The following is a 57,671-nucleotide window of genomic DNA, read 5'->3' as shown; positions in this document are numbered from 1 at the left end:
GCAGCTTGCGGTGCAGGCTCAGCGCGGTATCGCTCTCATCAATAGCCACACGCTGTTGCGCCACGATATTGCCGGCATCGGCGCGCGTCACCATACGGTGCAAGGTCACGCCGGTTTCGGTTTCGCCGTTGACCAGCGCCCAGTTCAGCGGCGCCCGGCCGCGATAACGCGGCAGCAGCGAACCGTGTAGGTTATACGCGCCGTACGTCGCGCTCTGCAAAATGGCGTCACTCAACAGGTGACGATAGTAGAAAGAGAAAATGACGTCCGGCGACATCGCGGCGATGCGCTCCACCCACAGCGGGTGATTAACGTCTTCCGGCGCAAATACCGGAATGCCCAGCTCCGCGGCGGTACGGGCTACCGATCCAAAAAACTGATTTTCCGCGGGATTATCCGCATGGGTAAACACCGCTTCTACGGTATAGCCCGCTGCGACCAACGCGCGGAGTCCCACGCAGCCGAAATCATGATAGGCAAAAACAACAGCTTTCATTCTTCATTGTCCTGTTCAGAAAATCGTGAATCATTGCCAACAATACGTTGAATAAAATAACGGGGACGCGCACGGACATCGTTGTAGATTCGTCCGATATATTCCCCCAGCAGCCCCATGCCGACGAACTGGGCGCCAATAAAAGAGAACAGTACGGCGAATAGCGTAAACACGCCGTCCGCCGCCCAGGCCGCGCCGAAAAACAGCCGCAGCAGAATCAGCAATAACGCCAGCGAAAAACCGGAAATCGCAATCACGCTGCCGACCAGACTCAGCAAGCGCAGCGGCGTGGTGGTCAGGCAGGTCACCAGGTCGTACATCAGGTTAATCAGCTTCATGAAGCTATATTTGGAATCGCCAAATTCGCGCTCGGAATGACGCACCAGAATCTCGGTGGTGCGGCGGGCAAAGGTGTTGGCGAGAATCGGAATAAAGGTGCTGCGTTCATGGCAGTGCAGCATCGCCTCGATGATATGGCGGCGATAGGCGCGCAACATACAGCCGTAATCGTTCATCGCCTTACCGGTTGTACGCTGAATCAGGTGATTGATCATGCGGGAGGCGGTTTTACGAAACCAACTGTCCTGGCGATTCTCACGGATGGTGCCCACCACGTCATACCCTTGTTCCGCCGTACTCACCAGCCGGGGAATCTCTTCCGGGGGGTTTTGCAGGTCGGCATCCAGCGTGATGACCAGATCGCCCGATACATGGCTGAATCCCGCCATGATCGCCGAATGTTGTCCGTAATTACGATTAAGGATCACCGCCACCACGTGGCTGCCCGGCGCTTGCGCGGCTTCAGTCAGCATTGCGGCCGAATTGTCGCTACTGCCGTCGTCTACCAGCAGAATTTCATAATCCTGACTCAGTTGCTCACAGGCGGTGGTAGTACGACGAATCAGTTCCGGCAGGCTTTCCTGCTCGTTGAAAACCGGAATGACTACCGAGACTTTATTAATTGCTTCCATATCCGACATCAGTGTTTCCCCGCCAGTTCAGTCAATGCATCCACCACCCTGTCCACGTCTTCGTCACGCATATCCGGGAACAACGGCAGAGAGCAGATGCGGGCCGAGTTCCAGTCGGTATTCGGCAGATGCAGGTTGGTGAAACGTTCGCGGTAATATTTTTGGGTATGAGCGGCGCGGAAATGCAGGCCGGTACCGATATTGCGCTCTTTTAACGCCTGCATCAGCCCATCGCGATCGATACCGCAACGCGCCTCATCCACTCGGATGATAAACAGGTGCCAGGCGTGCTGATGCGGCCATGACGGCAGCGACAGCGGCTGAAACGGCAACGAGGCCAGTTTTTGCAGATAACGCTGCGCCAGCGCTTCACGGCGGGCATTGTTGGCGGCCAGCTTGTTCAACTGCACCAGCGCGATGGCCGCACTGATATCCGGCAGGTTGTATTTGAAGCCCGGCGAAACCACTTCCGCCTGCGGAGCGCGCCCTTGAACCATGCGATCGAACGCGTCGACTGCCAGACCGTGGAACTTAAGGCTGCGAATACGGTTAGCCAGTTCGTCGTCGTCCGTTACCACCAAACCGCCTTCAGCACAGGTCATATTTTTGATGGCATGGAAAGAGAAAATCGCCGTACCTTCACCACCGACGTGACGACCACGGTAATAGGTGCCTGCGGCGTGGGCGGCATCCTCAATCACCGGGATACCGTGACGACGCCCGATATCACGAATTGCGTCAATATCGGCAGGCGCACCGGCGTAGTGAACCGGAATGATGGCTTTGGTACGGGGGGTAATGGCCGCTTCGATCGCTTGTGGCGTCACCATCAGGTTGTCGCGATCGACATCCACCATGACCGGCTCAGCGCCCAGCAGCACAATCATATTCAGGGTGGAAACCCAGGTCAGCGACGGGGTGATCACCTCATCACCGGCACCAATCCCCATCGCCATCAGGGTGACGTGCATACCGCCGGTCGCGGAGCTGACCGCAATGGCGTGTTTCGCTCCGGTTAACGCTGCAAACTGTTGTTCCAGTTCCTGATTTTTAGGGCCAGTGGTAATCCATCCGGAACGAAGAACCTGCTCAACTGCGGCAAGTTCTTCCTCACCTAACGCGGGGCGTGAGAAAGGTAGAAAATCAGCCATGTAAAAATTCACTCTCAGGTTAAATCTTAAATCGATGATTGTTGGTGTGACGAGATAATTTTAAACACTCTGGTAACATCGCCATCCTGCCATCAGAATCGGATCTGGGAATAAATACGTCAGGGGAAACCACTCCTTAGGTTCTTGCGAAGCATAAGTAGAAAAGCAATAAGTGACAGAAATATGACTATCAATAATATCGCCCGCCTGACTGTTAGCAGACGAGCATAACGAAGATTTCTTAGTTGAATATTAAGATGCTTCTTTTCAGTCGATGTTCAATCTGTAGAGCGATGCTCAACCCTAAGAACTCAACGCAGGAAAAGGGTATCAAGCGATGTTTAAACCCATCGTCAATAAAAATAGCGTTCAATAGCGACGACACTGATGAAACCGCATATAAGCGCACGAAAAATAATAGTTTTTGTGATAAAAATCACGCAGACATAAAAACAAAACAATAATTACGATCTCTTGCAATATTATTAATATTCACCGAAACAGAAATAAATCTTATTCATATACCCAAAATAATTCGAGTTGCAGGAAGGCGGCAAGAGAGTGAATCCCGATGAGCTTACTCAGGTAAGTGATTCGGGTGAACGAACGCAGCCAACGCACCTGCAACTTGAAGTATGACGGGTATATAATTTATTTATGTTTCGGTGAAATAGCCCGACCGCAGAAATTAACCCAATAGGATAGACAGTCCCGATAGCGGCAACGTGAAGTACGACGGGTATATATCCTTAATTATCATTAACAAAGCATAGTCAGGTTTTCCGATATGGCAATCAAGCAAGGGTAATATCGGATTCATCTGCTCGAAATTCGTCCGTTATATCAAAGAAAAAACCCGCCCATGTTGCCATGGACGGGTTTTGTTACATTATCAATAATGATTATTTAGCATCTTTACCATACATCGGCGAACGAGGCCCGTATAGCAAGGAAGAACCGCCACCCGCCGTCAACAAGCGCGTACTGGTGATACCGGCGATATCATGGCCTTTATCGGTAATAGTATCGGCAATCTGCGCCACCGCAGCCTGAACCAACAAACCAACCACGCCGCCATTAGAATTCGACTGCTGTTCGCTGGTGGAAGCGGTCGCGCTACCTTTCCACAGTTCCTTACCAGTACGCAGATCCACCAAACGTGCACTGGCGGTAACACGGGTTTCACTATTAACAACCCTATACTTTGAACCGTAATCAGTGATATCCAGGTACAGCGCGGCATCCGCCCCGAAAATCTGGTGCAACTTCGCGACGCTGACGGCGTGAATATCCTGAGCCGTCGTCAAGCCGTTCTGTTTGAACGTTTCATCCGTCACGGCGACAGGCAACACATAATATCCAGACTCGGCTAACGGGTAGGTTACCTGGCTAAGAAAACTGGGGCCCGCTTTCACATCCGGAGAGTGGTTCAGCGGTGGTAGCACCAGAATAGTTCTCGGTTTACTTTGCTTGAATGCTGTGTAGTCATAAGGCTGCGGCTTGGCGCACCCCGTAAGAACCAGAACACCCATCAGGCTGATTAATGCTAAAAAACGGTTCATTGATTATTTTCCTTTATTCTTGCTCAACAGAAAGTCCATGAAAGGGGCGGATTCGGGGAATAATGATTTTTCCGTCTCGAATTGCTGACGGGCATCCACACCGCGACCCGTTTTGGCATATAACAGGCCCAGTTGAGCATGTAATCCTGGCGGCACGGGCTTATTCTGTGATTTAGCAACGTCTAATGATTTCTGCAACGATGCGATCTGCTCTTCAGGACTGGTTTTATCCTGCTGATAATATTGATAAATTGTAGTCTGATAATTATCCCAGCTATAGATGGTCTTAGGTGCGGAAGCACATCCTGCCAGTAAAGTCGCCGTCAACAACAGCACAGTCTTTTTATTGAATAACATTATTATTTTCCCGTTCTTTTAATTCGATGGACGCCATGCGCCGCTTTCAATACCTGCAACCAAATTGTTGACCGCTTCACGAATCGCTAAATCCAGCACTTTGCCGTTCAGCGTTGAGTCATAACTAGCCGTACCGCCAAATCCGACGATTTCGCGGTTGGACAGGGCATACTCACCCGCCCCCTGAACGGAATACACCACTTCAGAGGTCTGAACGTTCACGATGTTCAATGTGGTCTTGGCATAAGCAATCTGAGATTTACCTCTTCCCAAAATCCCCCACAGTTGCTGATCGCCCACTTCCTTACGGCCGAATTCCGTAACGTCGCCGGTCACAACGTAATTGGCGCCTTTTAATGTCTGTGTCTGACCTTTAATGCCGGCTTCCGTTTTCAGCTCGTCCATATTGGTACGATCAAGCACGTTAAAACGTCCCGTCTGCTGTAAGTGGCTGACAAGAATGGTTTTAGCCTGATTCCCCAAACGGTCTACACCATCGGAGAAAATGCCATTCATATAGTTGGTACGATTTTCAAATTTCCCAACTGAAATCGGGCTGCGGACGCCCTGATAAGACGTGTTGTAGGAGACGACTTTAGGCGTTTCCACTGTACGTGAGGATTCTGTAGCACATCCGCCCAACAAGGTGGCGGAAATGACCATAGAACAAAAAACAGCCTTTTTATTCATAGACCAATCCCTTATTAATTTATTGTTAATACCGTTTGGCGTGCCTCATGAAGAGACCGATGCCTGATAGCGCCTGCATCCAGCCAACGGCAAAAACCATTATGCTTAACGTAAAGATAAGTAACCATATATTTCACGCAAAAAACTAATTCAGATATCATTTAAAAATATAAATATGTTCATGGGGATATATGTTCATGGGGATATTTCAGGTAATAAACCTTCTGCTATTGATTGCTCTTCGGGCGATATTTTTGTCTTTTTTGATAACTGCATGAAAATTTTTGGTTATTTTTACCCCACTTTATCTGTTCTATATCAAGATTCATGCTGACCCGAGCCGCTAGGATGAACCTCAGTAACTGAGGGGATCGTTATTTTTTCTCCTGACGAGACAGGTACCAGGCCCCTTCCAGAATCACTTTCTTAGTGACCCGCTCAGGCTGGTTTCGTCATCTTTCGTCTGCTTCGGTAGGCAACTCCGGCGCGACGCAGCCTGTAATCACAACAGACATCCCAAATTGACTGAGTAAGCACACACTTACTCAGCTCGATAAGGGCTCGCCTGAAAATGACCAGCGGGTCATACGCACACCCATGCTGTACATGTCGGGAGAGGATATGAATCAGTTTGTTATCGCAAATGCGAAGGATTGTATCGGCTGTAATGCCTGCGAGATTGCCTGTGTGATTTCACATAATCACGGGCGCTATCCGGAAAATAGGGACGATTTTCACCCCCGAATAAGGGTGTTTCACCAGGGAGAACAGCATACGGCGGTAACCTGCCGTCATTGTGAAGACTCTCCCTGTGCGAAAGTGTGCCCCACACAAGCGCTGGTCAGAAAACAAGACGGTATTCAACTGGTCGCCGAAAAGTGCATCGGCTGCAAAACCTGTGTACTGGCCTGTCCGTTTGGCGCCATCACCGTTGAAAACCAGGCCCAGGGCGCCACCGCCCACAAATGCGACCTCTGTATCGGCCGCCCCGATGGGCAGGCTTGTGTAGAGGCCTGCCCAACACAAGCGCTTCAACTTGTAAGTGAGCATTCACTAGAAGAACAGCGGCGAGAAAAACAGCGGCGTATGGCGCAAACCGGCATAATCGGTTTGCCGCGCGCGATTCCCACGTTTGCCGGTACGACATGCCGCCCGCTGGACAAACGGAAAGACTGGCCGCGCCGGGATGCCGTGAAAAAACCGCTGGAAGACCGGGTGACTACGTTTAACGAGATCTATCACGGTTTTAGCGCCGAACACACTCATGATCAGGCCAGCCGTTGCCTGCACTGCGGCCAGCATGCGGTCTGTGAATGGACCTGTCCGTTGCACAACAATATTCCCGCACTGCTGCAACTGGTGCAGGAAGGACGCATCCTCGATGCGGTTGAATTATCGCATCGCACCAGTAGCCTGCCGGAAATCTGCGGTCGGGTCTGCCCGCAAGACCGGTTATGCGAAGGCGCCTGCACGCTGGGTAAAGGTTACGGCGCCGTAACCGTGGGCAACATTGAACGTTATATCACCGATACGGCGATGAGCATGGGCTGGCAGCCGGACCTGAGCCAGGTGAAGCCGACCGGCAAACGGGCGGCCATCATCGGCGCCGGTCCCGCCGGGCTGGCCTGCGCCGATGTACTGGCGCGGCATGGCGTACAGGCGGTGGTCTTTGACCGGCATCCTGAAATCGGCGGATTGCTGACATTCGGCATTCCCGCGTTCAAGCTGGATAAATCCGTCATGATCCGCCGCCGGGAAATATTCAGCGCGATGGGGATCGAGTTTCGCCTGAATACCGAAGTGGGAACCGACATAAGTATGGCGCAGTTGCTGGCGGAGTTCGACACGCTGTTTATTGGCGTCGGTACTTACCGTTCCATGAAAGCCGGACTGGAAAATGAAGACGCGCCCGGCGTATACGACGCGCTGCCGTTCCTGATCGCCAACACCAAACAGGTCATGGAGTTGCCGACACTACCCAATGAACCCTACGTCTCGATGCAAGGTAAGCGAGTGTTGGTGCTGGGCGGCGGCGATACCGCGATGGATTGCCTGCGCACCTCAATTCGGCAGGGCGCGGAATCCGTCACCTGCGCTTATCGCCGTGATGAAGCCAACATGCCGGGCTCGCGTAAGGAAGTCAAAAATTCCCGGGAAGAAGGCGTGGAATTTCTTTTCAATGTTCAGCCACTCAAGATTTGTCTGGATGATAACGGGCAGGTGTGCGGCGTCAGCCTGATTCGCACCGAAATGGGCGAACCGGACGCCAGCGGCCGCCGTCGGCCCAAACCGGTGCCCGGATCTGAATTCGTGCAACCGGCAGACGCGGTGATCACGGCGTTTGGTTTCCTGGCGCACAGTATGCCGTGGTTACAGGACGCCCATATCGCGCTGGATCGCTGGGGCCACATCACGACGGCGTCATTCGGTCATCGCCATCCCTGCCAGACCAGCCACCCTCAGGTGTTCGCCGGCGGCGATGCGGTGCGCGGCGCCGATCTGGTGGTCACCGCCATCGCCGATGGCCGTAAAGCTGCACAAGGTATGCTGCGGGTAATGGGGCTGGAGAGCCAGGACATGTCGCTGCCGGTCAGGGTAGATATTCAACAGGAGAATCGGCCATGAATCAGTTTGTGATTGCAGATGCCGCCAAATGCATTGGCTGCCGCACCTGTGAAATCGCTTGCGCCGTCGCACATGTGGGCGGGAACCAACAAAAATTGCATAAATCGCACTTTTTTCCGCGCCTTAAAGTAATAAAAAATGCTAACGTGAGCATGCCAGTGCTATGCCATCAGTGTGAAAACGCGCCCTGTGCCAGCGTCTGTCCGCACGATGCACTGGTGCGACATCAAGACAGTATTCAGGTGATTCAATCGCGATGCATTGGCTGTAAAAGTTGCGTAATCGCCTGTCCGTTCGGCGCCATCAATGTGGTGACGCATACATTAGACGATGAGACATCTGCCCCATCGCCATCAGGCAGTGAAGTCCATAAATGCGACCTTTGCATCGGCGTTGCCGATAGCCCGTCTTGTGTACGCGTGTGCCCAACAGCGGCGCTGACGCTGGTTACACCGCAGGCGCTGGCCGAGCGGGTTCATGAAAAACAGCAATGCTCCGCATGGAACCATGCGGATATCCGTTTGCGCTGATGCCTTTTGCCCGTGATGCCAAGGATGCCTTCACGGGCACGCCGCACAGACGGCGTCATTGCACCTGGTTGTTATGCATGATGTGATATCAGCCCGATTTTATTTCAAACAAAATAAAATCAGTTTTAATAAAAAGTGCTTTTTGACGTATTCTGCTCAAACAAGGATAATTATCGCCGATTTATCCGCCAGTTTCTCTTTGGTACGGATATTTATCTGACCACTTGCGTCGGAAATAAACTTCACAGAGCAGTTATTCCACTAAAAACTATCAGGTTTTTTTCGTTGGCATCATGGAGTGAATATGACCTGTCATTTCGTCAGGTGGGCAAGCACGGAAGCGTTACCCGATCTGCAACGGTTATCGGATGACCTGATTTCATCCACGCACTGCTTTTCAGTAAAGCGCCGCGAGCGTTATCTGAAAAGCCGGGCGCTGTTGGCAGAAATGATGTTTTATTTCTTCGGTTATCCGGTACTTCCACCATTGATGGTCTCGCCAAACGGCAGACCCTGTTTTGTTGACCCGCATCTTCCCGACTTCAGCCTTGGCTATGCAGGAAATACCATCGCAATCCTGCTTAGCGAAGAGGGCAAAGTGGGGATGGACGTGGAAATTGTCCGCGTCTGGAACCGCGAAACGCCGCCGCATCTGCAAACGCAGACCCACGCGGAAAAAGCCTGGATTGACGCCCAGCTCGACCCGCTGGAAGCCGCCACCCAGTTGTGTACCATCCGCCAGTCGGTACTGAAAATCCCCGGTTTCAATGCCGGTGGTCCGGAATCGTTAAAACTGCACCCGGCGTCAGGCCGATTGCGGTCGCGACATATTCCTGACGTGGAAGTGATAAGCGATATCGATGATTATCTGGCCTGGGCTTGTGCCCATACGCCGCGCCTCGATCGGCTGGTAATGTGGAATTACACCTCGGCCTACGGCATGCGGAAATCCGGTGAAATCATCCAGCAACAACGCCAGTCACGGCGTTATATCAAGCTGAGCAGCCACGCGACGGAAAATGCAGCGCCGCAATATGTGATGTAACAAATGTGATGTAACAAGCGGGAAAACGGCAGAAAAGCGCGAGCCGGGGCACCCCGGCTCGCCAGTGATTAATGGGCGTCGATAAAAATAATTTTCAGCAGGAACAGCACCGCTACGACGATGACGCAAGGGCTGATGTCGCGCCAGCGACCGGTCGCCGCTTTCATCACCGCGTAGGAAATGAAACCCAGCGCAATACCCTCAGTGATTGAGAAAGTGAACGGCATCATCACAGCGGTCACAAACGCCGGCACGGACTCGGTCAGATCATCCCATTTCACGCGCGCCAGGCTGGATGTCATCAACACACCGACGTAAATCAGCGCGCCAGCCGCGGCATAGGCCGGCACCATCCCTGCCAGCGGCGACAGGAACATCACCAGCAGGAACAGAATCCCCACCACCACCGCCGTCAGGCCGGTACGACCACCGATGGACACGCCGGAGGAGCTCTCGATATACGCCGTCACGGACGACGTACCAATGAACGACCCAACCACCGAACTGATGCTATCCACATACAGCGCTTGTTTCATCTGCGGGAATTTACCACGAGCGTCCACCAGGCCGGCTTTGTCGGTCACGCCAATCAGAGTGCCGGAAGAGTCAAACAGGTTCACCAGCATGAAGGAGAAAATCACCCCGGACAGGCCCAAATTCAGCGACCCGGCCAGATCGACCTGCCCTACCACATTACTGACGCTCGGCGGCATGGAAAATACGCCGGTGAATTTTACATCCCCCAGCATCGCGCCCAGCAAGGTGGTAACCGCGATGGAGATCAGCACCGCCGCATGAATATTGCGGGACGCCAGCACCACGATAATGAAAAAGCCCAACGCACCCAGTAGCACGCTATGTGAGGTCAGTTTACCAACCGAGACCAGCGTTTCCGGGTTCGGCACGATAATCCCGGCGTTTTTCAGCCCGATCATCGCGATAAACAGACCGATACCGCTGGCAATACCCAAACGCAAGCTGAGCGGAATATTGGCGATCATCCAGTAGCGAACCTGGAATACCGTCAACAGCAGGAAACCGACCGAACCCCAGAAGATGGCGCCCATCGCCACCTGCCACGACAGGCCCATGGTGCCGACCACCACAAAAGCGAAAAAGGCGTTCAGGCCCATCGCCGGTGCCAGCGCCACCGGCAGGTTGGCCAACAGGCCCATGAAAATACTACCAAAAGCGGCGATCAGACAGGTGGTGACGAACACCGCTTTGGTGTCCATCCCGGCTGCGCCCAGAATCTGCGGGTTGACGAAAACGATATACACCATCGTCAGGAAGGTGGTGAACCCGGCGATAGTCTCGGTACGAGCGGTAGTGCCGTGCTGCTTGAGTTTAAACACACGACCCAGCAGCCCCTGCTCAACAGCGGAACCAGACTGAGATTTATCCATGATAAATGACCCAAAGAGAAGAAAGGAAAGATAATCGCCCGGTATCCTATACCAAAATGCAGAGCAGTTAACGCGCCAACGGGCTTTTTTTTCCCAGCGATAACAATTTTCTATATCTCCCGCCTGTTCGCAGCGGTTTCGTCTCACTTCACGACGGGAAAACGTTTGTCTGATGCAGAGATAACGGCCAGCACACCCCTTATTTCTGCAAACGTCGCATTATCCCGTCAGTCGGGTAAAGTGGGGATTTTCGTCCTCCAATAAGGAACGCTCATGTCCCGAATTGAATGCGTATTTTTCGACTGCGACGGTACGCTGGTCGATAGTGAAGTCATCTGTTGCCAGGCCTATGTCAATATCTTTGTCCCCCACGGCGTCCACTTACCGCTGGATGAAGTGATCAAAACCTTTAAGGGTATGAAGCTCTACGACATTATCGACAGCATCAGTGAGCGTTTCGGCCTGACGGTTTCAGTGGAGGACATGGAGCGTCATTTCCGTCAGGAGGTGGCGCGGCTTTTCGAACTCTCGCTACAACCGATTCCCGGCGTGAAAGAAGTATTGGCGACGTTGCAGGCGCCTGTAGCGGTGGTATCCAACGGCCCGGTCAGCAAAATGCAGCATTCGCTGGGGTTGACCGGCCTGCTGCCGTTCTTTGGCGACCATCTGTACAGCGGCTACGACATCGGCAAATGGAAGCCAGACCCGGCGTTGATTCATCACGCGGCACAGCAGATGGGGGTAGCGGTGGAAAATTGTATTCTGGTGGAAGATTCCGTCTCCGGCACGCAGGCCGGCATTGCCGCCGGCATACCGGTGTTCTATTACTGCGCCGACGAGCATAACGCCCCAATCCATCACCCATTAGTGACAATGTTTCACGACATGGCGCAGTTGCCGGCGCTATGGCAGGCCCGTGGTTGGGCACTGACTACCACCGACTGAGAATTCAGGCGGACTCTCGTAACGGCGACTCCGGCACGCGTACCGCCTGGCGCCGACCGAATAGCCTACGCCGGGTCGGTTGCGGCCCGGTGCGAAAACGCCGGCTGACGCCCTGCGCCAGCAGATCCAGCGACAGGCAAAAGATAAAATAGACCAGCGCGATAAACAAAAACACTTCCGTCGGATAAACCATACTGCGGTTGTTAACCTGGGTCGCCAGAAACGTCAGTTCACCAACACCGACAATGTAAGCCAGCGACGTATCTTTAATCAGGGAGATCCACTGGTTGATGAACGACGGCACCATCATGCGCAACGCTTGCGGCAGAACGATGTACCACAGCGTCTGCCAGCGTCCCAATCCCAGCGACATCCCGGCCTGCCACTGGCCGCGGCCTATCGCCACAATGCCCGCCTTCACGCCGTGCGCCAGATAAGCGGATGCGATCAGCGCCAACGCGCATACCACGGTGGTGATTTCGGGAATATCGACGCCCAAAACCATCGGCAGCAGGAAGTAAGTCCAGAAAATCAGCATGATCACCGGAATCGCCCGAAAAAACCCGAGCACCATCGCCAACAGCCCGCCCGCCCAGCCGCGCAGCATCGCCAGCGCCACGCCCAGCAACGTACCGAGTACCGCCGAAGTCAGCCCGGCCATCAGGCTAAGCACCAGCGTCAGCGCCGCCCCCCCCCAATGGTCCATCCGGAAAGGTGCCCCACATCAGGTAACCCAAATTGTCGCGGATAATAGAAAAGTCCATCTCAGTGCTCCCTGGCCGATTGCCGATGCTGACGCCACTGTCCCCATCCTTCCAGCAGGGCAATCACCGCGATATAAAGCACCGTCGCCACCCCGAACGCCTGAAAGGTACGTAGCGTTTCGGTTTCCACCTGCCGGGAAGCGTAAGACAGCTCCGCCACGCCGATGGCCATCGCCAGCGATGAGTTTTTTATTATGTTCATGTACTGACCCAGCAGCGGCGGCAATGCGATGCGCAGCGCCTGCGGCAACACCACATAACGCATCGACTGCCAGTGAGTCAGCCCCAACGCACAGGCGGCATACTGCTGACCACGCGCCACGCCGGCGATGCCGGCGCGGATCTCTTCTGCGATAAACGCCGCGGAATAGAGCGTCAGGCCAAATAATCCGGCCAGAAACTCAAACGACGGTATGTTCAGCCCAACCAGCGGGATGATATGCGGGCTGTTAAGCCACGGCATTAACCCGGCGGGCAGCAACTGCGCTGCGCCGAAGTACCAGAAGAACAGTTGCACCAGCAGCGGGGTATTACGAAACAAGGAGCAATAGGCGATCACCAGCCAGCGTAGCAATCGGGTACGGCTGTCGCGCCCGGCCGCCAGTATGAGCCCCAATAGCGTTGCCAGCACCACGGTAACGGCGGCAAGGCCCAGCGTGACCAGAAAGCCTTGCCACAGCCATTGCAGATACTGCGGCGCCAGCAGCCAATCGGTCAGCCAATATCGGATAGATTCATCAGTCATCATAAACAAGAAGGCCCCCGGAATCGGTCCGGGGGCAAATCACAACCATCAGGTAAGAGCCTACGGTAACCACTGTCGGATGGAGAATACTGTCGCAGCGCACTCAAGCCTTGGGTTGCTGGTCCAGCGGCGCGATGTTGAAGTCACCACGCGGCTGGGCAGACGGTGTTTGCGGCCCGAACCAACGGTTATAAATCTTCACGGCGTCGCCCTGTTTTTCCAGATTCAGCAGGATCTCGTTCACTTTCTGCGTCAGGCGATCTTCGCCCTTCGGAATACCCATGCCCTGATATTCTTTGGTGATGCTGAACGGAGAAATTTCAAAATCGGCTTTCTGCGCCGCCGGCAAGTTGCCCAGCAACCCGACCAGTTTGGCGTCATCCTGGGTGATGGCCTGCACATTGCCGTTACGCAGCGCCGCAAACGCCAGCGGGGTATCGTCGTAGGAAATCACTTTCGCGGTCGGGTAATGTTCACGCAGGGTAATCTCCTGCACGGTGCCCTTGTCGGCGCCAATGCGCAGGCTTTTGATATCGTCCGGCGTTTTTAGCACACCTTTGCGGGCGATAAATTTCTGGCCGGTAGCGAAGTAAGGCACACTGAAGTTGACCTGTTTGGCGCGCTCGTCGGTAATGGTGAAGTTGGCGGCAATCAGATCGACTTTTTTCGAGGTCAGCAACGGGATACGGTTAGCCGGGTTAGTCGCACGCAATTCGACGTTGACGCCCAGCGCCTTGCCGATAGCTTGCGCCACGTCGACATCGTAGCCCACCAGTTTTTTGCTTTGCGGATCGACATAACCAAACGGCGGATTGCTGTCGAACACCGCTACTTTCACCACACCGGCTTTTTGAATGTCATCCAGCTTGTCGGCCTGTGCATTACCAGCGAGGGAAACCAATCCTGCCAGAAGGGAAAATGCCAAAAGAGATTTTTTCATCTTATTATCCGCCTGTAAGCCGCTGTTCATAAAAAATTTTCATTTCACAAATGAGGATTAACTCAATAAATGCAGGCTAACAGCGGCTCCCACACGTCGGAAATAACATAAAACCCCATAATATAAACTTATGTTATATCCCATCAGTGGCAACAACGGGTGACGCAATGGTGGTGCGGCGTTATAAATGACAACGCCCCGAAAACGGGGCGTTGAGAACATCGTCGGCAAGCTGGTAATAAATAAGCCGGACTTATTCTTTAGGCGTATCTTTCTGCGCCAGCATTTTTTCCAGCGCGTCGCCGCCCAGATGACGGAAATCCTGGCCTTTGACGAAGTAGAAAATGAACTCGCAAATGTTCTGGCAACGGTCGCCAATACGCTCGATGGAACGGGCGCAGAACAACGCGGTCAGCACGCTGGGAATGGTGCGGGAGTCTTCCATCATGTGGGTCATTAACTGACGCACAATGCCTTCGTACTCCTTATCCACCTTCTTGTCTTCCATGTAGATGCGCTTGGCTTCATCCAGATCCATACGGGCGAACGCGTCCAGCACATCATGCAGCATCTGTACGGTGTGGTTGCCCAACGATTCCAGGCTCACCAACAGCGGCTGATGCTGATGGGAGAATTTCTCCAGCGCGGTGCGGCAGATTTTGTCCGCCACATCGCCGATACGCTCCAGCTCGGAAATGGTCTTGATGATCGCCATCACCAGACGCAAGTCACTGGCGGTAGGCTGGCGTTTGGCGATGATGCGCACGCACGCCTCGTCAATACTCACTTCCATCATGTTAACTTTGGCGTCGCCTTCGATCACGCGCTGCGCCAGTTCCGCATCCTGGTTATGCATGGCGGTGATGGCGTCGGTCAGTTGCTGTTCCACCAGCCCGCCCATGGTCAGCACCTGGGTGCGGATGCTTTCCAGCTCGGCATTAAACTGACCGGAAATATGTTTGTTTAGATTGAGATTTTCCATGATACTCCCGTAATCAACCGTAACGACCGGTGATGTAATCTTCGGTCTGTTTCTGCCGTGGCGCGGTAAACAGGGTATCGGTATCGCTGAACTCAATCAGCTCGCCCAGATACATAAACGCCGTATGGTCGGAACAACGTGCCGCCTGTTGCATGTTATGCGTCACGATCACCACGGTATAGTCTTTCTTTAGTTCAGAAATCAGCTCTTCAATGCGGCCGGTGGAAATCGGGTCCAGCGCCGAGCAGGGCTCATCCAGCAGCAGCACATCCGGACGAATGGCGATGCCGCGGGCAATACACAAACGTTGCTGTTGACCGCCGGACAAGCTGTAACCGCTCTGGTGCAACTTATCCTTGGTTTCCTGCCACAGCGCCGCCTTGGTCAGCGCCCACTGAACGCGCTCGTCCATCTCCGCACGCGATAGCTTCTCGAACAGCTTCACCCCAAAGGCGATATTGTCGTAGATCGACATCGGAAACGGCGTCGGCTTCTGGAACACCATGCCGACTTTGGCGCGCAGCAGCGCGATATCCTGGTTATCGGTCAGGATGTTGTTGCCATCCAGCAGGATATCGCCTTCGGCGCGCTGCTCCGGATAGAGCTGATACATTTTATTCAGGGTGCGCAACAAGGTGGATTTGCCACACCCCGACGGCCCGATAAACGCCGTCACCTGATTTTTAGCGATATCCAGCGTGATGTTTTTGAGCGCATGAAATTTTCCGTAATAGAAGTTCAGATTGCGCACCTGGATTTTGCTGGCGGATGTCTCTGTGACCATACTCATCAAGACTTCTCTCTTCTGGCGAACGCCGCCTGCGCGACGCCCGGATATTCATTTAATGTTGCGTTGTTAATCTGTCTTTTTGACAAGCTGTTAATGTGTTTTTTGGGCGAATAGTACGCGCGCCAGGATATTCAGCAGTAGCACGCACAGGGTGATCAGCAATACCCCGGCCCATGCCAGCTCCTGCCACTCCTTGAACGGACTCATGGCGAACTTGAAAATGGTGACCGGCAGGTTGGCGATCGGATGCATCAGATCCGTGCTCCAGAACTGGTTCGACAGCGAGGTAAACAGCAACGGCGCTGTTTCGCCGGCGATACGCGCCACCGCCAGCAACACCCCGGTGATGATGCCGGATATCGATGCCTTCAGGGTAATCGCCGAGATCATCTTCCATTTCGGCGTCCCCAGTGCGTAAGCCGCTTCACGCAGGCTATCCGGCACCAGTTTCAGCATGTTCTCGGTGGTACGAATCACGATGGGCACCTGCAACAACGCCAGCGCAATCACCCCCGCCCAGCCGGAGAAGTGCTCCATTTTGGCCACCACCAGCGTGTAGACGAACAGCCCGACGACAATCGACGGCGCCGACAACAGAATGTCGTTAATAAAACGGATCACTTCGGCAATCAGCGATTTACGGCCGTATTCCGCCAGATAGACGCCGGCCAGAATCCCCAGCGGCGTGCCGAACAGCGTCGCCCACAGAATCAGCAGGCCGCTGCCGACGATAGCATTCGCCAGACCGCCGCCCGCCGTATTGGGCGGCGGCGTCATTTCGGTAAACAGCGACAGCGACATCCCATCGATGCCCTTGGTCACGGTAGACATCAAAATCCACACCAGCCAGAACAGGCCAAATGCCATCGTCAGCATCGACAGAAACAGCGCGATGCGGTTTTTCTGACGGCGCCAGGCTTGCATCTTGCGACGGGTTTCCATCGAGTCAGAACGGTTTTCAATACCAATGCTTGCCATCAGCGCGCTCCTTCGTTTTTCGCCAGACGCATGATCATCAGCTTCGAACAGGCCAGCACGATAAAGGTAATCACAAACAGGATCAGGCCCAGTTCCATCAACGCGGCGGTATGTAGCCCGGTGTCTGCTTCGGCGAATTCGTTGGCCAACGCAGACGTAATACTGTTGCCCGGCATATAGAGCGAGACGCTGTCGAGCTGGTAGGTATTACCGATGATGAACGTCACCGCCATGGTTTCACCCAGCGCGCGGCCGAGCCCCAGCATAACGCCGCCAATCACGCCGTTTTTGGTGAACGGCAGCACGATGTGCCAGATAACTTCCCAGGTGGTGCAGCCGATGCCGTAAGCGGATTCTTTCATCATTACCGGCGTTTGTTCGAACACATCGCGCATCACTGCTGCAATGTAGGGGATTATCATGATAGCCAGAATCACCCCGGCGGCCAGAATGCCGATACCGAACGCCGGCCCGGAAAACAGGGTGCCGACCAGTGGAATGCTGGAAAGCACGTTGCCTACCGGCTGTTGGAAATATTTGGCGAACAGCGGGGCGAACACAAACAACCCCCACATGCCGTAAACGATACTTGGGATCGCGGCCAACAGTTCAATCGCCACCCCGAGCGGACGTTTCAGCCAGCCCGGCGCCAGTTCCGTCAGGAACAACGCGATACCGAAGCTGATGGGAATGGCGATGATCAGTGCGATCAACGAGGTCACGATAGTGCCGTAAATCGGTACCAGCGCGCCGAATTGCCCGGCGGGGGCATCCCACTCTTTGGTCCATAAAAAGGAAAAGCCGAATGTTTTGATGCTTGGCCAGGAGGCAAAAATCAGGGAAACGATAATTCCGCCCAGCAGCAGCAACGTTAACAGGGCCGCCAGCCTGACCAGCGCCCCGAAGAGAATGTCGCCCTGTTTTCCCGGGGGTGTAATAGTTTTTCCCGGAGGTGTAATAGTTGGCTTTTGCTCAGCCATACGTCTCTCTTCTTTCAGTAACTGCGTCTTTCAGATAATGGGGATGAACCCCATGAAGGTCAGAGGCGGATACCCCGTTTCCGGTTTATCCACCCCGCGTGACTCACCTAACTGATGTTGCTAACCGCAATCAATACAGCGCCTTACCACTGCTGTCTTTGATTTGGGTTTTCCATGCCGCACGTACCTGCGCAACCACGTCTTTCGGCAGGGTGGCGTAATCCAGCGCTTTCGCCTGATCGCCGCCTTTGTTGTACGCCCAGTCGAAGAACTTCAGCACTTCCGTACCCTGCTCAGGCTTGCTCTGCTCTTTGTGAATCAGGATGAAGGTCGTAGAGGTGATCGGCCATACATCCGCGCCTTTCTGGTTGGTCAGGTCCTGTGCGAAGGACTTGCTCCAGTCAACGCCTTTGGCTGCGTTGCTGAATGCGCCTTCCGTCGGGCTAACGGCTTTGCCGTCGGCAGAAATCAGTTTGGTGTACACCAGGTTATTCTGCTTGGCATACGCATACTCAACATAGCCGATAGACCCCGGCAGACGCTGAACAAATGCCGCGATACCGTCATTGCCTTTGCCACCCAGACCGGTCGGCCAGTTTACGGTGTTGCCGGCGCCAATCTTCTCTTTCCACTCGCTGTTCACTTTCGCCAGATAGCTGGTGAACACATAAGACGTACCGGAACCGTCGGCACGGCGCACCACGGCGATATCCTGATCCGGCAGTTTCACGCCAGGGTTCAGTTTGGCGATAGCGTCATCGTTCCATTTCTTAATCTTGCCCAGGTAGATGTCACCCAGCGTTTTGCCGTCCAGCGTCAGCTCACCGGCTTTCACGCCCGGCACATTAACCGCCAGCACGATACCGCCGATCACGGTCGGGAACTGGAACAGACCGTCCTGAGCCAGTTTGTCATCCGCCAGCGGTGCGTCAGAAGCACCGAAATCCACGGTTTTGGCGGTGATCTGTTTCACGCCGCCCGATGAACCAATGCCCTGATAGTTAACTTTGTTGCCGGTTTCTTTTTCGTAAGAATCAGCCCACTTTGCATAAACCGGAGCGGGGAACGTCGCACCTGCACCAGTGAGATTTGCCGCGGCAAAAGCAGAAACCGCCGTCAGAGAAAAACTTGCAGCAACGATACTGGCAACAGTGGTACGCATGAGTTTCATAATCCCTCCTGTGGGATCCGTAGACGTGTAAACCCGGAGCTATTGTTTAATCAGAGTGTAGTTTGCTGGTGGAGAAAATAGGTCAATTCAGTGACAGTAAAATGTACTTAATATGACAGTTATGTGACAGGTGAGTCAGGAATGGAGATATCCACCAGGAATAGGCAACCATTGATTTAGTCATCTATGTAATACTTTCAAAGAGATAATTCTATCAGCCTCTGGTTTCGGTAAAATCACTTGTCACAATGCTTATTTAGACCTTGAATAAATCGGTCTAAGGTTACAAGGAGCGAAATACCGTCATGGCAACCGACTTTGAAGACGCCTGTGAACGCCACTGGCAAGATGCAGAAATTCTGTTTACGCAGGAACGCTGGGCCAATGCCGATCATCTTTATGGCTTCTCGGCAGAGAGTGGATTAAAAAAGTTGATGCTGGCGTTTGGTATGCCCTTTGATACCAACAAAGACATGCCCAGTAACACCAACGACAAAAAGCATATTGATACTATTTGGCTACGATACGAAACTTATCGCAGCGGTCGATGTGTTACTGACTATCTCCTACCTTCCGACAATCCGTTCGATGACTGGCGGGCATCACAGCGCTACACCCATCAACAAAATTTCACTCAAATGACAGCGGAAAAACATCGCAACGGAGCCAAGCAGGTTCAAAATATACTCAAGCAAGCTAAAACGGATGGTGCGATATGATCACCTTTGACGAATTGCTACCTAAGATTAAAGATATTCTTAAACCTTACGCTGATCTTATCAGCCATATTCAACCGGTAGTGATCAACCGAGATCTGAATGGCAAAGTCAGGTTAATCGTTTCTGAATCCGTCCATAACAATCCTGAACAACAGGCTGCAGTTAGTGCGATTGCCGAGCAGTTTTCAGCCGAACTGGCACCCCACAGCTTTGCACCAGATGGCACCGTCTTATACGAATCCAATGTCGAGTCGGTTTATCAATGTACCGCCCATTTTGCACTGGCTGATGATATTCCCGGCGTCTATGTGGTTGACCGACTGGCGACAGAAAGCCGTTGGGATATGATCACGCCAGAATCTAACGGTGCCAGTCGCATCGTCTTTTTTTCTATCAAGGGCGGTGTTGGTCGTTCGACCGCGATGGCGGCTTGTGCATGGTCGCTGGCGCAAGCCGGTAAAAAAGTCATGGTTCTTGATCTGGATCTTGAGTCCCCAGGCTTATCTACCGCCTTGCTACCGGAAGACCGTCGCCCGACTTATGGTATTGCCGACTGGCTAGTGGAAGACCTCGTCGAGAATGGCAACAACCTGATTGCCGACATGGTGGCTACCAGCACGCTATCTCATGACGGCGACATTTACGTGATACCCGCGCATGGCAAAAATCCTGGCGAATATATCGCCAAGTTGGGTAGGGCCTGGATGCCCAAAATGGATCGCAACGGCACCCGGGAAAGCTGGTCCCACAGGCTCCACCGCCTGATTGATCAGTTGGAAGAAAGGATTAAGCCTGATGTCATTTTAATTGATTCACGCTCAGGAATTGATGAGGTCGCCTCCAGTTGTGTTACCGATATCGGTGCCAATACAGTGCTATTGTTTACACTGGACGGTGAGCAAACCTGGTCGGGGTATCGGGTGTTATTTGACCACTGGAACCGTTCGGGTAAGGCCGCTGACATTCGTGAACGTTTGCAGCTTATCGGTGCAATGATTCCTGATGACGAACGACGCGAGGGCTATTTTTCCGGCTTGTGTGAGAACGCCTATGAATTGTTTTCCTCAACACTTTATGACGAAGTACCACCGGGTGAAACAGTAGAAAATCTTTTCAGCTTTGAGATGAATGACGAATCGGCACCTCACTATCCATGGGCGATTCGCTGGAATAGAGGATTCTCCGCACTAACATCGCTACATTCCAGATTTGCGCAAAACACGATAGACTCCGCCGAAGTAAAATCAATTTTCGGCACGTTAATTGAAGGTATATACCCAAAATAATTCGAGTTGCAGGAAGACGGCAACCGAGTGAATCCCCAAGAACTTACTCAAGTAAGTGACTGGGGTGAGCGAGTGCAGCCAACGCACCTGCAACTTGAAGTATGACGGGTATACAGAGTCTAACCAGCTATCCCGGAGAGCATGATGAGTAGCGCAGCAGATATCCGTCGAGCCATTTATGAAACCTTACCTGCGGATACCTCATACAGCGGGTCTGCGCCGCCATTAAAACATCTCTATATTCCGCCCGCACATTTGAAAGCGCTAAGACCGGAAAGTTTACTGGTTGTGGGCACACGAGGAGTAGGGAAGTCCGTCTGGACGGCGGCACTTGGTGATCCTGCATTGCGTAAAGTGTTAGGTTCATCCATTCCGCAACTAGATAGCACTGATATTCATATCGGTTTTTCAGAACGTCCCAATAATAACGATTATCCAGACCCAGATACTTTTTCTCACTTGGTGAAGAGCTTTGATGCCTACGATATCTGGCGCACAATTGTCGTATCCGGTATCGACAAACTGGCACAACAGTCACTGTTAGCTCAACAGGCAACGTGGTCAGATAAAATATTCTGGGTACAGCAAAATCCAGAAAATATTGCAACAGCCATGTCTCAGGCCAACCAATCGTTTGAAGGGGGCGGTCGCTATGCTTTGATTTTATTTGACGCGCTAGACAGACTCAGTACCAATTGGTCAATCATGGATAATATTGTGCGTGGTCTGTTACGGGTTGTTTTGTGGTTAAAACCATATAGCCGTCTCACCGCTAAAGTCTTCTTACGCGAAGACCAACTGGAAAGAACCGTTACCGACTTTCCTGATGCTTCCAAGTTACTTGCCACCAAAGCAGAACTGTCCTGGGCCAGACATGACTTGCATGGCCTGCTATGGCAGTATCTGATTAATGGTGAAACATCACAGGGTGACGTACTGCGCAAGTGTTATACCCAAACCCTGAATAAACCGCCCGAGCATTCCGATTCCCGTTTTGTACCGCATGATGACGTAAAGCGTGAAACATCATCACAAAGAGAATTGTTTGAAACACTGGCCGGGCCGTGGATGGGTAAGGACCGCCGTCGTGGTGTTCCTTATGTCTGGGCTGTTAGCCATCTGGCCGATGGGAAAGGTCGAACCTCCCCCCGCTCGTTTTTAGCGGCAATACGACAGGCTGCCGAAGATTCGATGGATCGCTACCCCGACTATACCTACTCGTTGCACTATGAAAGTATTAAACGAGGCGTTCAAAAAGCATCCGAGATCAGAGTCAGTGAACTGACAGAAGATTATCCGTGGGTAAGCGAGTTCTTAACACCCTTGCATGGGCTTAACGTACCTATCGATTCCAGCGTAATACAACAGCGCTGGGATCACGCATTCCCACAAGGAATGCCAGAAAACCCAAACAAGTTACCCCCTCAACATGCCCAGAAAGGCTGGCCGGGCCTAAAACTGGACTTGTTAAGAATAGGCGTATTTGAAGAGCGTAACAGCGAGCGTATTGATATGCCCGATCTCTATCGGGTTGGCTTTGGTTTAGGCCGAAAAGGTGGCGTTAAACCCCAAAAATCCTGATCTAATAATAAAACACTTATAAAAAACCTCCCTACTCCTTAAAAATGGAGGTTTTTTTTATTTAATTCCTGGAAAAACCATCCAAGTAATAAAAAGCACTAAAAATCCTCTTGTAGTGCAGCAAGCCTGCATACCAGCAACGTAAAGTATGACAGGTATAGCGCAAGCAATAAAAAACCTGTTCTATACTCAAATATGTCGCTGAAAAAACAGCGTTCTCACGTCAGGACCCAACGCCCCTACAGGGTGTTTCCACTTTATTTATAACCGAATCTATAACCGAATTTATAACCGAGCCTAATAGTCGCGTTTTTCTGTTTTGCCACCAGGACATAAAGCACTGATTTTATTTATTTTTACAGGAACAGTGACAATGAAAAAATATAACGCCGACGAGCAGCGCGTCGCAAAGATTAATGAATATCATTTGCTCGACTTATACTTACAGCAATCCTTTCAAAACCAGGTCAGATTATTTGCACGGATACTGAATTTTCCCTCGTCATTTATCTCGATTATCGATCACGACAAGCAATGGCTGATTTTCAGCGAAGGCATCAATATCGAATGCACAGACCGGGAACTGGCGTTTTGCAACACAGTGATTACCACCGCCACCACCCTGTTTATTCCTGACACCCTGACGAATAGCCAGTTTTGCGAACACCCCCTGGTGACCGGCGCCCCGCATATCCGCAGCTACTTTGGCATTCCTCTGGTACTCGACAAGGTCGTGGTCGGCACGCTGGCGGCCATCGATTACCAGCCACGTACACTGGATGAGACGGTACGCGAAACCGCCGCGCTTATCGCCAGCACCACGGAGTCTCTGTTCCGATTGCACAACGACCGGCTGCACCGGGAGCAGGAAATCCGGCTGCTAAACAACTCTTCCGTGGTGCTTATCAACTGGCAGCAAGAAAATATGCTGCAGATTTCCTACATCTCCCCCAACGCGCAACATGTTCTGGGTATTAGCGAAGCAGAGATCAGGCATAGCAGCACGGTGATGGAAAGCTATGTCCACCCGGACGACTACGAAAATCTGTTATTTACGCTGGATAACCACAAAAAAGGCGTGGCGAATCTGGAGTGCGAATATCGCTTTCTGTCGCCCAAAGGAAAAACCCTGTGGATTCGCCAGCTTTCCATCGCCAATTATCATCACAGCGGCAAACTCAGCCACGTACAGGCGCTGCTAATTGATAACTCCCACCAGAAATACCTGCAAAAATTACTGGTGGATACCAATAATCAGATGCGGCTGGTGCTGGAATCCTCCAGCCTTGGCACCTGGGACTGGGATCTGGGGCGACACAACATTCGCGTGAATAAACAGTGGTGCGAAATGATGGGGCTCACGCAGGATCAGTTCGATTCCTCAATGGATCACTGGCAACAGATGATGCACCCGCTGGATCGGGAAAAAATGGTGCTGGCGGCGGAAGCCTGCATCACCGGCCAGGCTACGCTTATCAACGAGCAATACCGGATGCGCCACAATAAAGGCCATTGGGTATGGATTGAAACCTACGGCAAGGTGGTTGAATACAACGAAAAAGGTAAACCCATCCGGGTTGCCGGCACTCACCGCGATATCACGGAAAAGAAGCACAAGGAATTGCAGGAAGAGGCGGATAAACGCCTGCTGGAACTGATTAACCGGGCGCAAAAGATCTTTCTGGAAAAAACGGATATTCAGGAAGCCTGTATGTCCATCTTTAACGACCTGCTTTCCATCTCTGAGTCGGAGTTTGGTTTCATCGGCCAGGTCAGGGAACACGATGGTAAGAAAGTGCTGCATATCGTCGCCATTTCCAATGTCAGTTGGAACGGCGACAGTAAAAACTCTTACGATACCTTCCTGCAAAACAAACTGCAGTTCACCAGCCTGGATAACCTGTTCGGGCATGTGGTAACCACCGGCAAACCGGTGATCACCAATACACCGCGCGCGCACTCTGCCTCGCGCGGCGTGCCGCCGGGTCATCCAGTTCTGCGTCAGTTCATGGGGTTGCCCATCTATTTTCGTAACGAAGTGGTGGGAATGATCGGGTTAGGTAACCGCTTCGACGGTTACAATGAACAGCAATTGCGCTTTCTCAACCCGTTCGTCGACACGCTGGGTTCACTGTTCTACGCGCTGGAAACCCAACGCGCCAGAGAAGAACTGGAAGCCAAACTGCTGGAAATGGCCAATACAGATGTCCTGACCGGTATCCATAACCGGCGCGCCTACATTCTGGAAACGGAAAAATGCTACCGAAATCATGAGAAAAACACCGCGCTGGCGATTATCGATATCGACTTTTTCAAGAAGGTTAATGACCAGTACGGCCATCATGTCGGAGACGTGGCGATTTGCCGTCTGGCGGAGATCATTACCAGCAAATTACGCACCGATGACTTCGTTGCCAGGTTGGGTGGCGAAGAGTTCGGCCTGATTGTGCACAACGCCAATCTCGATAATGTGGACGCCATCATGAACGGTATCCGTACCGAGGTGGAAAATACCCTGTTCACCGTTGATGGCTATTCCTTCCATTTTACCGTCAGTATCGGCGCTACTTTTATCAAACACCGCAATGTTCAGAGTCTAAAGGACAACTTCGAAAGCGACATGAAGCGGGCCGACGACGCGCTGTACGAAGCGAAAAACGCCGGCCGCAATCGGGTGGTGTGGAAATGAAAGGTATTGATTGAGTCGTCGTCCTTTCATTCTAAATACAATGAAAAAAGCCCTGAGACAGAACCCCAAGGCTTTTGATATATGTTTTTTCGGGTCAAGATTAAATAATATCGACCCTTTTACTCCACCGTTACCGACTTCGCCAGGTTACGCGGCTGGTCTACATCGGTGCCTTTGATTAGAGCAACATGGTACGACAACAGTTGCAGCGGCACGGTGTAGAAGATCGGCGCAATCACCTCTTCCACGTGCGGCAACTGGATGATCTTCATCATGTCGCTGTCGGAAGTGAAACCGGCCTGTTCATCGGCAAATACGTAGAGTTCACCACCGCGGGCACGCACTTCTTCAATGTTGGATTTCAGTTTTTCCAGCAGGTCGTTGTTGGGCGCGACCACCACCACCGGCATATCGGCGTCGATCAGCGCCAGCGGCCCGTGTTTCAGTTCACCCGCCGCATAGGCTTCCGCGTGTATATAGGAGATCTCTTTGAGCTTGAGCGCCCCTTCCATTGCTATCGGATACTGGTCGCCACGGCCCAGGAACAACGCATGGTGCTTGTCGGAGAAGCCTTCCGCCAGCGATTCGATCAGTTTGTCTTGCGACAGCATCTGTTCGATACGCGCCGGCAATGCCTGCAAAGCATGTACGATATCGTGCTCGATACGAGCATCCATACCGCGCAGACGACCAATACGCGCCACCAGCATCAGCAATACCGTCAATTGTGTCGTGAATGCCTTGGTGGATGCCACGCCGATTTCGGTACCGGCGCGGGTCATCAGCGCCAGATTCGATTCACGCACCAGCGACGAACCCGCTACGTTACAAATCGCCAGCGACCCCAGATACCCCAGTTCTTTCGACAAACGCAATGCCGCTAGCGTATCGGCGGTTTCACCGGACTGAGACAGGGTAATCATCAGGCTGTTAGCGCGCACCGCCGGTTTGCGGTAACGGAATTCCGAGGCGATTTCCACGTCGCATGGAATCCCCGCCAGCGACTCAAACCAGTAACGCGATACCATGCCGGAGTTATAAGACGTACCGCAGGCGATAATCTGGATATGCTGCACCTGTGCCAGCAATGCATCAGCTTGCGGACCCAGTTCGGACAAGTTGATCTCGCCGTGACTAAAACGCCCTTCCAGGGTGTTTTTAATCGCCATCGGCTGCTCGTAGATCTCTTTTTGCATGTAGTGACGGTACGCGCCTTTATCGCCGGCATCGTACTGTACCTTTGATTCAATTTCTTCGCGCTGAACGTCCTGCCCCTGGCGGTTGACGATGCGCACGGTACGACGCGTGATTTCGGCGATGTCACCTTCTTCCAGGAAGATGAAGCGACGAGTTACCGGCAGCAATGCCAGCTGATCGGAAGCAATAAAGTTTTCACCGACACCACGGCCAATCACCAGCGGGCTACCGGAACGTGCGGCAACCAGTACGCTGGGGTCGCGGCTATCCAGCAGCACCATGCCGTACGCACCACGCAACTGCGGGATAACGCGCTGTACGATATCCAGCAACGAACCGCCGTTCTGCTGCTGTTCCCAATGCACCAGATGCGCCACCACTTCGGTATCGGTTTCGGAAACAAAATGATAGCCACGGGATACCAGTAACTCGCGCAGCGGCTCATGGTTTTCAATGATACCGTTGTGCACCACAATAATGTCGCCAGACACATGCGGGTGAGCATTCTGCTCAGACGGTTCACCGTGGGTCGCCCAACGGGTGTGGGCAATGCCGGTTCCGCCCAACAGCGGATGCTCTTCCGCCGCCTGAGCCAACACCTGCACTTTACCCAGACGGCGCAGGCGGGACACCGTTCCTTCACTATTCACCACCGCCAGACCGGCAGAGTCATAACCACGGTACTCGAGGCGGCGTAGCCCCTCCAGCAGGATCTCAGCAATATCTCGTTGCGCAACAGCGCCTACAATTCCACACATCGGTTGTATTCCTGTAAACGTGACATATTGTGTCACCACGATGTCTTTAGACCTGATTGTTCCGGTTTTTTCCGGGTTCCCCGAGCCTTGTAGAGAATGGGGATTATTATGTTTTGGCCTGTATTCACCATGAGAACACAGGCCGAAACCGTCTTAAATCAAGACGCATTCCCCCTAAGGTTCAGCGGCGTTCCACGCGCTAAAGCTAAACACGCAATAAAGATAAAGTAGAACGCCGCATCCGGGGGATAAAACTATTTTTTCTTCACCGGGCGTTTCCAGCCGGTGATATGGGTTTGTTTTACGCGGCTGATAACCAGTTCGTTTTCACCCACATCACGGGTGACCGTGGTGCCTGCCCCAATGGTGGCGCCGTTGGCCACCTTAACCGGTGCAATCAACTGGCTATCCGAACCGACAAACACATCGTTGCCAATTATCGTCTGGTGTTTATTGGCGCCATCGTAGTTACAGGTAATCACACCTGCGCCGATATTCACATCAGAGCCGATTTCCGTATCACCGAGGTAAGTCAGATGACCGGCTTTCGATCCTTTGCCGAGACGCGCTTTTTTCAATTCAACAAAATTGCCGACATGCGCCTCTTCTTCCAGCACCGCGCCAGGGCGCAGGCGAGCAAACGGGCCAACGGTACAACGCGCTTCCAGTACTGCGTTTTCCACCACGGTGTAGGGGCTAAGCTCGCAATCGTCGCCGATCTCACTGTTTTTGATCACGCAGCCCGCGCCGATTTTCACCCGATTACCCAGCGTCACCCGGCCTTCCAGAATGACGTTGGCATCGATCGTCACATCACGGCCATGCACCAGTTCGCCACGCAGGTCAAAACGCGCCGGGTCCAGCAGCATGACACCCGCCAGCAATAACTGTTCCGCCTGCTCGCGCTGGTAAGTACGCTCCAGCGTCGCCAGTTGCAGACGGTTATTGATGCCTTCCACCTCACTCAGACGCGACGGCTGCACCGCCACCACGCGTTGGCCTTCCTGCGAGGCCATGGCGATGATATCGGTAAGATAATATTCGCCTTGCACATTGTGATTATTGAGCTGGCTTAACCAACGCTTCAAATCGCGACCGCCCGCCACCAGAATGCCGGTGTTGATTTCGGTGATCGCACGCTGCTGTTCGGTGGCGTCTTTATGCTCCACAATCCCCACCACTTCGCCGTTGTCCCGCACAATACGGCCGTAACCGGTAGGGTCAGCCAGATTGACGGTCAGCAGGCCAATCCCGCCTTGCGGTTTGGCTGCCACCAAACGCTGCAACGTTGCAGGGGAAATCAGCGGCACGTCGCCGTACAAAATCAGGATGTCTTCGTTATCGTCAAAACCATCGGCCGCTTGCTGCACCGCATGGCCGGTTCCCAACTGCTCGGCCTGCAATACCCAATTCAACGACGTTTCCGTCAGCGTTTCCCGAATCAGGTTTGCACCGTGTCCGTAAACCAGATGAATACGACGTGCGCCAACCGCCATCGCCGCATCGATCACATGCTGAACTATCGGTTTACCCGCCAGAGGGTGAAGAACTTTGGGAAGATCGGAATACATGCGGGTTCCCTTACCGGCGGCAAGGATAACCACACTCATTGCACTGTTTGACATAGGCATCCTGACTAAAAACTGAATGGTGTCCCACTGAAGATGGACGAACGAAAGTAAACCCGTTATCGCACCGGATTACTACATATTTTTCAGCGAAAAATACGTCTCAGAATCTATTCCTGTCTGAAAAAAGCATTAATCAAAGTCTACCTAACCCGGAAGGATATCGGTGCCAACACCAACACCCGCCGGAGCAAACCAAGGCACCCTATCCGTTCACATCAAGACGGCATAACAAAATGAAACTAATTGTTTCATTAGATGAATTTCACCGCTCAGATTGTGAAGCGAACAAAAGAAACAGTGTTTCATTTTTTGACATAATACGCCGTTCAAAAACAAATAATGATGGGGAAAACATGAAATACGCTGCTTCGGGGCTGCTCTCTGTCGCCCTTAATTCGCTTTTGCTTCTGGGCTCCAACACCGCTTTCGCTACTCAGGATGTGGCGCCAGTCTGGCGTGGCATCGCGTTCGGCCAGTCTACGGATGTGAATTTCGCCACCAACGTATTACCGGAAAAGGTGGGCGTCAACGACGTGACCATCAACGGCAAGAAACTGACGGTCAACGATAAAGCCGATCTGTCCGCACCGATTACCATCGAAAGCCGGGGCGGGAAAATCGCCAACACTCATGACGGATTGACCTTCTTCTACACTCAATTGCCTGCCAATGTAAATTTCACGCTGCAATCTGATGTGACGGTCGAGCAGTTCGGCCCGGAAAGCGATGCCAAACCCAACGCTCAGGAAGGTGCTGGCCTGCTGGTACGCGATATTCTCGGTGTCCCCCGTCAGGAACCGTTGAAAGAAGGATACGAAGAGTTTCCGGCGGCGTCGAATATGGTGATGAACGCCATCATGACGCAGGATAAAAAATCGAAAACCGAAGTGAAAATGCAGCTCATCAGCCGCAATGGCGTGACGCAGCCCTGGGGCAATACCAACGCAGAAATTACCCGCACCAGCTACCAGGAAAAAATTAATCTGGAACAGACGCCAACGTTCCGCCTGAAACTGGAGCGTACCAATGACGGTTTCATCACCGCTTACGCCCCTAAGGGCAGTGACCAATGGGTCAGCAAAACCGTCAAAGGGGCGGATTTAGTGACCCATCAGGACAAGGATCACTACTATGTGGGGTTCTTCGCGTCACGTAATGCGAAAATAACCATCAGTAACGCCAGTCTGACCACCAGCCCGGCGAATACCAAACCTTCCGCGCCGTTCAAAGCAGAAACCACTGCGCCACTGCTGCAAGTCGCATCGTCTTCGCTTTCCACCAGCGACACCTATCCGGTACAGGCGCGAGTGAATTACAACGGCACAGTCGAAGTGTTCCAAAACGGTAAATCGCTGGGTAAACCGCAACGTGTTCGCGCCGGCGATGATTTCTCTCTGACCACCAGGCTGACGCAACAAAAATCAGATTTCAAACTGGTCTATATCCCAAGCGAGGGTGAAGATAAAACGGCAAAAGAAACCTCTTTCAGCGTAGAAAAAATTACGCTGGCCGACGCCAGAAATCTGTATGTCTCCCCGGAAGGCAAAGCGGGTAACGATGGTAGTAAAAATGCACCGCTGGATATTAAAACCGCCATCAATGCGTTGCCGGGTGGCGGCACATTGTGGCTGATGGATGGCGACTACAGCGCCACCGTTATTCCTGTCAGCGCCAGCGGCAACGCCAAAGGCATGAAAACGTTGATGCCTGTCGGCAAAAAAGCGGTATTCCACGGCCTCCAGCTCAACGCCAGCTATTGGAAAGTCAAAGGGATTGAAATCACGGAAAAAAGCTTCCGTATTGAAGGTAGCCACAACCAGATTGAACGCGTCCTGGCGCACCACTGCGACAATACCGGTATTCAGGTGTCGTCCAGCGATAACGTAGGTCGCCCGTTGTGGGCCAGCCATAACCTGATTCTCAATTCAGAATCACACAGCAATCAGGACCCAAGCAAAAAAGATGCCGATGGTTTTGCAGTAAAAATGCGTGTTGGCGAGGGTAACGTCATTCGCGGCGCATTCTCCCATGACAACGTTGACGACGGCTTCGACCTGTTCAACAAAATTGAGGATGGCCCGAATGGGGCTGTGATGATCGAGAATTCCATTTCACTCAACAACACCAGCAACGGCTTTAAACTGGGCGGAGAAGGCCAACCCGTAGCGCATCAGGTGAAAAATAGCATTGCTATCGGTAACCACATGGACGGGTTCAGCGACAACTTCAACCCCGGCGCGCTGCAAGTCTCCAATAACATCGCGCTGGATAACGTTCGCTTCAACTTTATCTTCCGCCCAAGCCCTTACTATGGCTATGAAAAACAAGGGATTTTCAAAAACAACGTTTCACTGCGTACCCAACCCGGCAAGTATGACGATGCCGTGGTAGGCCGGCTGGACGCCAGCAACTACTTCATCAGGAATAATCGAGCGGTCAACAGTCAGGGTAAGGAAATCACGACGGCGAATTACAAATCCGTCGCGGTGCCAGCGGTCTTCAGCCGGGATGAAAAAGGCAGCCTGCAACTGGGTGATTTTCTGCAGAAGAAGTAACCGACATAAAACCCAAAGGCACCGAAACCGGTACCCATCAACACCAGCCTGACGCTCTGTCAGGCATAAAAAAAGCCAGCTTGAATCAGCTGGCTTTTTTACATCTGCATGATGGTTACATCTGCATCTGTTACATCGCTTTTTTGGTCAGCTCGATGACACGCAGTTTAGCGATGGCTTTCGCCAAATCGGCAGAGGCTTGAGCATAATCCACATCACCGTGTGAATTACGAATATGCTCTTCGGCTCTGCGCTTCGCTTCCATCGCACGCGCTTCATCAAGGTCCTGCCCACGAATGGCGGTATCGGACAGCACGGTCACCATGTTCGGTTGTACCTCAAGGATACCGCCGGACAGGTAGATATACTCTTCTTCGCCGTGCTGTTTAACAATGCGCACCATACCAGGCTTAATGGCCGTGAGCAGGGGGGCGTGGCCAGGATAAATTCCCAGTTCGCCGTCGCTACCGGTCACCTGGATTTTCTGCACCAGACCGGAAAACATTGCCTGTTCCGCACTAACGACATCCAGATGGTAAGTCATAGCAGCCATATCACCCTCCTATCAAGGCGTTACAGTTTCTTGGCTTTTTCCACTACTTCATCAATGGAACCAACCATGTAGAACGCCTGTTCCGGTAGGTGGTCGTATTCGCCGTCCATAATGCCTTTGAAGCCACGGATGGTGTCTTTCAACGACACATATTTACCCGGAGAACCGGTAAATACTTCAGCTACGAAGAACGGCTGAGACAGGAAGCGTTGGATCTTACGCGCACGGGATACCACCAGCTTGTCTTCTTCAGACAGCTCGTCCATACCCAGAATCGCGATGATATCCTTCAGTTCCTGATAGCGCTGCAGAATAGACTGCACACCACGCGCGACATCGTAGTGCTCCTGACCCACGATCAGCGGATCCAACTGACGGCTGGTGGAATCCAGCGGGTCTACAGCCGGGTAGATACCCAGAGACGCGATCTGACGGCTCAGTGTTACGGTAGAGTCCAGGTGCGCAAAGGTGGTTGCCGGTGACGGGTCAGTCAAGTCATCCGCTGGCACGTAAACGGCCTGGATAGAAGTGATTGAACCTGTCTTGGTGGAGGTAATACGCTCCTGCAACACACCCATTTCTTCTGCCAGCGTCGGCTGGTAGCCTACTGCGGACGGCATACGACCCAGCAGTGCGGATACTTCAGTCCCCGCCAGGGTGTAACGGTAAATGTTATCCACGAACAGCAGAACGTCACGGCCTTCATCACGGAATTTTTCCGCCATGGTCAGACCGGTCAGCGCCACGCGCAGGCGACTGCCCGGCGGCTCGTTCATCTGGCCATACACCAGTGAAACTTTGTCGATAACGTTGGAGTCGGTCATTTCGTGGTAGAAGTCGTTACCTTCACGGGTACGTTCACCCACGCCCGCAAACACAGAGTAACCGGAATGCTCGATCGCGATGTTACGGATCAGTTCCATCATGTTTACGGTTTTACCTACACCCGCACCACCGAACAGACCGACTTTACCGCCTTTAGCGAACGGACAAATCAGGTCGATAACCTTGATGCCGGTTTCCAGCAGTTCCTGGGAGTTGGACAGTTCTTCATACGTCGGGGCCGCACGGTGAATCGCCCAGCGTTCTTCTTCGCCAATCGGCCCTTTCATGTCGACCGGCTCACCCAGTACGTTCATGATACGCCCCAGCGTCGCTTTACCAACCGGGACTTCGATCGGGTGCGCCAGGCTGGTGACTTTCAAACCACGGCGCAGGCCGTCAGAAGAACCCATTGCAATACAACGAACCAGGCCGCCACCTAACTGCTGCTGCACTTCCAGCACCAATTTCTCAGCCCCGTTCTCTACCTCAAGCGCTTCGTACACATTCGGTACGGCATCCTGAGGGAACTCGACGTCCACCACGGCGCCGATTACCTGGATAATCTTTCCAGTAGCCATCTTGAATCCTCTACGTAATTCGACAATACGTAATTCGTAAAACCTGATTTAAACCGCGGAGGCTCCCGATACGATTTCGGTGAGTTCCTGAGTGATGCTTGCCTGACGAGCCTTGTTGTAAACCAACTGCAGCTCTTTGATCAGGTTGCCGCCGTTATCTGTTGCGGCCTTCATCGCTACCATTCGCGCGGCCTGCTCACTGGCCAGGTTTTCTACGACGCCCTGATAAACCTGAGACTCCACATAGCGGCGCAACAGGGTATCCAGTAGCGGCTTAGGATCGGGTTCATACAGGTAATCCCAGGATTTCTTCGTCAGCCCGCCTTCTTCTGCCGGAGGCAATGGCAGCAGCTGAACAACTTGTGGAACCTGAGACATGGTATTGATGAACTTGTTGCTCACCACGTACAGTTTGTCCAGACGACCTTCGTCGTAGGCCTGCAGCATGACTTTCACCGGCCCGATAAGTTCGGACAGCGAAGGGTTGTCCCCCATGCCGGTAACCTGAGCAACAATGTTTGCGCCTACTGAGCCGAAGAAAGAAACGCCTTTGGAACCAATCATCGCCAGATCAACCTCGGCGCCTTTTTCATTCCAGGCTTTCATATCACCCAGCAGCTTCTTGAACAGGTTAATGTTCAGGCCGCCACACAGGCCACGATCGGTAGACACCACCAGATACCCGACGCGTTTGACTTCACGCTCTTCCAGGTACGGGTGTTTATATTCCAGATTCCCTAACGCAAGGTGACCAATCACTTTGCGTATGGTTTCCGCATAAGGACGGCTGGCCGCCATACGATCCTGCGATTTACGCATTTTGGAAGCGGCGACCATTTCCATCGCTTTGGTGATCTTCTGCGTGTTCTGGACGCTTCCGATCTTACTACGTATCTCTTTTGCGCCGGCCATCTTAGCTTCTCCTCAATGCCTAGCGGCCTGCCGTTAAGGCAGGCCACGGGGCGTTACCAGGACTGGGTTGCCTTAAAGGTATCGAGGATGCCTTTGAATTTACCCTCGATCTCATCGTTATAAGCGCCAGTCTGGTCGATCTGCTGCAGAAGCTCGCCGTGCTCACGGCTGGCGTAAGCCAGCAGTGCGGCTTCAAAACTGCCGACTTTCGCCAGTTCAACGTCTTCCAGATAACCGCGTTCTGCCGCGAACAGCACCAGAGACTGCTGCGCAACGGACATCGGCGCATACTGTTTCTGTTTCAGCAGCTCGGTCACTTTCTGACCGTGGCTCAGTTGTTTACGGGTTGCATCGTCCAGATCAGAGGCAAACTGGGAGAACGCTGCCAGTTCGCGGTACTGTGCCAGTGCGGTACGAATACCACCGGACAGTTTCTTCATGATCTTGGTCTGTGCGGCACCACCCACACGGGATACGGAAATCCCCGGGTTAACCGCCGGACGAATACCGGAGTTGAACAGGTTGGATTCCAGGAAGATCTGACCATCGGTAATCGAGATAACGTTGGTCGGAACGAACGCGGACACGTCGCCGGCCTGCGTTTCGATGATCGGCAGTGCGGTCAAAGAACCGGTTTGTCCTTTCACTTCACCTTTAGTGAAGGCTTCCACGTACTCGGCGTTAACACGCGCAGCACGCTCCAGCAGACGGGAGTGCAGATAGAATACGTCACCCGGATAAGCTTCACGACCAGGCGGACGACGAAGCAACAGGGAAATCTGACGATAAGCGACAGCCTGTTTAGACAGGTCATCGTAAATGATCAGCGCATCTTCACCGCGGTCACGGAAGTATTCGCCCATGGCGCAACCGGCATACGGCGCCAGATATTGCAGCGCAGCAGACTCAGACGCGGTTGCCACCACCACGATGGTATTGGCCAACGCACCGTGCTCTTCCAGTTTACGCACCACGTTAGCAATGGTGGACGCTTTCTGGCCGATAGCGACATAAATACATTTGATACCGGAATCACGCTGGTTGATGATGGCATCAATCGCCAGCGCAGTTTTACCAGTCTGACGGTCGCCGATGATAAGCTCACGCTGACCACGACCGATTGGAATCATGGCGTCCACAGACTTGTAACCGGTCTGAACCGGCTGATCAACGGACTGGCGATCGATAACGCCCGGCGCAATGGTTTCTACGGCAGAGAAACCATCATGTTCCAGCGGACCTTTACCGTCGATCGGCGCACCCAGCGTGTTAACCACGCGGCCCAGCAGGCCACGGCCAACCGGCACTTCCAGAATACGGCCGGTGCATTTGACTTTCATGCCTTCGGCCAGATCCGCGTACGGACCCATTACTACCGCACCAACGGAGTCGCGCTCCAGGTTCAGTGCGATCGCGTAACGGTTGCCCGGCAGGGAGATCATCTCACCCTGCATCACATCGGCCAGACCGTGTACGCGAATGATCCCGTCACTGACGGAAACAATCGTACCTTCGTTATGAGCTTCGCTCACAACGTTGAACTGAGCAATCCGCTGCTTGATCAGTTCACTGATTTCGGTGGAATTCAGTTGCATGCTCCAGTCCCCTTAAGACTGCAAGACGTCTGCCAGACGTTCCAGACGACCGCGAATACTGCCGTCTATCACCATATCGCCCGCGCGAATTACCACGCCGGCCATAACAGACTTATCAATTTTGCAATTCAGCTTCACTTTACGTGACAGACGTTGTTCCATTGCAGCGGTTATCCCTGATAACTGCTGCTCGCTCAACGTGGCGGCGGAAATAACCTCGACATCCACGGTCGATTCCAGCTCCGCACGCAATTGAACAAACTGTTCCAGTACTTCAGGCAGCACCGGCAAACGTCCGTTTTCAGCCATTACCCGGATCAGGTTCTGGCCCGCTTCATCCAGTTGATCACCACATACGGTAATGAACGTTTGCGCCATGGTCTGGGGAGCGATGGCTCCAGCCAGCATGCCGGCAATATGTTCATTGCGCGCAACCTCGGCGGCGAACGCCAGCATTTGCTGCCAGCGATCAAGCGCCTGGTTCTCAACGGCAAAGTCAAAAGCTGCTTTGGCGTAGGGGCGAGCTACCGTGACAAATTCAGACATCAGCCCCTCCCTCCTTACAGTTCAGCGACCAGTTTATCAACGATGTCGCTGTTGGCAGCTTCATCCACGGAACGTTCAATAATTTTCTCGGCACCGGCAATCGCCAGAATGGCAACCTGCTTACGCAACTCTTCACGGGCACGTTTGCGTTCGGCTTCGATTTCAGCCTGCGCCTGCGCCACGATTTTGTTGCGTTCCGCTTCCGCTTCCGCTTTAGCTTCGTCCAGAATCTGAGCACGCTGTTTGTTTGCCTGCTCGATGATCACCTGAGCTTCCGCTTTGGCTTTCTTCAGTTGGTCGGTCGCATTGGCCTGCGCTAAGTTCAGATCTTTTTTGGCACGTTCAGCAGAAGCAAGACCGTCAGCAATTTCTTTCTGACGCTTTTCGATGGCAGCCATAATCGGCGGCCATACATACTTCATGCAGAACCAGACAAACAGGACGAACGCAATGGCCTGGCCGAGGATTGTTGCGTTAAGATTCACAGCACAATGCCTCTTTCATGAGTTAAATGAGTCGATGTCTTTTACCTGGCAAGCTTACGCCTGCTTAGGCCACCGCAAACATCACGTACAGACCCAGACCTACCGCGATCATCGGGATAGCATCCACCAGACCCATAACGATAAAGAACTGTGTACGCAGCAGAGGGATCAGGTCAGGCTGGCGGGCAGCACCTTCCAAGAATTTACCACCCAGAATGCCGATACCGATTGCAGCACCGATTGCCGCCAGGCCCATCATCACAGCGGCAGCCATGTACAGCAGATCCATACTCAGGTTTTCCATGACAGTCTCCAGTTTGTTTCAGTTAAAACGTTGTAGTGTTGTGAAAAATCAATGCTCTTCAGATGCCATCGAAAGATAAACAACTGTCAGAACCATAAAGATAAATGCCTGCAGCGTAATAATCAGAATGTGGAAAATGGCCCAAGGCACATTCAGAATCCACTGTGACCACCACGGCAACAAGCCCGCGATCAGGATGAAAATCAGCTCACCCGCATACATGTTGCCAAACAGTCGCAAACCAAGAGAAACCGGTTTGGACAGCAGGCTAACCCCTTCAAGAATCAGGTTGACGGGAATAAACACAGGGTGATTGAACGGCTGCATGGTCAGTTCTTTCACGAACCCACCCACACCTTTCATCTTGATGCTGTAAAACAGAATCAGGATGAATACGCCCAGCGCCATGGACAACGTCACGTTAACGTCGGCGGAAGGCACTACACGCAGATAAGCATGTGCAGGATCATGACCGAGAGCGCTATAGACATGTGCCCAGATCTGCGGCAACAAATCGATAGGCAACAGGTCCATCAGGTTCATCAGGAAGACCCAGACGAAAACGGTCAACGCCAGTGGTGCGATCAGCTTGCTTTTTCCATGGAACATATCGCGCACGCTGCCATCGATAAATCCCACGACCAGTTCGACTGCCGTTTGCAGCTTACCCGGTACGCCGCTGGTCGCGGTTTTGGCAACCTTGCGGAAGATCGCCAGAAAGAGTACGCCGAGAACCACGGAGAAAAACATCGAGTCGACGTTAATCGACCAGAATCCCGAGCCCACCTGCAAATGGGTCAGGTGGTGACCGATATACTCTTGTGGAGTAGATGCAGACATGATGTCTCTTACCCTTTTGTTGTTAACTACGGTAACGGTTAATTACAGCCGGTGCCACGATCTGCGTGATCAGCACCACTAAGTACGTCAGGCCAAGCGGGAAAAAAGCCGCATGAAACACACCTAACGCCACCACCAACAGCACGATGGTGAAGAGCATTTTCAACGCTTCCCCAACGGCAAACGACCAGGCTACCCGCCCTTCCGGTGGCTTGTCTGACTGATGCCGCACGGCAAACAGTATGAACACCATGTTTGGCAGCCAAGCTGCCAGCCCCCCGGCCAGTGCGGAAGCGCCCGCTTTAACGTTGCCAGCGTAAAACGCCACACTAACAACAAAAATCACCGCCAGCTGCAATAACAGCGATAACCGGGCAATTTTCCCACTGTAAAGGGATACAGACATGACGATTCTCCGTACCTTTTCAGAGGTATGCTGAATGACCGTATAAAACTGCCTTTGCAGTACCGAGTCAAGCAGCGAAAAACGAGCAAATTATACGGGTCATCCATGCGAATTCAATCGATAAGTAGCAAAAAGGTGAACGATTATTTAAATTTATTTCCGAAGCCTTATTTTCACTAACTATCCCCAAACTGCATTTTGGCACCCCTGTGCATCTGACGCCGACAATATGTGATATTTCTCACATAAAATAGAACCAGACCTTTTATAGCTGAATTGATTTTTTTTGTCTTTGGCAAAAAAGCCATATATATTTTTAATTTCAATAATTTAAAAAACGAACACTCACAAAACAGCCCGAATACAGCTTCAAAACCATCTATTGACAAGCAGGATATTTTTTTCCATGTTTTTAACACAAATTCGTCATCAAATCTTTTGCTGAACCATGAAAATATTTTGCTGTCATTGAGCTTTTTCCCCTGGAAATGAAAGGTTATACAGCAGAGTTGTAAAATTAAGGTGAACATAAAGATGACTCTGGTCATTATTTCACTTTGAGCTATCAGTATGAAAAATTTACAACTATTCATGATTTTTTTGATAAATGACAAAATTAGTTGGGCTTTAGCACCACCAGATGTCGTTCCCCTTCCAGTTCAGGGACAGACAGCGGAACGACCTTTTCAACCGACACGCCTTGCGGCAGTACTCCCATTTCGTCATGCGGCACCACGCCTTTGAGGGCATAGAATCGCCCCTGCGGTCGAGATGGTAAGTGATGACACCAGTTCACCATATCCTGCAGCGATGCAAATGCCCGACTGATTACGCCATCGAATGGCGGGTCAGCCGGAAAGTCTTCAACGCGGCTCTGTACAGGCTCAATATTGCCCAGATTCAACTCATGCTGAACCTGACGCAGGAAGCGTACCCGTTTTCCCAGGCTATCCAGCAGGACAAAATGCGCGTCGGGACGAACAATAGCCAACGGTACGCCGGGTAAACCCGGCCCGGTACCCACATCGATGAAACGACTGCCGACCAGGTGCGGCTCAACCACCAGGCTGTCCATGATATGCCGAATCAACATCAGCTCCGGCTCACGTACCGATGTCAGGTTATAGGCTTTGTTCCACTTGTGAAGTAACGCTACATACTGAAGCAACTGGTTTTTTTGCTGATCGGTCAGCGTCATTCCGGCACGCTGCAGCAGGCTGTTAAGTATCTCGAGCACAAATGAATCCTGTTGTCGGTTTAAGGCAACATGGCCGCGAAAGCGGCCATGCATCAACATAAACGAGTGGTGGTGGTTAAGCGCTGCGGCGCAGCATACCTTGTTTTTTCAGCCAGACCAGCAGAATTGAAATGGCCGCCGGCGTGATGCCGGAAATGCGCGATGCCTGACCAATCGAGCTCGGTTTGTGATCGTTGAGTTTGGCGATAACCTCATTCGACAGACCGCTAACCTGACGATAATCCAGATCCGCCGGCAGCAACGTGTTCTCGTTGCGCAGTTGCTTTTCGATCTCATCCTGCTGACGCGCGATGTAGCCTTCGTATTTAACCTGAATCTCTACCTGCTCTGCAGCCTGAACATCAGGCAACGCCGGTGCAAACATTGACAATCCGGTCAGCTGCACATAGTCCATTTCCGGGCGTCTTAGCAAGTCCTCCCCGTTGGCTTCACGCGACAACGGCGATTTCAACAGGCTGTTGATCTGTTCTACGCCTTCAGAGTGTGGATGAACCAGCACATCGCGCAGACGTTGGCGTTCTTTCTCGATATTTTCCAGCTTCTCGTTAAAACGCGCCCAGCGTTCGTCGTCTACCATGCCCAGTTCGCGGCCAATGGCAGTCAAACGCAAGTCGGCATTGTCCTCACGCAGCATCAGCCGGTATTCGGCGCGAGAGGTAAACATACGGTAGGGCTCTTTCGTTCCCAGCGTACAAAGATCATCCACCAGCACGCCGATGTAGGCTTGATCACGGCGTGGCGTCCAGCCTTCCTGATCAAACGCCAGACGAGCGGCATTCAGGCCCGCCAGCATCCCCTGCGCCGCCGCTTCTTCGTAACCGGTCGTGCCGTTGATTTGACCGGCAAAAAACAGATTGTGGATAAACTTACTTTCCAACGTCGGTTTCAGGTCACGCGGGTCAAAATAATCATACTCAATGGCGTAACCGGGGCGAACGATACGCGCATTCTGCATACCGTCCATAGAACGAACGATTTGCCACTGTACATCGAACGGCAGACTGGTTGAGATGCCGTTCGGGTAAATTTCGTTACTGGTCAGCCCTTCCGGCTCCAGGAAAATTTGGTGCGCGTTGCGATCGGCAAATCGCATCACTTTGTCTTCAATGGAAGGGCAGTAGCGCGGGCCGATCCCTTCGATCACGCCGGCATACATTGGACTGCGATCCAGATTGCTACGGATCACATCATGCGTACGTTCATTGGTATGGGTGATGTAGCACGGCATTTGGGTTGGATGTTCGCTGGCTTTCCCCAGGAAGGAAAATACCGGCATGGGATCGTCACCGTGCTGCGGCGTCAATACGCTAAAGTCGATAGTGCGGGCATCGATACGCGGCGGCGTACCGGTTTTCAGACGACCAACACGCAGCGGCAGTTCACGCAAACGATGCGACAACGCGATCGACGGCGGATCGCCTGCTCGTCCGCCGCTGTAATTATCCAGACCGATATGGATCTTGCCGTCCAGGAAAGTACCGACCGTGAGCACCACCGCTTTAGCATGGAATTTCAGCCCCATTTGAGTGACCGCGCCGACGACGCGATCATTTTCGACAATCAGATCTTCTACGGCTTGCTGGAAGAGCGTCAGATTCGGCTGATTCTCCAGTGCCGTACGCACCGCCTGACGGTACAACACTCTGTCGGCCTGAGCACGAGTGGCACGCACCGCCGGGCCTTTACTGGAGTTTAGTATCCTAAACTGAATGCCGCCACGATCGATAGCGCGTGCCATCAACCCGCCCATCGCATCGATCTCTTTTACCAGATGACCTTTCCCAATACCGCCGATCGCCGGGTTACAGGACATTTGTCCCAGCGTATCAATGTTATGCGTCAGCAAAAGGGTTTGACGTCCCATTCGGGCCGAAGCCATGGCGGCTTCTGTACCCGCATGACCGCCACCGATCACGATAACGTCAAAAGGATCCGGATAAAACATGGTGCTACACCTCGCGTGGTTGCGAATGATCGTTACTTGCCCTGGGGTGGGGGATTCTACTTAAGTTTGTACCGTCTACCAAGTGTGTTGGATCGATAGGTAGTTAAAGAAAGATCTTTTTATTTAAAGATCTCTTTATTAGATCTCTTATTAGGATCCCGATGTGCTGTGGATAAGCCGGGATCCAAAAAGAAGATCAATAGGTTATTGTCGATCATTAACTGTGAATGATCGGTGATCCCAGACTGTATTAGCTGGGATCTGAAAGGCTAGTTATGCACAGCTCAAAAAATCACCCGCAGTTGTTATTTGGATAACTACGGGTTTTACCCTGCATTTCAAGCTATTTATCCACAGGATGAGGATAAAAAAATCAGATTACTTGAGTAATTTTATCCATGATCCCAGCCAGACCTCTGCCGGATCTTCCGGAATATCGTGCTGGGTAATGTCGATCTTCAGCAGAGAGCCGATCCGATGCGCCCCCAGATCCTGCAGCAGTTGATCCATTTTAACGATCGCTTCGCAGAAGGTGTCGTACTCACTGCTGCCGATGCCGATGGCGCCATAGCGAACTGCCGATAGATCGGGCCGTTGCGTCTGCAGATCGGCATAAAACGGTTGTAAGTTATCCGGCAGATCGCCTGCGCCATGGGTGGACGTGATCACTAGCCACAGATTTTCAGGTTCAACCTCATTCAGTTCCGGGCCATGCAGCAGCCTGGTAGTGAAATCATCCTGTTGCAGCAATGATTCCAGATGCTCGGCAACGTACTCGGCGCTGCCAAGCGTGCTGCCGCTGATGAGGGTAATGTCTGACATACGCGATCCCGCCTGATTGATGACGGCACATTGTACGCTGTGATCTTGGTGGGATCTACCTGTGGATAATAGGGGGATAGTAAAAAAGCATCAGGGCACGATGGTACGCATAATCGGGTTCTGCAAAGAGATCAGGGTTTCGGTGGACTGAATTTCATCAATTGTCTGAATCTTGTTGATAAGTACATGCTGCAGTGCATCGATAGAACGACACATGACTTTGATGAAAATGCTGTAATGCCCAGTGGTGTAATAAGCTTCCACCACTTCTTCCAGATTATTGAGTTTCTCCAGCGCAGAGGGATAGTCCTTGGCGCTTTTCAGGATGATGCCGATAAAACAACAGACGTCATAGCCCAATTGTTTGGGGTTCACGTCCAGCCGTGTACCCACGATGACGCCGGCCTGCTTCATTTTTTCCACCCGAACGTGGATTGTCCCAGGGCTAACCGTGAACTGTTTGGCCAGTTCGGCGTAGGGCGTGCGGGCGTTATCCATCAGTGCATTGAGGATACCGCGGTCAAGTTCGTCCATCGTGTAAGTGTCTGCTGGCATGGCGCTGTTCCGTGAAGAGCTGTCTGAAGCGTTTTACTGATTATTGCTGAATGAATCAACGGTCAAAACGGCAGGTTATTTCAGGATGCGATATATAATAAGGAAGTTTAGACTTTTTCGGTCTGAAAGCGCCGCAACAGGCGGCTTTTAAGCCCGGTATCGAAGCGCCAGATATGATCGAAAATGCGCAGGATGCCGGGTTTGCCGTGCGCAGACATGGCGACGGCATGGAAACGGTGTTGCAGCCGGTGCTGGCGGCGTTTGACTTCGTTGACCAGCTCGTCCGGCAGACGTTGAGCGATAAAATCTGAAATGATGACGGCATCGGCATCCTGCCAGGCTTGACTGTCCATTTTTTCCAGCAGCGCAGATAAGCAACTGCTGAGATCAGTACCGCCCCGGAAAGTCTGGCTGAGAAAACGAACGGCTTCCTCCAGACCGCCTGGCGATGTCAGGTCGTAACTGACGATACCGGTAGAAAACAACATGATGTAACAGCGGCGGTTGTCCGCCAGGGCTATCCGCATCAGCGCCAGACAGAAAGCTTTGGCGCAACGTTCGTTAAATCCGCCCATTGAACCCGATGTATCTACGCAGACGATAAACGGCCCTCTCGGTTGCTGCTCGCTATGCTGATGGACAACCGGCCGTTCAAGCGTTTTTTCCCGCCAGCTTTCCCCTTGCAGCCGATAAGTCAGTAACCGGTGTTCCGACAAGCGACGATAAAACTCGAACTCCAGCTCACGGATCCCAAGGGTAGACAGCTCGGTGGGCAGTAGCCGGAGGATATCGTCGCTTTGATGGATACCGCTGACTTGCTCCGGTGCAAACGCCGGTTCACGTACCATGATCTGAAAAGTTTCTTTAGGCGCATCATGGCTAAGTACCGACTTCGTTTCTCTGCTGCGACCCAGGCGTTCCGCCAGGCGTTGCAATTCCGGCTGTTGTTGCAAAAAAGCACCGGTTTCCAGTAACGCACGGAATGGTTGTTTCATCCGTTTGCTGGCGCTGAGATCCCACAGTCTGCCGGCAGCGGTATCATTTTCAGCGAGAATGGGTTCAAGCGCGCCGCTTATCGTCAGGCGTTTTTGGATTTCGTCCAGCAATTGGTCCCGTTCCTGCTCCATGATCTGCTGGTGCAGATTCAGGGTTTGCATCGTCAGGCTAAGGTGCCAGCGCTGCATGAATAAGCTGTGCTGGCTGCTGCTGATAGGATGTTCCGACGAATGTGACGCGAAACGGATCAGTTTTTCGGCCTGACTCAGGAAAGGAGAGTCCACATGGTGCAAGGTGGACATAATGTCCGGCAGGCTGGATTGAAAGGTACGATCGCTAAACAGCTGCGTTTGCTGATAACAGACGAACTCTTTTTCCAGCTCTGGAGGTGCCTGGGTGCTGCGCAACCGTTGCCGGAGGTTTTCTTTCCACTGCGGCAAATCACGCATCACGGCACTTTTCAGACGCGGGTACTTGTCGAAGAACATCACCAGTTGAGGTGTTGCCATCAGAGCCACAATCACGTCATCCAGCAGTTCGTTTTCGTCGAGGGATAACAACATCTCCAGGGATTCCAGCGTCAGCATGATCGTGACTCCCGTTGTGACTGCTCAATTTGCTCATCGACCTGCTGCAGGCTTTCTTCAACCCTGGCGAGCCATTCTTTGGGAACAAATAAGCAAGGCTGGTGACGCTCAAACAGTCGACGCTGCTCACGTAACTGAATTTTCAGCGTTTCATATTCTTTAATTATTTCTTCAGGCAGTTCGCTCTTGATGGTGCCAGGCAGAGATAACACCGAGCTTTGCAAGCTGATATCGCGAATGATCACATGCTGGCGCTCATCCACTTCCATATCCAGATGCTGGCTAAAACCGACGCCGTTGAGCTTCCCGCGAATTTCACCGCCTTTCTGTAACCAGTTTTCCAACGCTTCCCGATCGAGGGTCACGTGGGTTACCGTGTAATCATGCAGCAGTAAGGGTTTTTGCAGCATCAGCGTTATTTCGGGCGACGTCAGGCTTTCAGGCAGCGAATGATGCGGCTTTCGGCCGAAAAAGTTAACCTGACGTTCAACCTTAAACGCCTGCTGTTCACTTTGTTGCTGCTGGTATTGCTGACGTTTCACATTCAATTGCTGTAAGCGGAATAACAGTGTTCGCTGTTGATAGGCCTGCTCGCTCATCAATTGTTGCAGTTGCTGCTCCACCAATTCGTGGGTGCTGAGGTCATGCCACAGGCAATCCTTAAGGAGAATAAGATCGACTGGGGTGATCGTTTCTCGTCCGCTAAAGAAGGCGCAGGCTTGCAATAAACGGATGGCTTTCTTCCAGCGCCGATCAGAGACGTATGGTGAGCCATCCTGCGTATCCAGGCGCTGGCGCAACTGATAAATCAGTTCGAAGCAATTTTCCGGCAACGGTATATTCTCAATATGAGATTGCCATTGCTGGTACTCTTCGTCGCTGACGCTCAGTGCCGGGCTGATAAGGTTGTCTTGTTCGGAAGGTGAAGCGGTGAGCATGGCGCGGAAATTGTGTTTATCCTGCACCCGGTCCAGCCAGAGGCGGATCAGCATACGGTCATACAGCGCTTCCAGACTGCTGTCGGCTTCAGGCAGTTCGTTGGAGGCGGTGACCAGCAGCCGCATCGGGATCGGTTCTTCGCTGTTACCGTTGCGAAAACGTCGCTCGTTAATCGCGGTCAGTAGGGTATTGAGGATGGCGGGGCCGGCTTTCCAGATTTCATCCAGAAACACAATTTCAGCTTCCGGCAGATAGCCGGTCGTTAGACGCTGATATCGCCCTTCATCTTTCAGCGCCTGAATGGATAACGGGCCGAAGACTTCTTCCGGCGTTGAAAAACGCGTCATCAGGTATTCAAAGGCGCGCGCGTGCCTGAATGCGTATTTCAGACGGCGGGCAATCAGGCTCTTGGCAATCCCTGGCGGCCCCAGCAGGAAGACGCTCTCGCCGCTGAGCGCCGCCAGCAGGCAAAGTCGGATGGCATGTTGCCGTTCATAAAGACCGTGTTCGAGAGCATGGCTCAGGCGAGAGATACGGTCAGCCAGCGCTGTGGGTTGTATCATAATTGATCCGTCATTGCTGTGAATAGCCGTCGGAAAGAGTCTGTGAAAACGTCAAAAAGATTACGTTTTCTTCATTAGCTATACATTAATTATTGTCACCATTACTGGTGTTAATCAACAAAGCTACCTGTCCTGAGTCAGAACGAAGCTAGTATTAAAAAATGGGCTTTTAACGTGATTTGTGCATACTGTGCGTTTTCGGGCTACTCCAACCAGAATAAGGCCCGATTTGTTAATGAATTGATAACAGAAGACAAGGTTTATGAATTCAGAACATAAACGTTCACTTCCAGCGGTCACGCTGGCTGCCATCGGGGTAGTGTATGGCGATATCGGCACCAGCCCGCTTTATACGCTGAGGGAGTGTCTTTCCGGACAGTTTGGCTTTGGGGTGGAACCTGATTCCGTCTTCGGCTTTCTCTCTCTGATCTTTTGGCTGCTGGTACTCGTCGTCTCTCTTAAGTATCTCAGCTATGTCATGCGCGCCGATAACGCCGGTGAAGGCGGTATTTTAACGCTGATGTCGCTGGCGGGGCGCAATACGTCCGATAAGGTTACCGCGATGGTGGTGATCATGGGGTTGATCGGCGGCAGCTTCTTCTATGGCGAGGTGGTGATCACGCCGGCTATCTCCGTGATGTCGGCGATTGAGGGGCTGGATATCGTCGCCCCGTCGCTGGATACCTACATTGTCCCTATTTCGATCATCGTTCTGACATTGTTGTTTATGATTCAGAAGCACGGTACTGGCAGAGTAGGCAGCCTGTTTGCGCCGATCATGATGCTGTGGTTCTTGTCGCTGGGCGTGCTGGGGGCTCGTAGCATTATTGCCAATCCGGAAGTGTTGCAGGCGCTGAATCCCAAATGGGCGATTAACTTCTTCATTCAGTACAAAGCGGTGTCTTTCTTTGCGCTGGGAGCGGTAGTACTGGCGATCACTGGGGTTGAGGCGCTGTATGCCGACATGGGGCACTTTGGCAAACTGCCGATTCGTATCGCCTGGTTTTCTGCGGTGCTGCCGTCGCTGGTGCTCAACTATTTCGGTCAGGGTGCGCTGCTGCTGAAAAATCCAGAGGCTATCAAAAACCCGTTTTTCCTGTTGGCGCCGGATTGGGCGCTGATTCCGCTGTTGGTGCTGGCTACGCTCGCCACCATCATCGCTTCTCAGGCGGTCATTTCCGGGGTGTTCTCGCTGACCCGTCAGGCGGTGCGTCTGGGGTATCTGCCGCCAATGCGTATCGTGCATACTTCGGATATGGAGTCCGGGCAGATTTACATTCCGGCGATTAACTGGTTGCTGTATGTGGCGGTGGTAATCGTTATTATCAGCTTTGAGCATTCCAGCAATCTGGCTGCCGCTTACGGGATTGCCGTGACCGGTACGATGGTACTGACCAGCATCCTGTCCTGTACGGTGGCGCTGAAAAACTGGCACTGGTATCGCTATCTGGTCTGGTTGCTGTTGGTGGCGCTGTTGGCTATCGATTTGCCGATGTTCCTGGCCAACGTCGTGAAGATTATTTCTGGTGGTTGGTTGCCGCTGGCGCTGGGGATGGTGATGTTCATCATCATGACTACCTGGAAAAGTGAGCGTTTCCGGCTGTTGCGCCGTATCCACGAGCACGGTAATTCGCTGGATGCGATGATCGTTTCGCTGGAGAAGAACCCTCCCGTTCGTGTGACGGGAACGGCTGTTTATCTTTCGCGCGCTACCCACGTCATTCCGTTTGCCTTGTTGCACAATCTTAAGCACAACAAGGTGTTGCATGAGCGCGTCGTGTTGCTGACCATGAGGACCGAAGACGCGCCTTATGTGCATAACGCCCGCCGTGTTTCGGTGGAGCAGCTGTCTCCGACTTTCTGGCGTGTTGTCGCCAGCTATGGCTGGCGCGAAACGCCGAATGTCGAAGAGGTCTTCCATCGTTGCTGGCAGGATGGGCTGACTTGCCAGATGATGGAAACGACGTTCTTCCTGTCGAATGAATCGTTGATGATGGGCGCTCGCCCTTGGTATCTGCGTATTCGCGGTAAACTGTTCATGATGCTGAGCCGCAACGCGCTACGTGCGGCAGACCAGTTCGAAATTCCACCGAACCGGCTGATCGAACTCGGGATTCAGGTCGAAATCTGATCCCTGATAGGGGAACGTTGTCGATGCGGGTGAGCTCCTAAGAGCTCGCCCGTTTTCTTGTCTGCTGACGACAACTTCGCCTCTTGCCGGCATGAGTTTCTGTTTCTCTTCCTTGGTGGAGTCTTATCACCAGCTCAGCGTTGCGATAAATCCGCCTTCCGGGCGGTTGGCAAAACGGGTTTGTATGCCGTGTAAACGGGCAATATTCTTCACAATCGACAGGCCCAGCCCACTGCCGGATTGCTCCTGACCGGGGGGACGAAAAAAACGCTCGCCAAGACGTTTCAGTACCTCGTTATCCACACCGGGCCCATCATCCGCGATATGTAAGGCGGAGTTGGTCAGCGTCAGCGTAATGGTGCCGCCTGAATGACAGTAGCGGATAGCGTTATCCAGCAGATTGCGTACCAGCAACGCCAGGAGTAACGAGTTCCCTTGCGTGATTACGGGAGATGTTGGTGCATCCAGAGCGATTTCCTTCCGACCGGCTTGCGCTGCAGAATAATGCTCGATCACTAATTGCTGCAGCAACGGTTGCCAATGCACCGGTACGGATTCCCCAACGGCCGCGCCGGCGTCCAGACGTGAAAGCGTCAGCAGTTGATCAACCAAACGAGAGGCGCGATCGATGCCGAGCCCCAGATTCGTCAGCGCGTGCTGGCGTACCGCCGCATCGTCCTGCGCCAGTTGTGCGACTTCAGCCTGCACCTTCAGTGCTGCCAGCGGACTGCGTAACTCGTGGGCGGCATCCGAAGTGAAGCGACGTTCGTGTAACAAACTATCCTGATGGCGGATGAACAACTGGTTGAGTGCAGTCACCAGCGGCTGAACTTCCTGCGGTACCCGAGTGATATTGAGTGGTGTCCCGTCATCCGGATTACGTTGATGCAGCCGGGCGGTAATTCGCCTTAGTGGTGCCAGTTCATAACTGAGTAACCAGAACAGCAGCACTAACAGTACGGGAAGCCCAGCCAGCCAGGGAATCAGGTTGGTTTTCACGATATCCAGCGTCATATCCTGACGGTAATCCCACTCCTGCCCTACGACTACCACATAGCGGTGATCTTTGGTGGCCAGCCATACCAGACGCCATGTATCGTCGTCGTCCCGCAAACGGGAATCAGTAAAACCATTCTGCTGATAGTCAAAGATAAAATTTCTGCCGTTCTCGCCATCATTTAAAATCATCTTGCCGTCACGGCTAAAAATAGCGAATGCCAGTGCGTCATCGTCGAATTCACCACGCTGATGGCGTGACAGTTTGGGATACGAGGGTAAAACCGGGGAGTTTTGCTGCCAGTTTTGTGGGTCGATAGCGGCCAGACGACTGGCAAATAGCATTTGTTGGGTATCAAACAACGCATTGATGTTATGGCGGGTTTGTATCCATGACAGTATCGCGGCAATTCCGCCGATGAGCAGCATCAGTAACGTAAAACCCAATAGTAACCGCAACCGCAGGTTAAGCTTCGGCATCAACCGCTCCCAGTGTGTACCCCACGCCATGTACCGTACGAATGAAATGGTTGCCGAGTTTTCGGCGCAGATGATGGATATGCACTTCTACCGCATTGCTCGATACCTCGTCATCCCAACTGTAGAGTTTTTCCTCTAACTGGTTGCGGGTAAGGATGTGGGTAGGGTTCATCAGAAACAGTTCCAGCAATGCCAGTTCGCGTGATTTTAGTGCCAGTGATACGCCGTTGTGGGTGACCTGGCGTGACCCCAGATCCAGTGTGACGGCGCCGTGCCTGAGCACGGGCTGCAATTGACCATAACGTCTGCGGATTAGCGCCTGCAAACGGGCGGCGACCTCCGCCAGCTCGAAAGGTTTGCAAAGGTAATCGTCGGCGCCTTGCTGCAACCCTTGGACGCGTTGTTCAAGGGCATCGCGCGCGGTCACTACAAGTACGGGAACGTCGTACCCGTGTTGGCGCCATTGTCGTAAAATATCCAGCCCGTCGATTTCGGGCAGGCTGAGATCCAGCAACACCGCGTCATAAGGTGCGCTGGTGAGCGCATTCATGCCTTCCCGGCCTTGGGTAAACCAGTCGACGTTAAACCCGAGTTTGATTAGCCCGGCTTTGATACCGTCGCCAATCAGACGGTCATCCTCGATTACCAATATACGCATCGTCCCTCCTGCCTTTTCTGGGTGTTTATACGTTTTTCCGCCATTGATGAACAGGACGACCGCGCCATGGCGCGAGACGGCCCGCAATCCGGAGAAATAACGCCGAAACGCCGCGGGTTTTAAGATCCTGTTAAGAACTTTTTGGTCTAGTAGCTAGCAGTAGCCACATCCGGCTTAATCCATCAGGAGATCATTTCATGAAGAAACGCGTGGTACTGGTTGTTGTTGCGGCATTGTTTTCCGCCTCGTTATCTGCCGCTCAGAATGGGGGATTTCTCGGTCCGAATACCTCGGGTTCGGCCACTCCTCAGAGCGGCGGTTTTTACGGTCCGGACGCTAGCCTGACGACGGTGGCGCAAGCTAAAGAAATGCGCGACGACAGTTGGGTCCGATTGCAGGGCAATATTACCCAGCGGGTGGGTAGCAATGACTATCAGTTTCATGACGCCACCGGCACGCTGGTGGTGGAGATCGATGATAAGCGATGGGAAGGTCAAACGATTACTCCGGAAGACTTGGTGGAACTGAAAGGTGAGCTGGACAAAGAATTTGGTTCGGTTCAACTGGATGTGAAACAGATACGGAAGATTCAGAAATAATCCCATGCTATCGGGCGGGTCTTAACCCGCTTTTTGCGCACTGCCAGGCATTTTTAGTGTTTTTATACCCGTATTACTCCACGTTGCCGGTTATGACTCGGCCCATCTTTGGGACTCGCCCTTTTAGCGCCGCAGCGAACTGCGTTCAACTCTGGCTCCCGGCTGCGTTGTCGCTCATCCGAATCACTGACCTGAGTAAACTCCAGAGGATGAAATGAGAGGCATCCTGTCTCTCACCGAAGGCCAGCCGTTGGCGGGGCAAATTCGTTCCCAACGAATTTGTCACTCGGTCGCCGTGTTACAAGGCTCTTAATGGGCCTTGTCCTGGCGGGCCAACGCGTTGCGTTGTTCAACACGCAATGGGTGTTGTCCTGTAACTCGAGTGATTGAGGGGGATAATCACTTAACATCTTCCTTATTATTACGCCAACGAAACGTTTCGATAACGATCACATTTTCATAAGATAATCGTTGCCTTCTACTGTTCTTTTTCTACACTTACTGCACAAGCGAAACGTTTCGCTCTCAGGGTAAATACAATGAAAAAAGGCGTGTTACTTAATTCCGATATCTCGTCGGTGATTTCCCAACTGGGACATACCGACCAGGTTGTGATTGCCGATGCCGGTTTGCCGATTCCGGAAACCACAAGCCGTATTGATTTGGCTTTGACCCATAACGTTCCTGGCTTTTTACAGGTGTTGGATGTGGTGACGGCGGAGATGCAGGTTGAAGCTGCAATCCTGGCTCAGGAAATCGTCGAGAAAAATACGCTGCTCCATGACGCATTACTAAAGCAGTTAGCACAACTTGAACAACACCAGGGAAATACCATTTCACTGCATTACGTCAGCCACGAAGAGTTTAAAAAACAAACTGGCCAAAGCCGAGCCATTATTCGTACCGGGGAATGTTCTCCCTATGCGAATGTGATTCTTTGTGCTGGCGTCACCTTCTGAGGTAGCGATGCAACCTTTACTGCAATTGCAAGGCATCACCAAAACTTTTCCCGGCGTTAAAGCGTTGTCTGGCGCAGCATTAAATGTTTATCCAGGCAAAGTGATGGCGCTGGTGGGAGAAAACGGTGCCGGCAAATCCACCATGATGAAAGTGCTGACGGGCATTTACCGTCGGGATGCTGGCAGTATCCAGTTTCTGGGGAGTGATGTTGATTTCAGCGGCCCTAAAGCCTCTCAGGAAGCTGGGATCGGCATTATTCATCAGGAACTGAACCTGATTCCTCAACTGACTATTGCGGAAAATATTTTCCTTGGACGTGAATTTACCAACCGTCTGGGGCGTATTGACTGGAAACGAATGTATATCGAGGCGGATAAACTGCTTAAGCGGTTGAATCTGCGTTATGACAGCCGTCGTCTGGTCGGGGAATTGTCGATTGGCGATCAGCAAATGGTTGAAATCGCCAAAGTGCTGAGCTTTGAGTCTCGGGTCATCATCATGGATGAACCCACCGACGCATTGACGGATACCGAAACCGCATCGCTGTTTAGCGTTATCCGGGAATTGCAGTCTCAAGGCTGCGGCATTGTCTATATTTCTCACCGATTGAAAGAAATTTTTGAAATTTGCGACGATGTGACCGTGTTCCGTGACGGCCAGTTTATTGGCGAGCGCTCGGTGAGCGAATTACAGGAAGACTCACTGATTGAAATGATGGTGGGACGTAAGCTGGAAGATCAGTATCCCCGTCTCGATCAGGCACCCGGCGATGTGCGTTTGCAGGTTAGCGAATTGTCCGGCCCAGGGGTGGAAAACGTGAGCTTCACCCTGCGTAAAGGTGAAATTCTCGGGGTGGCCGGATTAATGGGCGCCGGTCGCACCGAATTGATGAAAGTGCTGTATGGCGCGTTGCCGCATACTCACGGCAAAGTCTCTCTGGACGGTAATGACGTGGTAGCCCGCAGCCCGCAGGACGGACTCGCCAACGGCATCGTCTATATTTCCGAAGACCGTAAACGAGACGGGCTGGTGCTCGGCATGTCGGTGAAGGAAAACATGTCCCTGACGGCGTTGCGTTATTTCAGTAACGCGGCGGGGTCGTTGCGGCACGGCGATGAACAACAGGCGGTGGGCGATTTCATCCGTATGTTCAATATTCGCACGCCGTCCATGTCTCAGCCGATTGGGCTGTTGTCTGGCGGTAATCAGCAAAAAGTGGCGATTGCCCGCGGGCTGATGACGCGTCCCAAGGTATTGATTCTGGATGAGCCGACCCGCGGTGTGGATGTCGGCGCCAAAAAAGAAATCTATCAATTAATCAACCAGTTCAAGCAGGAAGGATTAAGCATCATTCTGGTGTCGTCGGAAATGCCCGAAGTACTAGGGATGAGCGATCGCATCATCGTGATGCACGAAGGGCGTCTGAGCGGCGAGTTCCCGATTGAACAGGCGACACAGGAAACGCTGATGGCCGCGGCCGTTGGTAAGCAATACGGCGTAAAGCAGGAGTAAATCAGACATGAGTTCTCAAACTATCACAGCCAAGCGCTGGCTCAGCAAAGAGTGGCTGATGGAGCAAAAATCATTGATCGCCCTGCTGATTCTTATCGCTGTGGTGTCTTCAATGAGTCCCAACTTTTTTACCCTGAACAACTTGTTCAACATCCTGCAGCAGACTTCGGTGAACGCCATCATGGCGGTGGGGATGACGCTGGTGATCCTCACGTCCGGCATTGACTTGTCTGTGGGGTCGTTGTTGGCGCTGACCGGCGCAGTTGCCGCGTCTATCGTCGGGCTTGAGGTCAACGCGCTGGTGGCGGTGTTCGCCGCGCTGGCGCTGGGCGCGATCATCGGCGCCGGCACCGGCATCGTGATTGCCAAGGGGCGGGTGCAGGCTTTTATCGCCACACTGGTGATGATGCTGCTGCTGCGCGGTGTGACCATGGTGTATACCAACGGCAGCCCAATCAACACCGGTTTTTCCGACGCGGCGGATGCGCTAGGCTGGTTCGGCATCGGACGTCCTCTCGGCGTACCCACGCCAATCTGGATTATGGCCGTGGTATTCCTGGCAACCTGGTACATGCTGCACCATACCCGCATCGGTCGCTATATCTATGCGCTGGGCGGAAATGAAGCGGCAACCCGCCTTTCCGGGATAAGCGTTGATAGAGTGAAAATCGTTGTTTATTCGTTGTGCGGTTTGTTGTCGGCTCTGGCTGGCATTATTGAAGTGGCTCGTCTGTCTTCCGCGCAACCAACGGCAGGAACGGGGTACGAACTGGATGCCATTGCGGCGGTAGTGCTGGGTGGCACAAGTTTGTCGGGTGGTAAAGGACGCGTGGTGGGAACGTTAATCGGTGCCTTGATTCTGGGCTTCCTGAATAATGGGCTTAACCTGTTAGGTGTTTCTTCTTACTACCAGATGATCGTCAAGGCGGTGGTTATTCTGCTGGCGGTTTTGGTAGATAACAAAGGCAGTAAATAACTTTTCATTCACACAGGAATTGAAATATGAACTTGAAGAAGATTGCTACTCTGGTTTCCGCTGTCGCGCTGAGTGCCACTGTCAGTACCAATGCGCTGGCGAAGGATACTATTGCTCTTGTTGTTTCCACGCTGAATAACCCGTTCTTTGTGTCGCTGAAAGACGGCGCGCAAAAAGAAGCGGACAAACTGGGCTACAACCTGGTGGTGCTTGATTCTCAGAACAACCCGGCTAAAGAGCTTTCCAACGTGCAGGATTTGACTGTACGCGGCACCAAGCTGTTGCTGATCAACCCGGCGGATTCCAACGCGGTAGGCAATGCGGTGAAACTGGCTAATCAGGCCAAAATTCCTGTTATCACGCTGGACCGTGTGGCCGCCAGCGGCGAAGTCGTCAGTCACGTTGCTTCCGATAACGCCTTTGGCGGTAAAGTCGCTGGTGATTTCATCGCTAAAAAATTGGGTGAAGGCGCCAAAGTTATTCAACTGGAAGGCCTGGCGGGTACTTCTGCCGCTCGTGAGCGTGGCGCCGGCTTCATGAAATCTGCCGAGAAAAACAAATTTAACATGCTGGCGAGCCAGCCTGCTGATTTCGATCGCACCAAAGGCTTGAACGTCATGCAAAACCTGCTGACGGCACATCCGGATGTCAAAGCGGTATTCGCCCAGAACGACGAAATGGCGTTGGGTGCGCTGCGTGCTCTGCAGACTGCCGGTCGTGACGATGTCATGGTGGTCGGTTTTGATGGCACCGCTGATGGCGTGAAAGCGGTAGAAGGCGGAAAACTGGCGGCTACCGTGGCTCAGCGTCCGGAGCAGATCGGTATCATCGGTGTGGAAACTGCTGACAAAGTGCTGAAAGGCGAAAAAGTACAGCCGATCATCCCTGTTGACCTGAAACTGGTTGCCAAACAATAACCACATCTATACCCAAAATAATTCGAGTTGCAGTACGGCGCCACCCCTAACGGGTGGCGCACAATCAATATCGGGGTTCATGGTAATGAAATCAGGCAAGCTGGTTGTCTTGGGAAGTATCAATGCGGATCATATTTTGAATCTGGCTCAGTTCCCCCGCCCAGGTGAAACGGTGATCGGTAAACAGTATGGCGTGGCATTCGGCGGCAAAGGCGCTAACCAGGCGGTAGCTGCCGGACGTAGCGGCGCTGATATCGAGTTTATCGCTTGTGTCGGGGCGGACGATATCGGCGAGCGTATTCGCCAGCAACTGATTAAAGACCGGATTGATGTCTCCGCTGTCGAAGCGATTCCTGGGCAGACTACCGGAGTAGCGCTGATTTTCGTTAACGGTGAAGCTGAAAATATGATTGCTATTCATGCGGGAGCCAACGCAGCCGTCACGCCTGATTACCTGAATCGCTATCAACAGAAAATTGTAGCGGCATCCGCATTGTTGATGCAGTTAGAGTCGCCGCTGGAAACGGTGATTGCGGCCGCTCGTCTGGCTCATAACAGCGGAACGAAAGTGATCCTGAATCCGGCACCGGCTTGCCCGTTGCCCGATGAGTTGTTGTCGCTGGTGGATATGATCACCCCGAATGAAACAGAAGCGCAGATTCTGACCGGCGTTACCGTCGAAACCGAAGAGGATGCGCAACGTGCCGCACAGGTGCTGCATGATAAAGGCATTTCGACGGTATTGATTACTCTGGGTAGCCGCGGTGTTTGGTTAAGCGAGCAGGGTAATGGGCGGCGCATTCCCGGTTTCCGTGTCAAAGCGGTTGATACCATTGCCGCCGGCGATACATTCAACGGCGCACTGGTGACGGCTCTTTTAGAGTCACGCCCAATGGATGCCGCAGTTAAATTCGCGCATGCAGCGGCGGCTATCGCAGTAACTCGCTATGGCGCTCAGCCTTCCGTTCCCTGGCGTGAAGAGATTGATGCCTTCCTGAATGCACAGGAGTAATCCTTGGCGACAATGAAAGACGTGGCCCGTCTGGCTGGGGTATCCACATCAACGGTTTCTCATGTCATCAACGATAACCGCTATGTCAGCGATGCCATTCGTAGCCGGGTAATGCAAGCGGTTGAACAACTAAACTACGCGCCTTCGGCGCTGGCGCGTAGCCTTAAAATCAACCAGACCCGCACCATCGGCATGTTGTTGACTGCCAGTAGCAACCCGTTTTACGCCGAGGTCGTTCGCGGTGTGGAGCGTTGCTGCTATGAACGAGGTTATAGTCTGATTCTGTGTAATACCGAAGGCGATCATCACCGTCTGAGTCGTAGTCTGGAAACATTATTACAGAAGCGGGTGGATGGGCTGTTATTGATGTGCACTGAAAGTCATATGCCTTCGCCCGATATTATTCGCCGTTACCCCTCTATTCCGGTAGTGATGATGGATTGGGCGCCTTTTGAAGGCAGTAGCGACATTATCAAAGATAATTCGCTGCAAGGCGGCGAGATGGCGACTCGTTACCTGATTTCTCAGGGCTACCGCAAAATCGCCTGCATTGCTGGCCCACAGGATAAAACCACCGCGCATAATCGGCTGGAAGGTTATCGTAAGGCGATGCATCAGTCAGGCTTGTCGATTCTTCCCGGTTATGAGGTCATCGGCGATTTCGAGTTTGAGGCTGGGTTTCTCGCCATGCAACAACTGCTGGAATTACCGGAGCGTCCCGAAGCGGTCTTTACCAGTAATGATGCGATGGCGGTAGGTGTTTATCGTGCGTTGTACGAAGCCGGGTTATCTATCCCTGAGGATATGGCGGTCGTTGGCTATGACGATATTGAACTGGCGTGCTACCTGTCTCCACCATTGACGACGATTCATCAGCCGAAAGGTGAACTGGGTGAACTCGCGATTGATACTTTGCTCCATCGGCTGGAACATCCAGACGCAGAGCACAATATACTGGTATTGACGCCGGAACTAATCGTCCGGAATTCCGTCGGTAAACTACCTCGTAGTTGAGTCTCTTCTTTAATTTCTGGCGTTTTATGCCGCTGTAAAGCGGCATATTGTCCAATTCCCACCCGGTTTGTTTGAAAATCATCCGATTGATGATTTTTTTGTATTTATCGCTTGTCAGGCCAGAAGAACTCCCTATAATGCGCCTCCACTGACACGGCAACAG

General features: G+C 52.6%; 50 protein-coding genes and 1 pseudogene (1 of these 51 only partly in view). 17 read left to right on the top strand and 34 right to left on the bottom strand.

Going from position 1 to position 57,671, the window contains the following annotated elements; translation table 11 throughout:
* The 6 genes from arnA to DCH402_RS20605 all read right to left on the bottom strand — a co-directional run.
* Nucleotides 1-496, bottom strand: partial view of a bifunctional UDP-4-amino-4-deoxy-L-arabinose formyltransferase/UDP-glucuronic acid oxidase ArnA gene (gene arnA / locus DCH402_RS20630; protein ID WP_040003229.1) — the 5' portion only. It extends 1,496 nt beyond the left edge of the window; the window shows 496 of its 1,992 coding nt (coding positions 1-496); the start codon lies at nucleotides 494-496; its stop codon lies off the left edge, out of view.
* A complete protein-coding gene (gene arnC / locus DCH402_RS20625; RefSeq protein WP_040003228.1) occupies nucleotides 493-1,476 on the bottom strand; it encodes an undecaprenyl-phosphate 4-deoxy-4-formamido-L-arabinose transferase in 984 nt (327 codons plus the stop codon). The genes arnA and arnC overlap by 4 nt, the downstream gene beginning before the upstream one ends.
* A complete protein-coding gene (gene arnB / locus DCH402_RS20620) occupies nucleotides 1,476-2,618 on the bottom strand; it encodes a UDP-4-amino-4-deoxy-L-arabinose aminotransferase (protein ID WP_027713629.1) in 1,143 nt (380 codons plus the stop codon). Before arnB ends, arnC begins: the two co-directional genes overlap by 1 nt.
* Before the next feature lie 902 nt (nucleotides 2,619-3,520).
* Nucleotides 3,521-4,180, bottom strand: a complete 660-nt coding sequence (locus DCH402_RS20615; RefSeq protein WP_015848506.1) for a DUF799 domain-containing protein — start codon at nucleotides 4,178-4,180, stop codon at nucleotides 3,521-3,523.
* Between the two features lie 3 nt (nucleotides 4,181-4,183).
* Complete coding sequence (locus DCH402_RS20610) at nucleotides 4,184-4,537, bottom strand: DUF4810 domain-containing protein (protein WP_015848505.1); 354 nt, start codon at nucleotides 4,535-4,537, stop codon at nucleotides 4,184-4,186.
* Nucleotides 4,538-4,555: 18 nt separating this feature from the next.
* The gene (locus DCH402_RS20605) at nucleotides 4,556-5,227 is read right to left on the bottom strand and encodes a CsgG/HfaB family protein (RefSeq protein ID WP_015848504.1); all 672 of its coding nucleotides are present in this window, start codon (nucleotides 5,225-5,227) and stop codon (nucleotides 4,556-4,558) included.
* A gap of 621 nt (nucleotides 5,228-5,848) precedes the next feature.
* On the opposite strand from DCH402_RS20605, the gene aegA reads away from it, so the two are divergent.
* The 3 genes from aegA to DCH402_RS20590 all read left to right on the top strand — a co-directional run bounded on the left by aegA (nucleotide 5,849) and on the right by DCH402_RS20590 (nucleotide 9,427).
* Complete coding sequence (gene aegA / locus DCH402_RS20600) at nucleotides 5,849-7,852, top strand: formate-dependent uric acid utilization protein AegA (protein ID WP_040003226.1); 2,004 nt, start codon at nucleotides 5,849-5,851, stop codon at nucleotides 7,850-7,852.
* Nucleotides 7,849-8,382 (top strand): 4Fe-4S dicluster domain-containing protein, encoded by a 534-nt coding sequence (locus tag DCH402_RS20595; RefSeq protein WP_040003224.1) that lies wholly within the window; start codon nucleotides 7,849-7,851, stop codon nucleotides 8,380-8,382. The genes aegA and DCH402_RS20595 overlap by 4 nt, the downstream gene beginning before the upstream one ends.
* A 304-nt stretch (nucleotides 8,383-8,686) precedes the next feature.
* Nucleotides 8,687-9,427, top strand: a complete 741-nt coding sequence (locus DCH402_RS20590; protein ID WP_040003222.1) for a 4'-phosphopantetheinyl transferase family protein — start codon at nucleotides 8,687-8,689, stop codon at nucleotides 9,425-9,427.
* 68 nt (nucleotides 9,428-9,495) lie between these two features.
* Here DCH402_RS20590 and DCH402_RS20585 read toward each other — a convergent pair whose 3' ends face one another.
* On the bottom strand, nucleotides 9,496-10,833 hold the full coding sequence (locus DCH402_RS20585; protein WP_040003218.1) for an NCS2 family permease: 1,338 nt from the start codon (nucleotides 10,831-10,833) through the stop codon (nucleotides 9,496-9,498).
* 273 nt (nucleotides 10,834-11,106) lie between these two features.
* On the opposite strand from DCH402_RS20585, the gene yieH reads away from it, so the two are divergent.
* A complete protein-coding gene (gene yieH, locus DCH402_RS20580) occupies nucleotides 11,107-11,778 on the top strand; it encodes a 6-phosphogluconate phosphatase (RefSeq protein ID WP_040003216.1) in 672 nt (223 codons plus the stop codon).
* 94 nt (nucleotides 11,779-11,872) lie between these two features.
* Here the strand turns inward: yieH and DCH402_RS20575 are convergent.
* The 8 genes and pseudogenes from DCH402_RS20575 to pstS form a co-directional block, all read right to left on the bottom strand.
* Nucleotides 11,873-12,542, bottom strand: a pseudogene (locus tag DCH402_RS20575) (amino acid ABC transporter permease); the annotation flags it as partial.
* Nucleotide 12,543: 1 nt separating this feature from the next.
* Nucleotides 12,544-13,287, bottom strand: coding sequence for an amino acid ABC transporter permease (locus DCH402_RS20570; RefSeq protein WP_411431462.1), 744 nt, complete (start codon nucleotides 13,285-13,287; stop codon nucleotides 12,544-12,546).
* A 103-nt stretch (nucleotides 13,288-13,390) separates the two neighbouring features.
* Nucleotides 13,391-14,227: an ABC transporter substrate-binding protein gene (locus DCH402_RS20565; protein ID WP_040003786.1), complete on the bottom strand. Its 837-nt coding sequence runs from the start codon at nucleotides 14,225-14,227 to the stop codon at nucleotides 13,391-13,393.
* Nucleotides 14,228-14,480: 253 nt separating this feature from the next.
* Complete coding sequence (phoU, locus tag DCH402_RS20560) at nucleotides 14,481-15,209, bottom strand: phosphate signaling complex protein PhoU (protein WP_040003213.1); 729 nt, start codon at nucleotides 15,207-15,209, stop codon at nucleotides 14,481-14,483.
* A 13-nt stretch (nucleotides 15,210-15,222) separates the two neighbouring features.
* A complete protein-coding gene (gene pstB / locus DCH402_RS20555; protein WP_013320134.1) occupies nucleotides 15,223-15,999 on the bottom strand; it encodes a phosphate ABC transporter ATP-binding protein PstB in 777 nt (258 codons plus the stop codon).
* Between the two features lie 90 nt (nucleotides 16,000-16,089).
* Nucleotides 16,090-16,977, bottom strand: a complete 888-nt coding sequence (gene pstA / locus DCH402_RS20550; RefSeq protein ID WP_040003210.1) for a phosphate ABC transporter permease PstA — start codon at nucleotides 16,975-16,977, stop codon at nucleotides 16,090-16,092.
* Nucleotides 16,977-17,957, bottom strand: a complete 981-nt coding sequence (pstC, locus tag DCH402_RS20545; protein ID WP_015848493.1) for a phosphate ABC transporter permease PstC — start codon at nucleotides 17,955-17,957, stop codon at nucleotides 16,977-16,979. Before pstC ends, pstA begins: the two co-directional genes overlap by 1 nt.
* Nucleotides 17,958-18,087: 130 nt before the next feature.
* Nucleotides 18,088-19,128, bottom strand: coding sequence for a phosphate ABC transporter substrate-binding protein PstS (pstS, locus tag DCH402_RS20540; protein WP_040003209.1), 1,041 nt, complete (start codon nucleotides 19,126-19,128; stop codon nucleotides 18,088-18,090).
* Between the two features lie 305 nt (nucleotides 19,129-19,433).
* On the opposite strand from pstS, the gene DCH402_RS20535 reads away from it, so the two are divergent.
* The 4 genes from DCH402_RS20535 (at nucleotide 19,434) to DCH402_RS20520 (ending at nucleotide 25,403) form a co-directional block, all read left to right on the top strand.
* A complete protein-coding gene (locus DCH402_RS20535) occupies nucleotides 19,434-19,847 on the top strand; it encodes an SAM-dependent methyltransferase (protein WP_081642203.1) in 414 nt (137 codons plus the stop codon).
* Complete coding sequence (locus DCH402_RS20530) at nucleotides 19,844-21,133, top strand: KGGVGR-motif variant AAA ATPase (protein WP_040003207.1); 1,290 nt, start codon at nucleotides 19,844-19,846, stop codon at nucleotides 21,131-21,133. Before DCH402_RS20535 ends, DCH402_RS20530 begins: the two co-directional genes overlap by 4 nt.
* 141 nt (nucleotides 21,134-21,274) lie before the next feature.
* The gene (locus tag DCH402_RS20525; RefSeq protein WP_038927129.1) at nucleotides 21,275-22,714 is read left to right on the top strand and encodes a hypothetical protein; all 1,440 of its coding nucleotides are present in this window, start codon (nucleotides 21,275-21,277) and stop codon (nucleotides 22,712-22,714) included.
* Between the two features lie 373 nt (nucleotides 22,715-23,087).
* Nucleotides 23,088-25,403 (top strand): sensor domain-containing diguanylate cyclase, encoded by a 2,316-nt coding sequence (locus DCH402_RS20520; RefSeq protein ID WP_040003206.1) that lies wholly within the window; start codon nucleotides 23,088-23,090, stop codon nucleotides 25,401-25,403.
* Between the two features lie 119 nt (nucleotides 25,404-25,522).
* On the opposite strand, the gene glmS is transcribed toward DCH402_RS20520, so the two are convergent.
* The gene (glmS, locus tag DCH402_RS20515) at nucleotides 25,523-27,358 is read right to left on the bottom strand and encodes a glutamine--fructose-6-phosphate transaminase (isomerizing) (RefSeq protein WP_040003204.1); all 1,836 of its coding nucleotides are present in this window, start codon (nucleotides 27,356-27,358) and stop codon (nucleotides 25,523-25,525) included.
* A 254-nt stretch (nucleotides 27,359-27,612) separates the two neighbouring features.
* Nucleotides 27,613-28,983 (bottom strand): bifunctional UDP-N-acetylglucosamine diphosphorylase/glucosamine-1-phosphate N-acetyltransferase GlmU, encoded by a 1,371-nt coding sequence (glmU, locus tag DCH402_RS20510; protein WP_040003203.1) that lies wholly within the window; start codon nucleotides 28,981-28,983, stop codon nucleotides 27,613-27,615.
* Nucleotides 28,984-29,342: 359 nt separating this feature from the next.
* Between glmU and pelX the strand changes: the two genes are divergently transcribed.
* Nucleotides 29,343-31,544, top strand: a complete 2,202-nt coding sequence (pelX, locus tag DCH402_RS20505; RefSeq protein ID WP_040003202.1) for a pectate disaccharide-lyase PelX — start codon at nucleotides 29,343-29,345, stop codon at nucleotides 31,542-31,544.
* Between the two features lie 130 nt (nucleotides 31,545-31,674).
* Here the strand turns inward: pelX and DCH402_RS20500 are convergent, their stop codons facing one another.
* The 15 genes from DCH402_RS20500 to ravA form a co-directional block, all read right to left on the bottom strand.
* Complete coding sequence (locus tag DCH402_RS20500; protein WP_161624095.1) at nucleotides 31,675-32,088, bottom strand: F0F1 ATP synthase subunit epsilon; 414 nt, start codon at nucleotides 32,086-32,088, stop codon at nucleotides 31,675-31,677.
* Nucleotides 32,089-32,117: 29 nt separating this feature from the next.
* Entirely contained in the window at nucleotides 32,118-33,500 is a 1,383-nt protein-coding gene (atpD, locus tag DCH402_RS20495) for a F0F1 ATP synthase subunit beta (protein ID WP_040003199.1), read from the bottom strand.
* A 48-nt stretch (nucleotides 33,501-33,548) separates the two neighbouring features.
* Nucleotides 33,549-34,412 (bottom strand): F0F1 ATP synthase subunit gamma, encoded by an 864-nt coding sequence (gene atpG / locus DCH402_RS20490; RefSeq protein WP_040003198.1) that lies wholly within the window; start codon nucleotides 34,410-34,412, stop codon nucleotides 33,549-33,551.
* A 53-nt stretch (nucleotides 34,413-34,465) separates the two neighbouring features.
* Nucleotides 34,466-36,007: a F0F1 ATP synthase subunit alpha gene (gene atpA / locus DCH402_RS20485; RefSeq protein ID WP_016941653.1), complete on the bottom strand. Its 1,542-nt coding sequence runs from the start codon at nucleotides 36,005-36,007 to the stop codon at nucleotides 34,466-34,468.
* 12 nt (nucleotides 36,008-36,019) lie between these two features.
* Nucleotides 36,020-36,553 (bottom strand): F0F1 ATP synthase subunit delta, encoded by a 534-nt coding sequence (gene atpH / locus DCH402_RS20480; protein ID WP_015848478.1) that lies wholly within the window; start codon nucleotides 36,551-36,553, stop codon nucleotides 36,020-36,022.
* A gap of 14 nt (nucleotides 36,554-36,567) precedes the next feature.
* On the bottom strand, nucleotides 36,568-37,038 hold the full coding sequence (gene atpF, locus DCH402_RS20475; RefSeq protein WP_015848477.1) for a F0F1 ATP synthase subunit B: 471 nt from the start codon (nucleotides 37,036-37,038) through the stop codon (nucleotides 36,568-36,570).
* 64 nt (nucleotides 37,039-37,102) lie between these two features.
* Nucleotides 37,103-37,342, bottom strand: a complete 240-nt coding sequence (atpE, locus tag DCH402_RS20470; RefSeq protein WP_004093904.1) for a F0F1 ATP synthase subunit C — start codon at nucleotides 37,340-37,342, stop codon at nucleotides 37,103-37,105.
* Between the two features lie 48 nt (nucleotides 37,343-37,390).
* A complete protein-coding gene (gene atpB / locus DCH402_RS20465; RefSeq protein ID WP_040003195.1) occupies nucleotides 37,391-38,182 on the bottom strand; it encodes a F0F1 ATP synthase subunit A in 792 nt (263 codons plus the stop codon).
* Between the two features lie 22 nt (nucleotides 38,183-38,204).
* Complete coding sequence (atpI, locus tag DCH402_RS20460; RefSeq protein ID WP_040003193.1) at nucleotides 38,205-38,588, bottom strand: F0F1 ATP synthase subunit I; 384 nt, start codon at nucleotides 38,586-38,588, stop codon at nucleotides 38,205-38,207.
* A 616-nt stretch (nucleotides 38,589-39,204) separates the two neighbouring features.
* Entirely contained in the window at nucleotides 39,205-39,825 is a 621-nt protein-coding gene (gene rsmG, locus DCH402_RS20450; protein WP_040003190.1) for a 16S rRNA (guanine(527)-N(7))-methyltransferase RsmG, read from the bottom strand.
* Nucleotides 39,826-39,901: 76 nt separating this feature from the next.
* On the bottom strand, nucleotides 39,902-41,791 hold the full coding sequence (mnmG, locus tag DCH402_RS20445) for a tRNA uridine-5-carboxymethylaminomethyl(34) synthesis enzyme MnmG (protein WP_040003188.1): 1,890 nt from the start codon (nucleotides 41,789-41,791) through the stop codon (nucleotides 39,902-39,904).
* 378 nt (nucleotides 41,792-42,169) lie between these two features.
* Complete coding sequence (gene mioC, locus DCH402_RS20440; protein WP_040003187.1) at nucleotides 42,170-42,613, bottom strand: FMN-binding protein MioC; 444 nt, start codon at nucleotides 42,611-42,613, stop codon at nucleotides 42,170-42,172.
* A 90-nt stretch (nucleotides 42,614-42,703) separates the two neighbouring features.
* Entirely contained in the window at nucleotides 42,704-43,168 is a 465-nt protein-coding gene (asnC, locus tag DCH402_RS20435) for a transcriptional regulator AsnC (protein WP_015848470.1), read from the bottom strand.
* A 107-nt stretch (nucleotides 43,169-43,275) separates the two neighbouring features.
* Entirely contained in the window at nucleotides 43,276-44,751 is a 1,476-nt protein-coding gene (gene viaA / locus DCH402_RS20430) for an ATPase RavA stimulator ViaA (RefSeq protein WP_040003186.1), read from the bottom strand.
* Nucleotides 44,745-46,253 (bottom strand): ATPase RavA, encoded by a 1,509-nt coding sequence (gene ravA / locus DCH402_RS20425; protein ID WP_040003185.1) that lies wholly within the window; start codon nucleotides 46,251-46,253, stop codon nucleotides 44,745-44,747. Before ravA ends, viaA begins: the two co-directional genes overlap by 7 nt.
* A 262-nt stretch (nucleotides 46,254-46,515) precedes the next feature.
* Here ravA and kup point away from each other — a divergent pair, with 262 nt between their 5' ends.
* Nucleotides 46,516-48,384: a low affinity potassium transporter Kup gene (kup, locus tag DCH402_RS20420; protein ID WP_040003184.1), complete on the top strand. Its 1,869-nt coding sequence runs from the start codon at nucleotides 46,516-46,518 to the stop codon at nucleotides 48,382-48,384.
* A 126-nt stretch (nucleotides 48,385-48,510) separates the two neighbouring features.
* Here kup and qseC read toward each other — a convergent pair whose 3' ends face one another.
* Both qseC and qseB read right to left on the bottom strand, forming a co-directional pair.
* Nucleotides 48,511-49,860, bottom strand: a complete 1,350-nt coding sequence (qseC, locus tag DCH402_RS20415) for a quorum sensing histidine kinase QseC (protein WP_040003182.1) — start codon at nucleotides 49,858-49,860, stop codon at nucleotides 48,511-48,513.
* Nucleotides 49,847-50,518, bottom strand: a complete 672-nt coding sequence (gene qseB, locus DCH402_RS20410) for a quorum sensing response regulator transcription factor QseB (protein WP_015848465.1) — start codon at nucleotides 50,516-50,518, stop codon at nucleotides 49,847-49,849. The genes qseC and qseB overlap by 14 nt, the downstream gene beginning before the upstream one ends.
* 197 nt (nucleotides 50,519-50,715) lie before the next feature.
* Here qseB and DCH402_RS20405 point away from each other — a divergent pair, with 197 nt between their 5' ends.
* The 7 genes from DCH402_RS20405 (at nucleotide 50,716) to rbsR (ending at nucleotide 57,508) form a co-directional block, all read left to right on the top strand.
* Nucleotides 50,716-51,117, top strand: coding sequence for a YgiW/YdeI family stress tolerance OB fold protein (locus tag DCH402_RS20405; RefSeq protein WP_040003180.1), 402 nt, complete (start codon nucleotides 50,716-50,718; stop codon nucleotides 51,115-51,117).
* A 539-nt stretch (nucleotides 51,118-51,656) separates the two neighbouring features.
* Entirely contained in the window at nucleotides 51,657-52,076 is a 420-nt protein-coding gene (gene rbsD, locus DCH402_RS20400; protein ID WP_040003177.1) for a D-ribose pyranase, read from the top strand.
* Between the two features lie 7 nt (nucleotides 52,077-52,083).
* On the top strand, nucleotides 52,084-53,589 hold the full coding sequence (rbsA, locus tag DCH402_RS20395) for a ribose ABC transporter ATP-binding protein RbsA (protein WP_040003175.1): 1,506 nt from the start codon (nucleotides 52,084-52,086) through the stop codon (nucleotides 53,587-53,589).
* A gap of 7 nt (nucleotides 53,590-53,596) precedes the next feature.
* Nucleotides 53,597-54,565, top strand: coding sequence for a ribose ABC transporter permease (rbsC, locus tag DCH402_RS20390; protein WP_040003173.1), 969 nt, complete (start codon nucleotides 53,597-53,599; stop codon nucleotides 54,563-54,565).
* A gap of 26 nt (nucleotides 54,566-54,591) precedes the next feature.
* The gene (gene rbsB / locus DCH402_RS20385; protein WP_027713604.1) at nucleotides 54,592-55,482 is read left to right on the top strand and encodes a ribose ABC transporter substrate-binding protein RbsB; all 891 of its coding nucleotides are present in this window, start codon (nucleotides 54,592-54,594) and stop codon (nucleotides 55,480-55,482) included.
* Nucleotides 55,483-55,567: 85 nt separating this feature from the next.
* Nucleotides 55,568-56,494, top strand: coding sequence for a ribokinase (gene rbsK / locus DCH402_RS20380; RefSeq protein ID WP_040003172.1), 927 nt, complete (start codon nucleotides 55,568-55,570; stop codon nucleotides 56,492-56,494).
* Nucleotides 56,495-56,497: 3 nt separating this feature from the next.
* Nucleotides 56,498-57,508 (top strand): ribose operon transcriptional repressor RbsR, encoded by a 1,011-nt coding sequence (gene rbsR, locus DCH402_RS20375; protein ID WP_200864867.1) that lies wholly within the window; start codon nucleotides 56,498-56,500, stop codon nucleotides 57,506-57,508.
* The last annotated feature ends 163 nt before the right edge of the window (nucleotides 57,509-57,671 follow it).

It is taken from the genome of Dickeya chrysanthemi NCPPB 402 (genome assembly GCF_000406105.1).
Classification (GTDB): domain Bacteria; phylum Pseudomonadota; class Gammaproteobacteria; order Enterobacterales; family Enterobacteriaceae; genus Dickeya; species Dickeya chrysanthemi.
The sequence above is the reverse complement of the archived record's forward strand: the minus strand, read 5'-3'. Positions and strand labels throughout refer to the sequence as shown.

Excerpts from the sequence above, each read along its gene's own strand:
- arnC (WP_040003228.1), bottom strand. The coding sequence starts at position 1,476 with ATGTCGGATATGGAAGCAATTAATAAAGTCTCGGTAGTCATTCCGGTT.
- arnB (WP_027713629.1), bottom strand. The coding sequence starts at position 2,618 with ATGGCTGATTTTCTACCTTTCTCACGCCCCGCGTTAGGTGAGGAAGAA.
- DCH402_RS20615 (WP_015848506.1), bottom strand. The coding sequence starts at position 4,180 with ATGAACCGTTTTTTAGCATTAATCAGCCTGATGGGTGTTCTGGTTCTT.
- DCH402_RS20610 (WP_015848505.1), bottom strand. The coding sequence starts at position 4,537 with ATGTTATTCAATAAAAAGACTGTGCTGTTGTTGACGGCGACTTTACTG.
- DCH402_RS20605 (WP_015848504.1), bottom strand. The coding sequence starts at position 5,227 with ATGAATAAAAAGGCTGTTTTTTGTTCTATGGTCATTTCCGCCACCTTG.
- aegA (WP_040003226.1), top strand. The coding sequence starts at position 5,849 with ATGAATCAGTTTGTTATCGCAAATGCGAAGGATTGTATCGGCTGTAAT.
- DCH402_RS20595 (WP_040003224.1), top strand. The coding sequence starts at position 7,849 with ATGAATCAGTTTGTGATTGCAGATGCCGCCAAATGCATTGGCTGCCGC.
- DCH402_RS20590 (WP_040003222.1), top strand. The coding sequence starts at position 8,687 with ATGACCTGTCATTTCGTCAGGTGGGCAAGCACGGAAGCGTTACCCGAT.
- DCH402_RS20585 (WP_040003218.1), bottom strand. The coding sequence starts at position 10,833 with ATGGATAAATCTCAGTCTGGTTCCGCTGTTGAGCAGGGGCTGCTGGGT.
- yieH (WP_040003216.1), top strand. The coding sequence starts at position 11,107 with ATGTCCCGAATTGAATGCGTATTTTTCGACTGCGACGGTACGCTGGTC.
- DCH402_RS20570 (WP_411431462.1), bottom strand. The coding sequence starts at position 13,287 with ATGACTGATGAATCTATCCGATATTGGCTGACCGATTGGCTGCTGGCG.
- DCH402_RS20565 (WP_040003786.1), bottom strand. The coding sequence starts at position 14,227 with ATGAAAAAATCTCTTTTGGCATTTTCCCTTCTGGCAGGATTGGTTTCC.
- phoU (WP_040003213.1), bottom strand. The coding sequence starts at position 15,209 with ATGGAAAATCTCAATCTAAACAAACATATTTCCGGTCAGTTTAATGCC.
- pstB (WP_013320134.1), bottom strand. The coding sequence starts at position 15,999 with ATGAGTATGGTCACAGAGACATCCGCCAGCAAAATCCAGGTGCGCAAT.
- pstA (WP_040003210.1), bottom strand. The coding sequence starts at position 16,977 with ATGGCAAGCATTGGTATTGAAAACCGTTCTGACTCGATGGAAACCCGT.
- pstC (WP_015848493.1), bottom strand. The coding sequence starts at position 17,957 with ATGGCTGAGCAAAAGCCAACTATTACACCTCCGGGAAAAACTATTACA.
- pstS (WP_040003209.1), bottom strand. The coding sequence starts at position 19,128 with ATGAAACTCATGCGTACCACTGTTGCCAGTATCGTTGCTGCAAGTTTT.
- DCH402_RS20535 (WP_081642203.1), top strand. The coding sequence starts at position 19,434 with ATGGCAACCGACTTTGAAGACGCCTGTGAACGCCACTGGCAAGATGCA.
- DCH402_RS20530 (WP_040003207.1), top strand. The coding sequence starts at position 19,844 with ATGATCACCTTTGACGAATTGCTACCTAAGATTAAAGATATTCTTAAA.
- DCH402_RS20525 (WP_038927129.1), top strand. The coding sequence starts at position 21,275 with ATGATGAGTAGCGCAGCAGATATCCGTCGAGCCATTTATGAAACCTTA.
- DCH402_RS20520 (WP_040003206.1), top strand. The coding sequence starts at position 23,088 with ATGAAAAAATATAACGCCGACGAGCAGCGCGTCGCAAAGATTAATGAA.
- glmS (WP_040003204.1), bottom strand. The coding sequence starts at position 27,358 with ATGTGTGGAATTGTAGGCGCTGTTGCGCAACGAGATATTGCTGAGATC.
- glmU (WP_040003203.1), bottom strand. The coding sequence starts at position 28,983 with ATGTCAAACAGTGCAATGAGTGTGGTTATCCTTGCCGCCGGTAAGGGA.
- pelX (WP_040003202.1), top strand. The coding sequence starts at position 29,343 with ATGAAATACGCTGCTTCGGGGCTGCTCTCTGTCGCCCTTAATTCGCTT.
- DCH402_RS20500 (WP_161624095.1), bottom strand. The coding sequence starts at position 32,088 with ATGACTTACCATCTGGATGTCGTTAGTGCGGAACAGGCAATGTTTTCC.
- atpD (WP_040003199.1), bottom strand. The coding sequence starts at position 33,500 with ATGGCTACTGGAAAGATTATCCAGGTAATCGGCGCCGTGGTGGACGTC.
- atpG (WP_040003198.1), bottom strand. The coding sequence starts at position 34,412 with ATGGCCGGCGCAAAAGAGATACGTAGTAAGATCGGAAGCGTCCAGAAC.
- atpA (WP_016941653.1), bottom strand. The coding sequence starts at position 36,007 with ATGCAACTGAATTCCACCGAAATCAGTGAACTGATCAAGCAGCGGATT.
- atpH (WP_015848478.1), bottom strand. The coding sequence starts at position 36,553 with ATGTCTGAATTTGTCACGGTAGCTCGCCCCTACGCCAAAGCAGCTTTT.
- atpE (WP_004093904.1), bottom strand. The coding sequence starts at position 37,342 with ATGGAAAACCTGAGTATGGATCTGCTGTACATGGCTGCCGCTGTGATG.
- atpB (WP_040003195.1), bottom strand. The coding sequence starts at position 38,182 with ATGTCTGCATCTACTCCACAAGAGTATATCGGTCACCACCTGACCCAT.
- atpI (WP_040003193.1), bottom strand. The coding sequence starts at position 38,588 with ATGTCTGTATCCCTTTACAGTGGGAAAATTGCCCGGTTATCGCTGTTA.
- mnmG (WP_040003188.1), bottom strand. The coding sequence starts at position 41,791 with ATGTTTTATCCGGATCCTTTTGACGTTATCGTGATCGGTGGCGGTCAT.
- mioC (WP_040003187.1), bottom strand. The coding sequence starts at position 42,613 with ATGTCAGACATTACCCTCATCAGCGGCAGCACGCTTGGCAGCGCCGAG.
- asnC (WP_015848470.1), bottom strand. The coding sequence starts at position 43,168 with ATGCCAGCAGACACTTACACGATGGACGAACTTGACCGCGGTATCCTC.
- viaA (WP_040003186.1), bottom strand. The coding sequence starts at position 44,751 with ATGCTGACGCTGGAATCCCTGGAGATGTTGTTATCCCTCGACGAAAAC.
- ravA (WP_040003185.1), bottom strand. The coding sequence starts at position 46,253 with ATGATACAACCCACAGCGCTGGCTGACCGTATCTCTCGCCTGAGCCAT.
- kup (WP_040003184.1), top strand. The coding sequence starts at position 46,516 with ATGAATTCAGAACATAAACGTTCACTTCCAGCGGTCACGCTGGCTGCC.
- qseC (WP_040003182.1), bottom strand. The coding sequence starts at position 49,860 with ATGCCGAAGCTTAACCTGCGGTTGCGGTTACTATTGGGTTTTACGTTA.
- qseB (WP_015848465.1), bottom strand. The coding sequence starts at position 50,518 with ATGCGTATATTGGTAATCGAGGATGACCGTCTGATTGGCGACGGTATC.
- DCH402_RS20405 (WP_040003180.1), top strand. The coding sequence starts at position 50,716 with ATGAAGAAACGCGTGGTACTGGTTGTTGTTGCGGCATTGTTTTCCGCC.
- rbsD (WP_040003177.1), top strand. The coding sequence starts at position 51,657 with ATGAAAAAAGGCGTGTTACTTAATTCCGATATCTCGTCGGTGATTTCC.
- rbsA (WP_040003175.1), top strand. The coding sequence starts at position 52,084 with ATGCAACCTTTACTGCAATTGCAAGGCATCACCAAAACTTTTCCCGGC.
- rbsC (WP_040003173.1), top strand. The coding sequence starts at position 53,597 with ATGAGTTCTCAAACTATCACAGCCAAGCGCTGGCTCAGCAAAGAGTGG.
- rbsB (WP_027713604.1), top strand. The coding sequence starts at position 54,592 with ATGAACTTGAAGAAGATTGCTACTCTGGTTTCCGCTGTCGCGCTGAGT.
- rbsK (WP_040003172.1), top strand. The coding sequence starts at position 55,568 with ATGAAATCAGGCAAGCTGGTTGTCTTGGGAAGTATCAATGCGGATCAT.